The organism is Pseudomonas chlororaphis (assembly GCF_001921865.1).
Classification (GTDB): Bacteria; Pseudomonadota; Gammaproteobacteria; order Pseudomonadales; family Pseudomonadaceae; genus Aquipseudomonas; species Aquipseudomonas chlororaphis_D.
Genome location: NZ_MSCT01000018.1, coordinates 113,084 through 168,861, shown reverse-complemented (window position 1 = coordinate 168,861; position 55,778 = coordinate 113,084). Strand labels below are relative to the sequence as shown.

Sequence of the window (55,778 nt, the reverse complement as noted above, 5' to 3'; positions counted from 1 at the left end):
TGGGCGGGATCGGCAGGATCTGCCGCACGGTGCTGGTCCAGCGCCGGTTGCCGCCGCTCAGGGTGGTGAAGTAGGCGCTCATGCCCGGCTTGACGTGGCCGATGTCGGCTTCGGACACCTCGGCCCAGACGGTCATCGGCGACAGCCGGGCGATACGCAGGATCAGCGGCGTCTGCTGCTGGGCGTTGAGGGTCTGGCCTTCGCGGGCGTCCACCGCGACCACGGTGCCGGACATCGGCGCATAGATGCGCGTATAGCCCAGTTCCGCCTGGTCGCTGCGCAGGCTGGCCTGGGCCTGGCGGATCTGCGCCTGGAACATGTCGATCCGCGCCTGGGTGGCCTTGAGTTCGGCGCGTGCGGTCTGCACGTCTTCGTCGCGGGTCGCGCCGCCGGCGGCGAGGTTCTGCTGGCGCTGGTACTTCTGCCGGGCCAGTTCGTTCTGGGCCCGCTGCTCCTGCAACTGGGCCTGCAGGTTCTCGATGGCGAAACGGCTGGCGTCGAGCTTGGCCTGCTGGGTGGCGGGGTCGATTTCCACCAGCAGCTGGCCTTCCTTGACCGCATCGCCGGATTCGACGTGGATCTTGCGGATCTGCCCGGAGGCCTGGGCGCCGACGTCGACATAACGCCGCGGTTGCAGGGTGCCCAGGGCGGTCACGTTGCTTTCGATGGTGCCGCGGCTGACCTGCACGGTGGCGAACTGGTCGCGCCCTGGCGGCAGGATCTGCCAGGCGGCGATGGCAACGACAGGAATCAGACACAGGGTGACAAGCAGGGCGCGTCGGGAATGACGGGGACGTTTCATGCAGGGTTCCGGCCAATGGAAATCGACCCGTCGTCCGGCCGCCCCGGGAGGCGTGGCATGGCTGGAGGCTGTCGGCAGAGCGACAGATACGGGGAGCTGTCAGGTAGACGAGAGGCGTCGGGGGGAATTTAAGCCGGGACACATGGCGTTACAGCTGCGGCGGAAGGTATAGCCGACGAAAATAAACCCGGCGAATCGACACGGCACTTTAAATCTATATGAGAATTACTATAAATTACGCCACTTCTAAACTGCCATCATCGAAGCGCCAGCCCCAGGCTCGGTCGTCGGTCGTGCTCAAGGACAAAAGCCGCGTGTCGCGGTCGGGAGTCATGTTGGAAAACTACTATCGCGAGCTGGTGTGTTTCCTCAACGCCAAGCTGGGCAACCTGCAGGTCGCCGAAGATGTGGTGCATGACGCTTATGTGCGGGTGCTGGAACGTTCCAGCGACACGCCGATCGAGCAGCCGCGGGCCTTCCTTTATCGCACGGCGCTGAACCTGGTGATCGACGGCCATCGGCGCAACGCCCTGCGCCAGGTCGAATCCCTGGAGGTGCTCGACAACGAAGAGCGCTTCTTCAGCCCCTCGCCACATACGTGCATCGACCACGGCCAGCGCCTGGACATGCTGCAACGGGCGCTGGCCGAGCTGCCGACGCTGTGCCGGGAAAGTTTCCTCCTGCGCAAGCTCGAAGGCCTGTCCCACCCGGAGATCGCCGAGCGCCTGGGGATTTCCCGCAGCCTGGTGGAGAAGCACATCGTCAACGCGATGAAACATTGCCGGGTGCGCGTGCGGCAGTGGGACGCCCATTGATCCTTCTTTGTTAAATTTCTTTTCATTGTCCTCGTTCCTACTCAACAGACGACCTGCTGCCTTGTCATGGGCCGGTCAGGTCACCGTCGATTTCTCCCCGCGTTGAGGGGCTCTTATCCAGAGGACACTGGAAATGACACAGGCAATTGCATCGACCATCGTTCACGACCTGATCGGTATCGGTTTCGGCCCCTCGAACCTGGCGCTGGCTATCGCGCTGGAAGAGCGTGGCCAGAGCCAGGGTCCGCTGGACGTGCTGTTTCTCGACAAGCAGGCCGACTACCGCTGGCACGGCAATACGCTGGTGGCCCAGAGCGACCTGCAGATTTCCTTCCTCAAGGACTTGGTCACCCTGCGCAACCCGACCAGCCCGTATTCCTTCGTCAACTACCTCAAGCACCACGGCCGCCTGGTGGACTTCATCAACCTGGGCACCTTCTATCCGTGCCGCATGGAGTTCAACGATTACCTGCGCTGGGTCGCCGGGCACTTCCAGGAGCAGAGCCGCTACGGCGAAGAAGTGCTGGGCATCGAGCCGGTGCTGCACAACCAGCAGGTCGAGGCGCTGCGGGTGATTTCCCGCGACAGCCAGGGCCAGGAGTTCGTGCGTACCAGCCGTTCGGTGGTGGTCAGCCCCGGCGGCACGCCGCTGATCCCGGAGACCTTCAAGGCGCTCAAGGACGACGGCCGGGTGTTCCATCACGCCCAGTACCTGGAGCGCATGGCCAGCCAGCCGTGCAGCGGCGGCAAGCCGATGAACGTGGCGATTGTCGGCGGCGGGCAGAGCGCCGCGGAAGCCTTCATCGACCTCAACGACAGCTTCCCTTCGGTGCAGGTGGACATGCTGGTCCGCGGCTCGGCCCTGAAGCCGGCCGACGACAGCCCGTTCGTCAACGAAGTGTTCTCGCCGGCCTTCACCGACCTGGTGTTCCAGCAGCCGAGCGGCGAGCGTGAGCGCCTGGTCCACGAATACCAGAACACCAACTATTCGGTGGTGGACGTCGACCTGATCGAGCGCATCTACGGCATTCTCTACCGGCAGAAAGTCTCCGGCGTCGCGCGCCATGTGTTCCGTACCCTGACCACGGTGGAGAAAGCCACCGCCACCGCCCAGGGCATCGAGCTGGTGCTGCGCAACACCTCCACCGGCGAGTTGAGCACCCGCCACTACGACGCGGTGATCCTCGCCACCGGCTACGAGCGCCAGACCCACCGCGCGCTGCTGGCGCCGCTGGAAGCTTACCTGGGCGACTTCGAGGTCGATCGCAACTACCGGATCATCACCGACGAGCGCTGCAAGGCCGGCATCTACACCCAGGGCTTTAGCCAGGCCAGCCACGGCCTGAGCGACACCCTGCTGTCGGTGCTGCCGATCCGCGCCGAGGAGATCGCCGCTTCGCTGTACGAACACGACAAAGGCCGCCACAGCCGTTCGGTGCGCGACCTGCTGCTGGCCACCGCCAGCTGATCGAGCGACCCACCCTGCGTCGGTGGGTCCGTGTAATCCTGTAGGAGCGAGCTTGCTCGCGAAAAAATGGCAGGGCTGGCATTCGTTGTCGGCTGATCGGACGCCTCGCGAGCAAGCTCGCTCCTACAGAAAAAACGGGCAGGCCAACCCCCGTATTTCCTACCTTTTGGCCTCGTCCGCAGGCCCCTTCCTGAACCTTCGCTGAAGAAGGTTTCGATTCCCCCGCCGGCGCTTTGCCGCCGATTTACTCTGCAAAAACCGCGGCGTAAGCTGCGCGCGTTTTCCATCACATGGAGACCCTCAGTGGGTACTTGTTCGAGTGACAGTAGTCGGCCGGTTGCGATGACCGGCGCCTTCCCGGCCAGATAACGCGCCCGCTTCTTGTGCCGTTGTCTCGCCTCGACAGCGAGCGGCGGCTTCCCGACCGCGGCCTTCACGGCCCGTTCCCGATGTCCCTCTCATCGACACTGCAACAGCGGGTGATGCCTGGCTTCGTGCCGCGTCGCCACGCTACGGCCGCGCCTGCGCGGCCGACGGACCAGGGCCGATTGCGAGTCTTGCGGCGCCGACCGTTAGGGGATATCGATGAACCTCACCCTGCTCAAAGAGTTTTTTGCCGGCTTCCTGCGGACCCGGCACTTCGCCCGGCACTTTCGCCGCCTGGCCCTGCTGGAAAGCTTCAGCGACGCCAGCGTCAGCCGCGACGTGCCGCCCAGCCTGGCGCACACCCTGGTGGCGGCGGCCAACAGCGACGCCGCCGGCCTGCTCGAAGGCCTTGGCAGCCACACCGACGGCCTGAGCGACGCCGAGGCCCAGGCCCTGCGCGAGCGGCACGGCCTCAACGAAGTCGAGCACGAACAGCCGCTGCCGTGGTGGACGCACCTGTGGCATTGCTACAAGAACCCCTTCAATTTGCTGCTCAGCCTGCTGGCGCTGATCTCCTGGCTGACCGAAGACCTGAAGGCGGCCACGGTGATCCTGTCCATGGTGGTGCTCTCGACCCTGCTGCGCTTCTGGCAGGAGGCCAAGTCGAACAAGGCCGCCGACGCGCTCAAGGCGATGGTCAGCAACACCGCCACCGTGCTGCGGCGCGACGTCGCCGACAGCGCGCCGTCGGTGTTCGCCCGGTTGCAGGGCGAGGCCGTGGCGAGCCCGGGCTTGCAGCGCCTGGAGCTGCCGATCCGGCAACTGGTGCCGGGCGACCTGATCCAGCTGTCGGCCGGCGACATGATCCCCGCCGACTGCCGGGTGCTCAGCGCCAAGGACCTGTTCGTCAGCCAGGCGGCGATGACCGGCGAATCGATGCCGGTGGAAAAATTCCCGCGCCAGCAGGACGCCGACACCCTCAATCCGCTGGAGCTGGACAACATCCTGTTCATGGGCACCAACGTGGTCTCCGGCGCGGCCACCGCGCTGGTCCTGACCACCGGCAACTCCACCTATTTCGGCGCCCTGGCCCAGAGGGTCGGGGCCACCGACCGCGCGCCGACCTCGTTCCAGAACGGCGTGAACAAGGTCAGCTGGCTGCTGATCCGCTTCATGTTCGTCATGGCGCCGCTGGTGCTGTTCATCAACGGTTTCACCAAGGGCGACTGGATGGAGGCGCTGCTATTCGCGCTGTCCATCGCCGTGGGCCTGACCCCGGAAATGCTGCCGATGATCGTCACCTCGACCCTGGCCAAGGGCGCGGTGTTCCTGTCGCGCAAGAAAGTCATCGTCAAGCGCCTGGACGCGATCCAGAACTTCGGCGCCATGGACGTCCTGTGCACCGACAAGACCGGCACCCTGACCCAGGACAAGATCTTCCTCGCCCGGCATGTGGATGTCTGGGGGGAGGAGTCCGACGACGTGCTGGAAATGGCCTACCTGAACAGCTACTACCAGACCGGCCTGAAGAACCTGCTGGACGTGGCGGTGCTGGAGCACGTCGAAGTACACCGCGAACTGAAGGTCGGCACCGCGTTCCAGAAGGTCGACGAGATTCCTTTCGACTTCAACCGGCGGCGCATGTCGGTGGTGGTGGCCGAGAAACAGCGCCCGCACCTGTTGATCTGCAAGGGCGCGGTGGAAGAGGTGCTGGCGGTGTGCACCCGGGTACGCCACGGCGACGCCGAAGAGGCGCTGAGCGACGAGCTGCTGGCGCGGATCCGCCAGGTCACCGCGGCGTTCAACGGCGAAGGCCTGCGGGTGGTGGCCGTGGCCGCGCGGCCGATGCTGCGCGGCGGCGACAGCTACAGCCTGGCCGACGAACGGGAGCTGACCCTGATCGGCTACGTGGCCTTCCTCGACCCACCCAAGGACAGCACCGCGCCGGCCTTGCAGGCCCTGGCCGCCCATGGCGTGGCGGTGAAGGTGCTGACCGGCGACAACGAGCTGGTCACCGCGAAGATCTGCCGCGAAGTCGGCCTGGAACAGCAGGGCCTGCTGCTGGGCAACGACATCGAGCGCATGAGCGACACGCAACTGGCCCGGGCCGTGGAGACCGCCAACGTCTTCGCCCGGCTCACCCCCGCACACAAGGAACGCATCGTCCGCCTGCTCAAGGGCAACGGCCACGTGGTCGGGTTCATGGGCGACGGCATCAACGACGCCCCGGCCCTGCGCACCGCGGACATCGGCATCTCGGTGGACAGTGCGGTGGATATCGCCAAGGAAGCGGCGGACATCATCCTCCTGGAAAAAAGCCTGATGGTGCTCGAGGAGGGCGTGCTGGAGGGACGGCGGACCTTCGCCAACATGCTCAAGTACATCAAGATGACCGCCAGCTCGAACTTCGGCAATGTGTTCTCGGTGCTGGTGGCCAGCGCCTTCATTCCGTTCCTGCCGATGCTGCCGATGCACCTGCTGGTGCAGAACCTGCTGTACGACATTTCCCAGATCGCCATCCCGTTCGACAACGTCGACGATGAGATGCTGGCCCGGCCGCAGCGCTGGCAGCCGGGGGACGTGGGGCGCTTCATGCTGTTCTTCGGGCCGATCAGCTCGATCTTCGACATCGGCACCTTCGCCCTGATGTGGTACGTGTTCGACGCCAATACCCCGGACCACCAGACCCTGTTCCAGTCCGGCTGGTTCGTGGTCGGGCTGCTGACCCAGACCCTGATCGTGCACATGATCCGCACGCCGAAGATCCCGTTCCTGCAAAGCCGCGCGGCCACGCCGCTGCTGGTGATGACCGGGCTGATCATGGCCATCGGCATCTTCCTGCCCATGGGCCCGCTGGCGCACTACTTCAAGCTGCAGGCGCTGCCGTCGCTGTACTTCGTGTTCCTGCCGGCGATCCTCGTGGCGTACATGGCGCTGACCCAGGCGGTGAAAGGTTTCTATATCCGGCGCTTTGGATGGCAATAAAGCAGCTATAAGCTTCAAGCGGCGAGCCGCAAGCTGCGAGTTTGAGGCGATCGGCTTGTAGCTTGCCGCTAATAGCTTGCCGCTGCCTTCAAGAGGAACCTTCCCCATCATGCAAGCACTCGACAACATCAACCTGACCTCCCTGGTGGACACCCTGGTCAGCCTCAGCGCGGCCTTTATCCTCGGCGGCCTGATCGGCTTCGAGCGCCAGTACCGGCAACGCACCGCGGGCCTGCGCACCAACGTGCTGGTGGCGGTGGGCGCGGCGATCTTCGTCGACATGGCCAACCGCCTCGGTGGCGCCGAAGGCGCGGTGCGGGTGGTCGCCTACGTGGTGTCCGGCATCGGTTTCCTCGGCGCCGGGGTGATCATGCGCGAGGAGGGCAATGTGCGCGGCCTGAACACCGCGGCCACCCTCTGGGCCTCGGCGGCGGTGGGCGCCTGCGCCGGCGCCGACCTGATCCTCGAAGCCCTGCTCGGCACGCTGTTCGTGCTGGCGGCCAATACCCTGCTGCGGCCGATCGTCAACAACATCAACCGCCAGCCGCTGGACGTGATCTCCGCCGAGGTCACGAACATCGTCTATGTGATTGCCCATCGCTCGAAGCAGAAAGCCGTGTTCGCCCTGCTCGAAGCGGAGCTCGAGCGCTGCAACTACCCGGCCAGCGATATCGACGTCCACGCCTTCGGCAACGACGACGTGGAAATCGAAGCCACCCTGGCCACCACGTCGGTGGACGGCGACGAGCTCGACGCCCTGGTGGTGCGCCTGTCCGCCTCGGCGCTGGTGGAGCAAGCGTTCTGGAGCCCCAGCACCACCGAATGATCCGCGCGCCGGCCTGGCCGCTATGTGCGAGGTGTCTTTCTGAGAATCGGCTTAGGACCGCATTAGGTTTTTCCCAGAGAAAATTGCCTATTTGCACTGTCGGTTTGGGAATAATCCTAAAGAGTGGGCCAAGGGTCATCGGATAGTCTGTTGGGCTTCTGGTGTCCACCGATGGCTGTCGTGCCCATGCCCAACAAGTATCTGAGAATCCTGATCGCCGATGCGTCGCCGGATCAGTGCGATCGTATCGAGCGATTGCTGAATAGCCTGGGGTATGTGCGCATTGCGTCGGTGTCGTCGTTTCGCGAGCTGGTCAACCTGACTCACTATTCCTGCGAACCCTTCGAGAATTTCGACCTGTTGCTGCTCTGCGGCGAACTGGCGTTCGCGGCCGGGGTGGACGCCGGCGTGTTCTGTCTGGACAACCCGCAGATTCGCCACGCGATGATCTACGGCGGTCATTGCGAGCATGCGTTGCCGGCGCTGCTGGGCATCGAGACGCAGCAGCAGGTGCTCTGGGTGCGCAAGGCGACGCCGCAGCGCCTCCAGCGCTTCATGTCGCATATCGACCCGCCGGAACCCAGCGGTTAGGGCCGTGCCCTGCGTTGACGCCCCGTCGGGCGAGCGTGTGGCGGCGACTGGCGGCCCGGTAGTTTCAGAAAAACCTTAAAGAAAACCCCTGGTCGCTGTCCTAGCCTTCATCCATAGGCTTGGAGCCTGCCACCCCTGACTTATTTTTTCATGGTCGAAAAAAATGCTGAATAAAACGTTACGAATCCTGATTGCCGATGAGCAGCACTTTCATCGAATGAAGATCGAGCGGGTGTTGAATCAGCTGGGTTACTACCGGATCGCGCCGATGTACCAGCTCGTCGAGGTGTTGAGCGTCGTGGAATATGGCAGCGAGCCGCTGGACCTGGTGATCGTCAACGCCGCGTTCGGGCGCCAGGCCCAACTCGACATGCTGGATTTCTGCCTGGACAACCCGCAGGTCCGCCATGGGCTGATCTATGGCGTGGAGCCGCGCTGCCTGCCGTCGATTCCAGTGGGCCGCCAGCGCAAGCTGTACTTCAGCAGCCAGCCGTTGCCGGACTACGACACCCTCAGCAGTCTGATGCGGGCGGTCGATACCCACCGTCGGAGCAATGCCCCGGCGGCCGGCAGGCTGCTCAGCAGCTCCAACGAGGGCCAGATCGTCCCCGACGGCCTGCTGTTGAACGCCGTATTGCGCTGAGGCCTCAGTCCCACGCCGGCGCAATGCCGGCAGGGCTGGTCAGGCGATAACCGCGCTCCAGGCCGGCGATGCGCTGCATGTCCGCCGCTGTCAGGGTCAGGGCACAGGCCTTGAGGTTGCTTTCCAGGTTCGCGCGCCGGGTCGAGGAGGGAATCACTGCATAACCCGATTGCATGGCCCAGGCCAGGGTCACCTGAGCCGGCGTCGCCCGATGCTGCGCGGCGATCTGCTGGATGACCGGGTCCGCGAGCACTTCGCCGTAGGCCAGCGTCATGTAGGACGTGATGTGAATCCCCTGGCTCCGTGCAAACTCCACCACCTTGCGGTTCTGCAGATACGGATGCAGTTCGATCTGGTTGCTGGCGATCTGCCCGGCGCCGACCGCGGCGATGGCTTGGCGCATCAGGTCGACGGTGAAGTTGGAAATGCCGATCTGCCGGGTCAGCCCCAATTGCCTGGCCTCCAGCAGCGCGCCCATGAATTCCTCGACCGGCACCTGGTTTTCCGGGGACGGCCAGTGGATCAGGGTCAGGTCCAGGTAATCGGTGCGCAGCTTGCGCAGGCTGTCCTTGAGGCTGGGGATCAACTTGTCCCGGGCGAAGTTGGCGACCCAGATCTTGCTGGTGATGAACAGTTCGTCGCGGGGGATGCCGCTGTTGGCGATGGCCTGGCCGACATCGGCCTCGTTGTCGTAGATCTGGGCGGTGTCGATGGCCCGGTAGCCCAGTTCGAGCGCGGTGCTGACCGAATCGATGACGACCTGGCCTTGCAGGCGGAACGTGCCGAGGCCGAAAGCGGGTACAGACATGAAGGAACTCCTGGTGGCAGGGGAAAGGCCACGAGTATCCCGGCCCGCACCGCTCAGAAAAACCGCCGGCGGGGCAAAGGAATCTTTACCGCGAATCACGAATATTCCCGCCGACCCGGGTCACCCCGTCCCTGCAGGAGCGAGCATGCTCGCGAAAAATACGGCGGCTTGCGCTTGCCAGCGGCTGGAAAACCCTTTGCAAGCCAATCGAGCGCCGACCGGCTGCTCCGGCAGGACGCAGCAGCTTCAGCCGCGGGGTTCGAGAATCATGCAGGTGGTAGTACCTGTGGCATACAGGCGGCCGTCGACGTCGTAGATCCGCCCTTCGGCCAGGGCGGTGGAGCGGCCCAGGTGAACGATCTTGCCCTCGGCGCGAACCGGCCCGGTACTGCCGGTCAGGGCGCGCACGTAGCTGATGCGCAGGTCCAGGGTGGTGTAGCCCTGGCCTTTTTTCAGCTGGGTATGGATCGCGCAGCCCATGCACGAGTCCAGCAGGGTCGCGGCATAACCGCCGTGGACCGTGCCCAGCGGGTTGTAATGCCGGGCGTCCGGGGTGCCCTGGAACAGGAAGAGCCCAGAGGACCATTCGATGGGGATGAAATCCATCAGGGTGCCGATGGGCGCCGTGGGCAAGTCGCCGTTGCCGATGCCGTCGAAGAACTCGGCGGGCGAGAAGGTGCTGACTTCGGCCATGGACAGGCTGCCGGGGCCGGCGAGGCGGGCGCGCATCGCCTGTTCCTGGGCCAGCCACTGGGCCAGGGTGGCATCGCGTGATGGGCTTTGCATGGGCGTTTCCTCGTTGAGCGGGAGAAGGGTGTGAAAATATTATGCTCGAAATATTTTTTCGGCCAGTGCCAAAACCGCCACACCTCGGAGTATTCGCGCGCCGCCGTCAGGTCATGTCGCTGCGGCTGAACTCCTCGCCGAGAAAGTCGATCAGGGTCCGCACCGACGGCAACAGGCCGCGACGCGAAGGGAAGATCGCATGCACGATCCCGCACTTGGGCGTCCAGCCCGGCACCAGTTGCACCAGGCGTCCGGCGGCCATGTCTTCGCGGACCACCACGCTGGGCAGGTGGGCGATGCCGATCCCCGCCAGCACCGCATGGCGCAGGGCGATCAGGTCGTCGGTGACCATCCGCGGCTTGTGGCGGATCTGCGCCAGGGCCTCGTCCGGGCCGAACAGTTCCCACTGGTATTCGCGCTGCGCCGCGCCCCAGTGCAGACTCGGCAGGCCGCTGAGGTCGGCGGGCGAGGCCGGGCTCGACAGGCGCGCGAGAAAGTCCGGATGGCCCACCAGGCACTGGGTGCTGTTGCCCAGCACCTTCATCACCAGGTCGCTGCTTTCCAGCGGCGGGAAGCGCACCCGCAGGGCGATGTCGAACCCTTCGTGGATCAGGTCGACCCGGCGGTTGGTGCTTTCGATGAACAGCTCCACCAGCGGGTACTTGAGCATGTAACGGGTCAGCATCGGCCCGACCCAGGAGTTGAGCAGCGCGGTCGGGCAACTGAGGCGCACCAAACCTTGGGGCTCGGAGCGGTTGCGTTCGATGACTTCCGCAGCGCTTTCCGCTTCCACGCGCATGGCCAGGCAACGCTGGTAGTACTCCTGACCGATTTCGGTGAGCGAACAATGGCGGCTGGTGCGATGAATCAAGCGCACGCCCAGGCGTTCCTCGAGCTGGGCAATACGCCGGCTGAGCTTGGACTTGGGCATGTCCAGGGCCCGCCCGGCGGCGGCGAAACCGCGGTGCTCGACCACCTGGGTGAAGTAATAGAGGGTGTTGAGATCTTCCACCATCGTTCTCCAAATGGAACGCTAAGGGCGATTTTTGCAGTCTAGTGCATCAAAGGTATGGGTTTTAAGGTGTCTGCACGAAATAACTCACCCATTTCGGAGGCACAGCATGAAAAACATCATCGGCATCTACACCAGCCCACGGTCCCATTGGGTGGGCGACGGTTTCCCGGTCCGGACCCTGTTTTCCTACGACAACCTGGGCAAGCACATCAGCCCGTTCCTGCTGCTCGATCACGCAGGCCCGGCTGAATTCACCCCGACCCGCGAGCGGCGTGGCGTCGGCCAGCATCCGCACCGCGGTTTCGAAACCGTGACCATCGTCTACAAGGGCGAAGTGGAACACCGCGATTCCACCGGCAGCGGCGGCAAGATCGGTCCGGGCGACGTGCAATGGATGACCGCGGCCTCGGGGATTCTCCATGAAGAGTTCCACTCCGAAGCCTTCGCCCAATCCGGCGGCACCCTGGAAATGGTCCAGCTGTGGGTCAACCTGCCGGCGCAGGACAAGATGGCCGCGCCCGGTTACCAGACGATCCTCGATGGCGATATTCCGGCCATCGCGCTGAAGGATCGCAGCGGCACCCTGCGCCTGATCGCCGGCGAGTACGACGGCGTCAAGGGGCCGGCCCGGACCTTCACCCCGATCGACGTCTGGGATATCCGCCTGAATGCCGGCAAGTACCTGAGCCTCGACCTGCATCAGGGGCGCAACACCGCCCTGGTGGTGCTGCGCGGCACGGTCCAGGTCAACGGCCAGGAGCTGGTGCGCGAAGGGCAACTGGCGCTGTTCGAGCGCGACGGCGACCAGCTCAGCCTGGAAGCCAACAACGACGCGGTGGTGCTGCTGCTCAGCGGCGAGCCGATCGACGAGCCCATCGTCGGCCACGGCCCGTTCGTGATGAACAGCGAAGCGCAGATCCACCAGGCCTTCGTCGACTTCCAGTCCGGCCGTTTCGGCCAGATGCCCGACTGACCCCCCATACCGACTTGCACAGGATGCGCGGGCCGGTTTCAGGGCCAGGGATGGCTGTTGCCTAAATAAAGAGGAAATGCACATGAATAACGTCAATGCGGCCAACTTCAATGGCCTGAAGCCGACCATCGACCCCAACGACGCGGCCATGCTGCTGATCGACCACCAGAGCGGGCTGTTCCAGATCGTCAAGGACATGGACGTACCGCAATTGCGCGCCAACGCCATCGCCCTGGCGAAAGCCGCGACCCTGCTGAAGATGCCGGTGATCACCACCGCCTCGGTGCCCCAGGGGCCGAACGGCCCGCTGATCCCGGAGATCCACCAGGAGGCGCCGCATGCCCAGTACGTGGCCCGCAAAGGTGAAATAAACGCCTGGGACAATCCCGAGTTCCGCGCGGCGGTCAAGGCCACCGGCAAGAAAACCCTGGTGATCGCCGGCACCCTGACCAGCGTCTGCCTGGCGTTTCCATCGATTGCCGCGGTGCATGAGGGTTACAAGGTGTTCGCGGTGGTCGATGCCTCGGGCAACCATTCGCGTCAGGCCACCGACTTGACCGTCGCTCGCCTGGCCCAGGCCGGGGTGGTGCCGATCGGCATCATGGCTACGCTTTCCGAGTTGCAGGGTTCGTGGAACCGCCCGGACGCCGAGCAGTGGGCCGCGGTCTACGCCCAGGCCATGCCGCATTACCAGCTGCTGATCGAGAGCTACATCAAGGCCCAGCAAGTGGCGAACGAGCACGAAGTGCTGGATTCCCAGCGCTGAACGAGCACCCCCACGCCGATCGATTCGGCATTGATACCAAGCGAGGACTACCCATGACTACCCCCTACAAGCGTCTCGACAAAAACAACGCGGCCGTGCTGTTGGTCGATCATCAGGCCGGCCTGCTGTCCCTGGTTCGCGACATCGAGCCGGACAAGTTCAAGAACAACGTGCTGGCCCTGGCCGACCTGGCCAAGTACTTCCAGTTGCCGACCATCCTCACCACCAGCTTCGAAACCGGCCCCAACGGCCCGCTGGTGCCCGAGCTCAAGGCACTGTTCCCGGACGCGCCGTACATCGCTCGCCCGGGCCAGATCAACGCCTGGGACAACGAAGACTTCGTCAAGGCGATCAAGGCCACCGGCAAGAAGCAACTGATCATTGCCGGCGTGGTGACTGAAGTCTGCGTGGCTTTCCCGGCGCTGTCGGCCCTGGAAGAGGGCTTCGAGGTGTTCGTGGTGACCGACGCTTCCGGCACCTTCAACGCCCTGACCCGCGATTCGGCGTGGAACCGCATGTCCACCGCCGGCGCGCAACTGATGACCTGGTTCGGCCTGGCCTGCGAGCTGCACCGCGACTGGCGCAACGACATCGAGGGCCTGGGCACCTTGTTCTCCAACCACATCCCGGACTACCGCAACCTGATCACCAGCTACAACACCCTGACCCAGGGTAAATGACCGACCTGTAGCCGCCGGCTGCGCCAGCGGCTAAAGAGGCGGTAACGCTGGATACAGGGGCCTTTGAGGAGGCCCCTGTTTTTTATTTTCCGGCTATACCTGCAAGGTTGCTTCTGTGCGATTGTCGCGTTTCCGACTGTGCTGGAGTTGCCCGATGCCGATTCTGTTCGCCGACCACCCGCTGTTCGCCGCGCTGGTCCTGATCCTGCTGGATATGCTGCTGTGGCGGGTGATTGGCTCGCGGGGCGGTTACTGGAAGCTGGTGGTGCGGGTGCTGATTTTCGGCCTGTACAGCGCGCTGCTGTTCAACCAGGGCATGAACCCGCTGCAGGCCGCGCCCTGGCCGGAGGACGTGCCGCTGCACCTGGCCGCCACCGGGTTGCAGATCGGTTGGTGGATCTTCGGCGCGCGGACCCTGACCGTGGTGCTCGGCGCCCTGATGATGCAGCGGGTCGGGCATACCGGGCGGTTGCTGCAAGACCTGATCGGCGCGGTGATTTTCCTGATCGCCATCATCGCGGCCATGGCCTATGTGCTGGAGCTGCCGGTCAAGGGCGTGCTGGCCACGTCCGGCGCAGTGGCGATCATTGTCGGCCTGGCGTTGCAAAGCACCCTCAGCGACGTGTTCTCCGGGATCGTGCTCAACACCACCAAGCCCTATCAGCTCGACGACTGGATCTCCATCGACGGCACCGAGGGCCGGGTCACCGATATCGACTGGCGCGCCACCCGCTTACAGACTTCCCAGGGCAGCATGGCGGTGATCCCCAACTCCATGGCGGCCAAGGCCAAGATCATCAACTTCAGCCGTCCCGCCGATATGCACGGGCTGGCCATCAGTCTTCAGGTCAGCCCCCACGCACGACCGCAAACGGTGATCGAGGCGTTGGAGCGGGCGGTGCTCGGTTGTCGGTTACTGCTCAATACGCCGGCCCCCAGCGTGGCCCTGAAAAGCTCGGGCAACGCCGGGGTGGAGTATGAAATCAGCGGCTTCGTCGCGTCCATGGGGCAGAAGCGCGACGTGCGCAACCAGCTGTTCGACCTGGCCTTCCGGCACTTGCAGGCGTCCGGCGTGCGGCTGTTGTCCAGCGGCGAAAGCGATGCGCCGGCGAGCCTGTCGCGACCGCGGGCGCTGCTGGACAGCTCGAGCATCTTCTCCACCTTGCGCCAGGAGGAGAAGGAAACCTTCAGCCAGAACATGACCCTGCAGACCTTTCGCGCCGGCGAAACCATCCTGCCGGCGGGCGAGGTCAGCGATCACCTGTTGATCATCGAGTCGGGCGTGGTCTCGGTGAGCCTGATCCGCGACGGCAAGCCGTTCGAAGCCGGACGCATGGGCCCGGGCGAAGTTATCGGCGAGGCGGGGGTGGTGTCCGAACAGGCGACCCTGGCCGACTTCTCGGCCAAGACCTTCTGCACCCTGTACCGCATCGAAAACGAATACCTCAAGCCTTGCCTGGATGCGCGACGGGATATCAACGAGGCAATGAAAAACCTCCTGGATTTCCGCCAGCACATCGCCCAGACCCTGACCCAGGAAGCCCCGCGGCCCGCGGTGAAAAGAGGTTTCCTGCAATGGCTGCGCAACCGCGCATGACCCCAAACCGGCCTCTGTAGGAGCGAGCTTGCTCGCGATAGCGCCAGATCAGGCACTGGGTTGGATGGCCGCTGCGCGGATCGCGAGCAAGCTGCGCTCCTACAGAGGCTTAGAAGTCGAGGGTGGCTGAGACTTTCAGGGTTCGCGGGGTGCCCTGGGTCAGGTAGCCGCCGTTGGCCGAGGCCCAATAGGCGGTGTTGGCGACGTTTTCCAGGTTGGCGCGCAGGGTGATGTCCTTTTCTTCCAGCGTGAAGGCGTAGCGCGCGCCCAGGTCGAAACGGTTCCAGGCCGGGATGCTCAGGGTGTTGCTGGCATTCACATACTGCCCGCCGGTGCGCAGCATGCGCGCGCTGAGGGCCGCGCCCTGGAGGCCCGGAACGTCCCAGTCGGCGCCGAGGTTGATCTGGAAGCTCGGTACGCCCACCGCGCGGTTGCCGTCGTTGGTGCCGCCCGCGGAGCCTTGCAGCTCGGTCTTGATCAGCGTCGCGCCGCTGAGCAGGCGCAGGCCGTCCAGCGGTTCGCCGTACAGGTTCAGCTCCACGCCCTTGTTCACTTGTTCGCCGTCAACGCGGAACACGCCGTTGTCGGTGTAGCTCGACGGCTGCTCGATGCGGTACACGCCCAGGCTGGCGCCGTAGCTGTCGGCGTCCAGGCGTACGCCGGCTTCCACCTGTTTGCTGCGCACCGGGGCGAAGGTCTGGTCGCGGTTGAGCGCCGTGGTCGGCGGGGTCGGGCCCTTGGCCAGGCCCTCGATGCGGTTGGCGTAGAACGACACATGCTCCCAGGGCTTGATCACCAGGCCATACACCGGCGTGGTGATGCTCTCGTCGTAGCTGGAGGTGCGGATGCCGGTGCTGGTGTTCCAGCCGTCGACCCGGATCGACTGGCGGCGCACGCCCAGGGTCAGCAGCACCCGGTCGTCGAGAAAGCCCAGGGTGTCGGAGATCGCCGAACTCTTGATCTGGTTCTTGCCGACGATGCGCGGATCGTGGATGTCGCTGGCGAACGAAGTGGCCGGCGGGCGCGGGCGCTGCACCGAATCGTAGAGGTTATTGAAATAGCGGCCGCTGTTGGCGATGGTCTCGAACGCCGAGCGCTGCTCGCCCCACATGCCGGCCAGGCCGAGGTTCAGCTGGTGGCTGACCGGGCCGGTCTGCAACTGGCCGTTGAGGCCGGCCATCAGGCTTTTATTGTCTTCGTCGTGGGGCGAATAGAGCATGCCGCCGCGGCCGTTGCCGGCGAGGTCGGTGAGGGTCAGCGAGGAATACACACCGTTTTCCCGGGTGTGCTTGGCGCCGCCGGCGACATAGGCAGTCCAGTTGTCGCTCAGGTCGTATTCGGCGCGGGCCATGCCGAAGGTGTCTTCCAACTGCGAGTAACTCCAGTCCTGGGCGTAGTTGTCCCTGGCCGAGGGCGCGTGGGGCACCTGGGTGATGCGGCTGGTGGCCGTGGTGTCGAGGTAGACCACCGGCCGTCCCTGGTTGATCAGTTGCTTCTGGTAGCCGACATCCGCCGACAGACGCAGGCGTTCGCCCTGGTAATCCAGGCCGAGGGTGGCCAGGGTCGAGCGCTGGCTCTGGTCGTCGATGGCGGTGTCGCCTTCGCGTTGCAGCAGGTTGAGGCGGGCGCCGAAGCGCTGGTCTTCGCCAAAGCGCTGGCCCAGGTCGAGGTGCCCGCCGGTGCGGCCGGAGCCGTTGCTGTCCAGGGTGATGCTGCGGGTCGGGGTCTCGCCGGCGCGCTTGGGTTGCAGGTTGACCCCTCCGCCGATGCCGCTGCCGCCGGGGGTGACGCCGTTGACGAAAGCATTCGGGCCCTTGAACAGCTCGACCCGTTCCAGGGCCTCGGTGGCGATGATCTGCCGGGGCAGCACGCCGTACAGGCCGTTGTAGGAAATATCGTCGCCGTACAGCTGCAAGCCGCGAATCATGAATACCTGGGAAAAGTTGCCGAAGCCGGACGACTGGCGCACCGAGGCGTCGTTGAGCAGCACGTCGCCGACGGTCTGCGCCTGCTGGTCGGCGATGGTTTTGGCGGTGAAGCTGGTGACGCTGAACGGCAGGTCCTTGAGCGGCTGGCGGCCGAGCACGCCGACCTGCGCCGAGCGCGCGAGCTGGCCGCCGGCGTAGCTGTCGTCCGCCGCGCCGCCGAGGGCGCTGACGGTGGTGGCGCCCAGTTGCAGCGTGCCGTCGCTGGCCAGCGGCACCAGGGTGTAGCCGTGGTCGCCGCTGACCAGGCCGAAGCCGCTGCCTTCGAGCAAGCGGGCAAAACCGTCCCGCACGCTGAAATCGCCTTGCAGGCCGCCGCTCTGGCGCTGGCCGAGCAGGGCCGGGTCGAACGCCAGCGGCACCCCGGCGCTGACCGCGAACTGCGCCAGCACCTGGCTCAGTGGTCCGGGGGCGATCCGGTAATGGCGGACTTGCGCCTGGCCGGCCGGCTCGGCGGCGAAGGTCGCGGCCGGGGTGAGCAGCGCCAGCGGCACGGCCAGGCCCAGGGCCTTGAGGGGGAATGCGGTGAGTCTGAACAAGGGCCTTGAAGGCATGGGGGGAAGATCCTGTCGAGCCTGTGGATAGAGGGGGTATATCCACTCACCGGACGAGCGCGAAAAAGGTGTCAGCAATCATGAATATTTTTGCTTGCCCCTGTAGGAGTGCGGCTGGCTCGCGATGGCGTCAGCTACGCGCCTCGACCGACACCCAATAGCGGGTCAGGCGGCTGATCTTCAGCGGCAGGCTGTCGCCGAGCAGGCCCAGGCTGGCGTCGGTGTCGCGCAGGGAGAACGCCCCGGACACGCGCACCGCGGCGACTTCGCTGGCGCAGCGCAGTACCCCCGGGCGATAGCGGCCGAGCTCTTCCAGCAGTTGGTCCAGGCGCATATCGTTGGCCAGCAGCAGGCCCCGGTCCCAGGCCAGGGCCGTGGGGTCGAAGCGCTCCACGGCCTCGAGGCGATTGAGCTTGAAGCTTTGGCGTTCGCCGGCGTGCAACGGCACCCCGAGGCTAAGGTACTGCGGCCGCACCTCCACCGTGCCGTCGAGTACCGAGACCTGGCTGCGCGAGCCATTGATCCGCACGCAAAAGCGCGTGCCTTGCGTGCGCGCCGTGCCTTGCGGGGTTTCGACGATAAAGGGGCGAGCGGCGAGGTCCTGGGCGGTCGTGACCAGCACTTCGCCGCCGAACAGGCGCACCCGGCGTTCGTCGGGGCTGAAGGCGATGTTCAGCGCGGTGTCGGTGTTGAGCAGTAAGGCGCTGCCGTCAGGCAGTTGCAGGTGCTTCTGTTCGCCGACGGCGGTGCGCTGCTCGGCGCTCCATTGCTCCCATGGCGTGTGCTGGGCGGCCAGGCCCAGCGGCCCGGCCAGCAGCAACAGCCCCAGGCGGGTGAGGGTCTGGCGTCGGCTCAGGCCGTTGCCGCGAGCGGCGCGTTGCAGGGTCTGTACGGCGATCTCGGCCGGCACATTGCGAAAATCGCCGAGGATCGCCTCGGCCCGCAGCCAGGCCTGGGCATGGGCGGCGCTGCGCTGGCGCCATTGCGCGATGGCCTCGCGGTCGGCCGCGGTGGCCGCGCCGGAGTGCAGTTGTACCAGCCAGTCGGCGGCTTCGCCGAGGATCTGCGGGTCGATCGTCGGGCTGTTCATCAGGCGACACTCAGGCAGGCAATGAAGGCGCTGCGCATATGGCGTTTGACGGTGGCCAGCGACAGGCCCAGGCGTTGGGCGATCTGCGGGTAGGTCAGGCCTTCGAGCTGCGACAGCAGGAAGGCCTCGCGGGTGGCGGCGGGCATCTCCCGCAGCAGCGCTTCGATGCGCCACAGGGCTTCGAGGATCAGCAGCCGGGTTTCCGGCGAGGGCACCTCGGGCTCCGGCAGGTGGGCGATGGTTTCCAGGTAGGCGCGCTCGACGTCCTGGCGGCGCCAGCGGTCGATCACCAGGCCCTTGGCGATATGGGTCAACAGCGCTCGCGGTTCGTTGCCCAGGGGCCGTGTCGTCTGGCGCGTGAGCAGGCGCAGGAAGGTGTCATGGGCCAGGTCGGCGGCATCGCAGGCATTGCCCAGCTTGCGCTGCAACCAGCCATGCAACCAGCCGTGATGCTCGTTGTAGAGCTGGTGGATCTGCTGCTTGAAAGGGGGATCGGCAGGCGACGACATGGCGGCAGCTACTCGTTTCTGGCGTCCTGGCCTGAATGTAATTAAGAATTGATCGCATTCTAATGGCGCGCGGCAAGCGCTGGCAATTCCCTCCTGGCGAATAGTTTCAGTGGCGGCAGCGCGGTCTACGGGACGGGGATTGGTCACCTGGTCTTCGCTGGAATTGGTTATTGGTCGGGATCGGTCGCGGGCTTAACGTAGCTACACATTCACTGGATCTGGAGCCACCCCCATGCAACCGCGCATCGATTTCTACAAAGCCTCGCCGGACGCCCTCAAAGCCATGCTCGCCCTGGAAACCGCGGTCTCGAAACTGCCCCTGGAAAAGACCCTGATCGAGCTGGTCAAGCTGCGTGCCTCGCAGATCAACGGCTGCGCCTTCTGCGTCGACATGCACACCGCCGACGCGCGCAAGGGCGGCGAAACCGAGCGCCGCCTGTACGCGGTCTCGGTCTGGCGCGAAACGCCGTTTTTCACCGACCGCGAGCGCGCCGCGCTGGCCTGGACCGAAGCCTTGACCCGGGTCAGCGAAACCCACGCGCCGGATGCCGACTACGAACTGCTGAGCAGCCAGTTCAGCCCCAGCGAGCAGGTCGACCTGAGCGTGGCGATCACCACCATCAACAGCTGGAACCGCCTGGCCGTGGGTTTCCGCAAGATGCCCCAGGCCTGATTCGCCGAGGCTAGTGCGCGTCGGCCGACGGCGTCGGCGGCGGGGCGACCTGGCGCATCAGCGGCACCAACGCCGTGGCGACAATGAAGCAGGCCATGATCATCAGGAACGCATCGCCGTAGGTCTGCGTCTGCGCCTCGCGATAGGTCAGTTGCCAGAGCTGGTGCAGGCTGGCGCTGACGCCTTCGTCGCCGGTCTGGCCCAGCGCCGCGAAGCGGTCGCCGGCCCGGGCCAGCCACTGGTTGAGCGCCTCGTTGCTGCTGTTGAGGTGTTCGGCCAGGCGAGTGAAGTGCAGGTTGGTGCGGTCGTTGAGGATGGTCGCACACGCGGCGATACCGATGGCGCCGCCCAGGTTGCGCATCAGGTTGAACAGCCCCGAGGCATGCCTGAGCCGGGCCGGCGCCAGGCCGCCCAGGGTCAGGGTCACCGCCGGCGGCACCGCCAGTTGCTGGGCGATGCCGCGCAAGGCTTGCGGCAGCAGCAATTCATTGGCCCCCCAGTCATGGGTGATCGGGCTGAAATCCCACATCGACACCGCGAACAGCGCCAGGCCCGCCATCATGATCCAGCGCAGGTCGATGCGGTTGGCGAGAAACGCATACAGCGGGATCGCGAGGATCTGGAACACCCCGGTGGAAAACACCGCCATGCCGATATCCAGCGCGCTGTAGCCGCGCACCCGGCCGAGGAACAGCGGCGTCAGGTAAATGGTGGCGAACAGGCCGATGCCGGTGACGAAGGAAAAGAAACAGCCGAGGGCGAAGTTGCGGTCCTTGAGGGCGCGCAGGTCGACGATCGGGTTGGCCACGTGCAGGGTGCGGCCGATAAAGGCCAGCCCGGCCAGCCCGCAGATCCAGGCGGTGGCGAGTATGGTGTCGTCGCCGAACCAGTTCCAGCGCGGGCCTTCTTCCAGGGTGTATTCCAGGCAGCCGAGAAACAGCGCGAGCAGCAGCATGCTCGGGTAGTCGGCGCCCTTGAGCAGCGACAGGTCCGGCTGGTCGATCTTCACCAGCAGCGGCACCGCCACGGCGACGAAAATCCCCGGTAGCAGGTTGATGTAGAACAGCCAGTGCCAGCTCGACACTTCGGTGATCCAGCCGCCGATCACCGGGCCCAGGGTCGGCGCCAGGGACGCGATGGCGCCGATGGTCGCCGCGGCGATCACCCGCTGCTTGCCGGTAAAGAAAAAGAACGCGGTGGTGAACACCAGCGGGATCATCGAACCGCCGAGAAACCCTTGCAGGGCGCGGAACGCGATCATGCTCTGGATGTTCCAGGCGACGCCGCACAACAGGCTGGCCAGGGTGAAGCCCACCGCCGAGGCACAGAACAGCCAGCGCGTGGAGAACACCCGCGACAGCCAGCCCGACAGCGGGATGACGATGATTTCGGCGATCAGGTAGCTGGTTTGCACCCAGGCGGTTTCGTCGGCGCCGGCCGACAGCCCGCCGCCGATGTCGCGCAAGGACGCCGAGACGATCTGGATATCCAACAGGGCGATGAACATGCCCACGCACATGCTGGCGAAGGCGAAGACCCGGGTCGCGGTGCTCAGGCTGGCCGCGTCGAAAGGCTGGGCCGGGGCGGCGAGGGTGCGGCTCATGGTGCGCTGGCCACGGCGGCTTCAGGCGTCGCGGGCGCGGCGCGGGTGTCCACCGCGGCGGTCACCGACAGGCCGGGGCGCAGTTGGCCGAGCCGTGCGTCCTGCGGGTCGAGGACGACCCGCACCGGCACCCGCTGGACGATCTTGGTGAAGTTGCCGGTGGCGTTTTCCGGTGGCAGCACGCTGAACTGGGCGCCGGTGGCCGGCGCCAGGCTGTCGAGGTGGCCATGGAATTCGCGGCCGGGCAGCACGTCGGCGCGAATCACCACACGCTGGCCCGGGTTCATGTGTTGCAATTGGTCTTCCTTGAAGTTGGCGTCCACCCACAGGCCGCTGGCGGGCACCAGCGACAGCAGTTGCGCGCCGGCCTGGGTGTAGGCGCCGTTGCGCGCCCGGCGGTTGCCGATCACCCCGTCCATGGGCGCACGGATTTCCGTATAGCCCAGGTTCAACTGCGCCAGGTCGCGTTCGGCCCGGGCCTGGAGCAGCGCGGCGCGGGCTTGCAGTTTCTGGGTGGCGATCACTTGCAGCTGGCGTTGGGTCGCCAGCAGCTCGGCCTGGGCCCGGGTGTTCAGGGCCTGGGCGGTCTTGAAGCCGGCCTCGGCGCGTTGCGCGCTTTCCACCGACACCGCGGAACTGCTGACCAGGCGCTTGTAGCGTGCGTTGTCGTCGCGCGAGCGGCTCATTTCCGCGGCGGTGGCATCGATCCCGGCGCGGGCCTGGCTGATCACTGCGTGCTGCAACTGCTCGGTGGCGTCCAGGTTGGCCAGCAGCGCTTCTTCGGCGGCCACCGCGCCTTCGGCCTTGGCCAGGCTGGCGCGGTAGTCCCGGGCGTCGAGGCGGATCAGCAGGTCGCCGGCCTTGACCTGCTGGTTGTCGCTGACCAGCACCTGTTCGATGTAGCCGGCCACCTTGGGCCCGACCACCGTCACGTCGCCGCCGATGTAAGCGTCGTCGGTCTTTTCGATAAAGCGCCCGCTGGTCCACCAGTGCACGGCGTAAGCCAACAGCAGGGCCAGCGCCGCCAGGGCCAGGGTGGCGAGTATCAGGCGTTTGAGCCGCGGCGGACGGCCTTGGGCCGCAGGAATGGCGACGGCGGAGGGGTCTAGGCTGGGCAGGCTGGTCATGGCAAAGGCGCTCGGGTAAATATTATGTTCGTAATATGTTGTATGTAATATTTTTTGACAAACGATTTTTTGCGCCGGTCGTCAGGTTGTGACGCGGGTGCGCCGAGCAGGGCGCGGGGCGCGAGCGCAAGTAGTTGGCGCAAGCCGCGGCGCAGACTATTGTTGGCACTCTGAATAACTGCCCGAAGAGAGCGATGCCATGAACACCAGTGATTTGCTTGAACAGTTGCTGCGGGCCGGCCAGGCTTCGATGAGCCAGCAGGGCGGCGGGGCTTCGGCGCCGCAGGACGGGTTGGGCGGCCTGGGCGGCTTGCTCGGTGGCCTGTTGGGCGGTAACAGCGGCGGTGGCGGTGCTGCTGCGGGCGGCCTGGGGGGCGGTGGCCTGGGCGGTCTGCTCGGCGGCCTGCTCGGCGGTTCCGGGCTGGGTGGTGCGCAGGGCGGCGGCGCGACGTCTGGCGGCGCGCCCCAGGGTCGTTCCGGCGGCGGTATGAATTATGCGGCGCTGGCCTCCCTGGGCATGATGGCGTTCCAGGCTTATCAGAGCTGGCAGCGCCAGCAGCAGACGGCGGCGCCGCAAGCCTTGCGGACCGTCGACCAGTTGGCCGGCCCGGAAGCCGAAGAACACAGCCACGCGATCCTGCGGGCGCTGATCGCCGCGGCCAAGGCCGACGGGCGTATCGACGAACAGGAACAACAACTGATCGGCGCCGAGATCGGCCGCCACACCGACGATCCGCAATTGCAGCAATGGCTCGACGACGAAGTGGCGCGGCCGCTGGACGCCGCCGACGTCGCCCGATCGGCCGCGGGCGAGCCGGGCATGGCCGCGGAAATGTACCTGGCCAGCGTGATGCTGGTGGACGACCAGCAAGACGCCGAACGTGCCTATCTGGACGAGTTGGCGGCGGCCTTGAACATCGATCCCACGCTGCAATTGCACCTGGAACAGCAAGCCAAGGGCGGCGTGGCCTGAGCAACCAAGCCGGCCCCGCCCGGGGCCGGTTCATTTCAACGACGGGAGTGCAGTAACAGGGAAATCCGCCATCAAGGAGCGATAAGCCATGAGTTCACTCAACCAGGAACTGCCGGAGATTTTCACGCAGTTGGCATTTTTCCGCGCGCAGGACATCTATCACCCCTACATGGACTGGCAGGCGCTGGTTCGTGACTTCTACCCCGATTCGCTGCTGGAACTGACCCGGTCGCAATCCGATATCACCGCGTCCTTCTACGGCCAGATGCTCAAGCAGGCCGGCGAGCTGTTCGGGGTGCAGCGGATGCAGGAGTTGTCCCGCCGGACCTTCTATCAGATCGGCAAAGGCATGGCGCAGCGCCATGTGGCCCGCAAACCGCAACTTGAAAGGAATGCCCGGGGCATCACCACGCTGTTGCTCGCGGCGATCTATACCTCCAGCCCGGAATACCGTTTCGAGATCCTGCAGTTCGATGCCGGGCATGCGCGCATCCGCATCACCGGGACCGACCGCTACCACCGCATCACCCACGCCCTGGGGATCGACCAGCACCTGCAATGGCCGGCGTTCGACGGCTTCTTTATCGGGCTGCGCGACGAGTTGGGGCTGGCCGAGCTGTACAGCATCCGCTCGCAGCTCAACCACCTGGACGAGCACAGTTGCTGCGACTACGAGATCGATATCCGCGCGACCTGAAGCCCTGAAGCAGGCCACCCCGCCGCCGTGGCGCGGGTGGCCACCGCGCAAGGCCGGGGTGGATTGTCGCAGCACCGATTTAATCGTCATCTGCGGGCGTCGGCGAGGTGATAATGCCCGACTTGTCCCTCAGCCGAGCGCGTTGTCCCCATGTTCGAGATCCAGCCGCAGAACCCCGAGCTGTTCCGCCAGCAAACCCGCCGCAGCACCCTGTTCATTGCCCTGATCTTCCTGTCGCTGGCCATGCTGTTGTCCAGCGCCGCGGTGCTGTTGTTCGGCGAACCGGGCGGCGACAACTTCCGTCTCAATGTCGCCGGGGTGCTGGCGGGGCTGGTGCTGAGCGTGGTGCTGATGCGGCTGCGTTTCTGGGCGCAGCCGTGGATGGCCGCGGCGGTCTACGGCTGGCAGCTCAAGCGCAGCCTGATGAGCGTGACCAATGTCATGCACCACGTCATCGCCGGCGTCGAGGCCGCGGACCCGACGGCGATGAAACTGCTGCGCTTCTATCACCTGGGCCTGACCCAGATGCACCAGCTGGATGCCAACTCCAGCGCCTTGAGCCAGGCGGTGCACGAGATCGACCGGCACAAGGAGCGCATGGAAGCCTTGGGCATGGACACCGCGCAGAACCGCCTGGACCCGCAATGGCTCGACGCGGTGAAGCGGATTCCAGTGAAGAAATGAGCCGAAAACGCGCGGTTTTCCAGCCCTTGGCTCCATGTTTATAAAGCATATAGAGCGTCAGATTAATGCATCGAATGCATTGGTTTTTGAACTCTGGTTATAACGTTAGATTTTATTTATATAAATGGACATAAGCATTAGCGCTATGCTGCCGCCAGTTTTTCACCTGGCCGCAGTCGATGCGTAGGGCTTATTGATGGATGTAGGTAATTTCGGTTTTGTAATCGCGGGCCTGGTGGTGGGTTTTATCGTTGGCATGACCGGGGTGGGCGGCGGCTCGCTGATGACCCCGATCCTGTTGTGGTTCGGCATCAACCCGGCGACCGCGGTCGGCACCGACCTGTTGTACGCCGCCATCACCAAATCCGGCGGCGTGCTGGTCCATCAGAAAAACCGCAATATCGACTGGAAGATCACCGGCTGGCTGACCCTGGGCAGCGTGCCGGCGGTGTTGGCCACGCTGTGGTTCCTCAAGAGCCTGCACACCGACCCGCAGGCGCTGAACAGTGTGATCAAGCAGGCCCTGGGGTTTGTCCTGCTGCTCACCGCGCTGGCGATCCTGTTCAAGAAAAAGCTCCTGGCCTTTGCCCAGAAGCATGCCGGCGACCACTACCACCTCAAGGATTCCAGCCTCAACGGCCTGACCGTGGTCACCGGGGTGATCCTCGGCACCATGGTCGCCCTGACCTCCATCGGCGCCGGGGCCCTGGGCACCGTGGCGCTGTTCATTCTCTATCCGTTCCTGGCCACCAAGCGCCTGGTGGGCACGGAGATCGCCCACGCCGTGCCGCTGACCCTGGTCGCCGGCCTGGGCCACGCCAGCATGGGCAACATGGACTGGCAACTGCTGGGCTTCCTGCTGATGGGATCGCTGCCGGGAATCTGGATCGGCAGCCACATGACCGGTCGCGTCTCGGACGAACTGCTGCGGCCGTTCCTGGCGATCATGCTGTTTTCCATCGGCTACAAACTGGCGTTCTGAACCCGCGCTGGCGGGTTGCACAAAAGCCTCCCACGGGAGGCTTTTGCGTTTTTGCAGCATGACTCGCCATCCAGCGGCTACAGGTTTCGCGGCACCCTCGATGCCCCTGCCATGCACGATCCCTGTAGCCGCTGCCGCAGGCTGCGCACGAGCGGCACGCTCGCAACGATCTCACGGACGCCGGAGACCCTGCGGGTCTTACGCAGCCTCGCGGGCTCGGCAGCGGCTACAGGACTTGCGAACACCCCCACTATCTCGCCATCCCCGCTCTATGTAGCCGCTGCCGAAGGCTGCGCACGAGCGGCACGCTCGCAACGATCTCACGGGCGCCGGAGACCCTGCGGGTCTTGCGCAGCCTCGCGGGCTCGGCAGCGGCTACAGGACTTGCGAACACCCCCGCTATCTCGCCATCCCCGCTCTATGTAGCCGCTGCCGAAGGCTGCGCACGAGCGGCACGCTCGCAGCGATCTCACGGACGCCAGAGACCCTGCGGGTCTTGCGCAGCCTCGCGGGCTCGGCAGCGGCGACAGGACGCGGGTTTTGGAGCGGGCAAGTCGGCGTTTTCTGCAAATTGTGTAGGGCTAGTCGCGTCCTGATCCTGGTTTGGACAAGCGCCCTACATCGCTATTCGTGGGTGCTTCGCAGGCGTCGTTTTTTAAGAATTGCCTGATTCAGTCGCCTGATGCGCGCCATTACGTTCGAGGCCCATTCCTCAACAAGAACGTACGCCATGGCCTTTGTCATCAGGGAAGGCGATCCCACCACCACCGGTGGCAAGGTCATCGCCGGATCAGCCAACGCCTTCGTCGTGAATCAACGGGTCGCCCGCATTGCCGACCCGGTGTGGTGTCCGGTGTGCCAGACGGTGGGTTACATCGCCGAAGGGCACCACACCTTGTTGGATAGCCAACAGGCCACAGCGGTGGAAGGCAGCCTTGTGCAATGCGGTTGCCCGAGCGGGGCCAATCGCCTGATTGCCACCCAGCGTTCGGTTATTTCCGGAAACCAGCCGACTATTGCGCTCGATAGCGATTACGTCGGGCCGGCGGTGATCAATACCCAGCGCTGGGCCGACGCCATTCATCAGGGCTACCCGCAAAACGAGTTTGCCGATGCGGTGCCGCGGGACCGGGTACGCGGCCTGACCGTTGCCCACGGCGATATCGTTTCACCGCCGCTGTCCGTGCAAGACACACAACACCTCGTAGAACCCGGCTTTCATATCGTGCAATCGCCCATGAGTCGGGCGGCGCTGGAGACGCTGCTGTTCGGCCAGGCCGATGAAGCGGTACTGGAGAAATTCCGCCGGCTCAATCCCCAACTCTCAAGCGATGCCAAACCGGGGCAGCTCGTTGTCCTCAGTCATCCCGACAACAACCTATACACTCGCGAAGAAGCGCTGCTGATGGAAGCGGCGGACAAGGTCAGCGCGGCCTTGGCGTCCATGAGCGATGAAGAAACGGCGTTTATGCTCAAGTACCGGGCGCAGATCGAGTCGATACTTTCGTACGGTTCGACGGCGTTGGGCGTTGGCACTGCGGCGGCAGGCAACCATATAGATAGCTTGAAAAGGACACTGTTGGAGATTGAGGCGCTGCACCAACGGTTCTTTCTGCGGGATGGGCACCTGCGCAGCGTTGAGTTCTTCAGTGAAAGAAGAAAACTGTTTACCCAATTGGACGCAAGCCTGAGCGCTATCCCGAGAATGAGCATTGCTTTTCCCGATCACCCGAAACTCAAACAGGCCCTGGGGATTTCCAGCCATAGTCTGGTGCATCGCTGGACCCAGGCCGGCGCGGTGGGGCAGATACCGGGGTATGCCACGCATATTGACGGTGTTTCCAGGGCATCCACGCTACTGAAGTGGGGCGGCTGGCTGGGGATCGCCTTTGGTGGCGGTGCGTCTTATGTGAAGGTGCAGGATGTGTGTTTGGCAGGGAGCAGGGAGGCGTGTGAGAAGGTGAGGTTCACCGAGACGGGGAGTTTTTCAGGTGGGGTCGGCGGTGGAGTGATAGCAGGGGCACTTTTAACCGCGTCCACATCGGGCAGTATCTGCGTCGCTATCGGCGTGCCTACAGGCGGTATTGGCGGCGTAGTGTGTGGCTTGGTCGTGGCCGGTAGCGGGAGTTATTTTGCTAGCAGGGGAGCGTCAGCTGGCGAGTTTTTGGGAGAGCTGATCTATGAAGGAAGAGCGATATGGTAATCACGACGGCTCATATAGTACTGGGCGTTTTTATTGGAATAACCTTTATCGGTATGTTCGCCATGATGGGTGTCTATCTGTATTGGGGGTATACCCGTATAGGTGAAATGCTCGGGTATGTTAAGAATTGCCAGATGATAACCGGCAACAGGTTTTACCTGCATATGGGGGCTTGGGGCCGGATCATGATGGTGGGGGTCGTAGCGGGTTATCTGGCTTTTCCGGGCTTTTTCATCAGAAGAGGGTTGTTGGATGCCGATGAGATAAACAACTTTCCTCAACCGCTTAAAAGAAGATTGATTATTTCGCACTACCTCATGGGTGGACTGCTGGTGGTGCTTGTCATTGAGTCCGTGGCCGTGATGCTGATCAGGCGCTGGCCTTCGATGTAAGTGAGCGTTTAGTTGCGGTCTTCTTGATCCCGACGCTCATGCGGCCGAGAGGTAAGAGGGCAGGCGTTCAGCCTGCCCCAACCCACTTTCAACGCTGCGCCACCCAATAATCATGCAACGCCCGCGCCGCCTGTTCGACGCTGGCGACGTTCTGCTGGTGCTGCGCCCGATCGAGGTCGGCCGGCAGTTCGAAGTTGTCCTGCTCGGCGCAAGTGACGATGGCTTGCAGTTGGGCGGCCTGGGCGGCGGGCAGTTCGGGCCAGTTGCTCACGGCCATGGCGCGCAGGTAGCCGAAGCACCATTCCTCCGCCAGGGGCAGGGGTTGGTCCTGGTGCTCGGTTTCCTCGAAGCGCGGGGCAAAGCTTGCCGGGTCGTTGGCCAGGGTCGCGGCCAGGGCGTTCAGGTGGCGCACGCTGAGTTCGATAAAGCGTTTGCATTCGTCCGGGCTTTGCCAATCGGGGTTCTGCCCGCCCCAGATGGCCGGGAACCATTCGGCGATGTCCACCTGGGTCGGGCCAGAGACCAGGGCGGTGCAGAAACCGTCCAGCTCGGCCAGGTTGAGCACGGAGTGGTCGTCGCCGTACTTGAGCAGGGTGTCTTCGATGAATTCGAACTCGGCGGGGTTGAGCGGCTGGTTGTGCATGGCGGCTTCCTTGGACAAGCGTGCGCCGCCCGAAAGGCGGCGCGGAAAAAGACGCGGAGGATGGCGCGTTCCGCCGGTTTTAGCCAGCGCCAATCATCGTGGCGGCGCCCAGGGCGGGCACCGCGTCAAGGCCAGAAGCGCGCTTTCCTCAGGGTTGCTGGCCCGCGCCGGTTGTTCCGTCCAGGGCTTCGAGCAGCGCATGGGCGACCTTCACCCGCTCGGCGATGGGGTAGTTCTTGTTCGCCAGCAGCACCATACCGATGTCCTTGCCGGGCACGTACAGCACATAGCTGCCGAAGCCGCCGGTGGAGCCGGTCTTGTTGAGCAGGGTGTTCGGCCGTGGCGCCTGGGGCGGGTTGAGCCAGCGGGTCGGGTGCGGCTCCATGGCCATCTGCGTGGTGTTGCCGGCCAGCAGGGCCTCGAGGCTGAGCGGGTAGGGGTAGAGTTCCCAACCCAGGCCCTGGGTCATGCCGTCGACCTGGTAATAACCGGTGTGGGTGAGGGCGATTGCCTGGGGCCAGGGCTGCGGCAGCGACTCGGGCTTGAGGTTGGCTTCGACGAAACGCAGCAGGTCGGCGGCGCTGGTTTTCACCCCGTACGCCTCGGCGTCCATGGCGCCGGGGCCGACCCGCACCGGCTTGCCGTCCTTGTCGTAGCCCTGGGCGTAGTGGCCCAGTTGCGCGGCCGGCACCTGGAGATAGCTGTGCTTGAGGCCGAGCTGCGGGAACAGGCGCTGCTCCATCGCTTGGGCGAAGGGCTGGCCCAGGCTTTGCGCCGCCAGGTAGCCGAACAGGCCGAGGCTCGGGTTCGAGTACAGGCGCTGGGCGCCGGGGGCATAGGCCGGTTTCCACTGTTGGTAGTAGCCGAGCATCTTGTCCGGGCTGTCCCATTGATCGGGGAACTGCAGCGGCAGGCCGCCGGCGCTGTAGGTCCCCAACTGCAGCACGCTGATGCGCTCGAAAGCGCTGCCCTGCAAGGCTGGCAGGTAGCGGCTGGCCGGGGCGTCGAGGGCCAGTTTGCCGCTGGCCTGGGCGTAGGCCGCCAGCGTCGCGGTGAGGGTCTTGCTCACCGAACCGATCTCGAACAGCGTGTCCGCGTCCACGGCTTTTTTCTCCTCCCGGGACGCCAGGCCGTAGTTAAAGTAATGCGGTTGGCCTTTGACGGTGATGGCTACCGCCATGCCGGCGATGTTCTGTTGCTGCATCAGCGGGCGAATTGCCGCGTCGACCAAGGGCTTGAGAGGGCTGTCCGGCTGGCTGGCGGCCAGGCAGGTGCTGGCACCGCAGAGCAGCAGGGAGAGGGTAAAGAATCCAGACAGGGCAAGGTTTTTCTTGTGCATGACGGGGCGACATTCCATGATTTTGCAAGGTGATGGCCGCTGCGCTCCCAGCGGCTTTTTACCGGCGCCGGTGCTGAACGAGATCAAGCAGGGCGCCGCGAAGGGGCTCAATGTAGGCGGCTGGCGAAGAATCGGCAAACGACGATATCTCGCACGAGCCATTAGAAAAACTAGGGAATCACCATGATCCGACCCCATCTGCCGCTGAATGCCCTGCGGGCCTTCGAAGCCTCGGCGCGGCATTTGAGTTTTACCCGCGCGGCCATCGAGCTGTGCGTGACCCAGGCCGCGGTCAGCCATCAGGTGAAAAGCCTCGAGGCCCAGCTCAACGTCATTTTGTTCAAGCGCCTGCCCCGGGGGCTGATGCTCACCAGCGAAGGCGAAACCCTGCTGCCGGTGCTGCGCGAGTGTTTCGACCGGATCGCCGCAACCCTCGGCCGTTTCGAGGGCGGGCACTACCGCGAAATGCTCAGCGTAGGCGCCGTCGGCACCTTCGCCGTGGGCTGGCTGTTGCCGCGCCTGGAGGACTTCCAGGCGCGCCACCCGTTTATCGACCTGCGCCTGTCGACCCACAACAACCGGGTCGATGTCGCCGCCGAAGGGCTGGACTACGCCATTCGTTTCGGCAGCGGCGCCTGGCACGGCACCGATGCCGTGCAACTGCTGGAGGCGCCGCTGTCGGTGCTGTGCGTGCCGGAGCTGGCGCGGCAACTGCACAGCCCCGCCGACCTGCTTGGCCAGACCCTGCTGCGCTCTTACCGCACCGACGAGTGGTCGGAGTGGTTCAGCGCCGCCGGCCTGCCGGCCAGTGCCTTGCCGTCGCGCAGTATCGTGTTCGACACCTCGCTGGGCATGATGGAAGCCGCGCAGCAAGGCATGGGCGTGGCCCTGGCGCCGCCGCTGATGTTCGCCCGGCAGCTGCAGGCCGGCAGCATCGTGCAGCCGTTCGCGGTGGGCATCAGCACCGGCAGCTACTGGCTGACGCGCTTGCAGTCGCGGGCGCAGAGCCCGGCCATGCTGGCGTTCAAGGAATGGTTGCTCGGCGCGGTGGCGCCAGGCTGAAGCGGGGGGCAAATATCAACATAAAGTTGAATATTCAATGATGTGTTGATATTTTTCGCGGACTCTTCGTTTCGCGAACCCCGCCATGACCTCCGTCGAACCCGCTCATCGCGCCGAACGCCACTTGGTATTCAAGGTGCTGCGCAGCACCCTGGACCTGCTCGCCAGTGTGGTCGGCCGCCATGTCGAAATCGTCCTGCACGACCTGAGCCGGCCTGAGTCGTCCATCGTCGCCATCGCCAACGGCCATGTCACCGGCCGCCGGGTCGGCGACCCGGTGCTCGGCGGTCCGCGCGATGACCTGGGTTTCATCGCCGTGCGCCGGGCCATGCAAGACCGCTCCGGCAGCGAGCCGCTGCTGGTGGCGAACTACCCGACCACGGCCCCCGACGGGCGCCCGCTGCGCAGTTCGACGGTGGTCTACCGCGATAGCGGCGGCCAGCCCTTCGCCACCCTGTGCAGCAACGCCGACCTCAGCGGCCTGGCCGCCGCCCATGCCTGCCTCGGCGAGTTGCTGGGCCTGGCCGCCGCCCCCGAGCCGCGCAGCGATGAACCCCAGGACATGGAGCAGTTGATGGCGCAGATCATCCAGGCCGCCTGCCCCGGCGGTACGGCGCTGATGAAAAAGCCCCAGAAACTCGACGCCGTGCGGCAGATGCAGGACCGCGGGCTGTTCATCGTCAAGGGCGGCATCGAGAAGGCCGCCGCGGCCCTCGGGGTCACCCGCTACACCGTCTACAACTACCTGGACCAGATCCGGGCCACCGACCACGCCAACCCAGCAGAGTGAACCCAGAATGACCTCGATGCAGCTCGATATCTTTCAGGTGGATGCCTTTTCCGCCACGTCCTTTGGCGGCAACCCGGCGGCGGTCTGCCCGCTGGAGGCCTGGCTGCCCGACGCCACGCTGCAGCGCATCGCCGAAGAGAACAACCTCTCGGAAACCGCCTACTTCGTGCGCAGCGGCGAGGTCTTCGAGTTGCGCTGGTTCACCCCGACCGTGGAGGTCGACCTGTGCGGCCACGCCACCCTGGCCGCGGCCTGGGTGTTGTTCGAGCAACTGCACGAGCCCAGCGCAGTGCTGCGCTTCAGTACCCGCAGCGGCGAGCTGCGGGTGCGCCGCGACGGCGAGCGCCTGAGCATGGACTTCCCGGCCAGGCAGCCGGTGGCCGAGCCGATTCCGCCGAGCCTGTTGCAGGCCCTCGGCCTGCCGCGCGCCGAAGCCTTGTACCGCACCGACGACTACTTGCTGGTGGTCGAGGACGCCGCGACCGTCGCCGGGCTCAAGCCCGACTTCGCCGCCCTGGCTCGCTTCGACGTGCGAGGCATCGCCGTCACCGCGCCGGGCCGGGAGGTCGATTTCGTCTCCCGCTGGTTCGGCCCGAACGTTGGCGTCAACGAAGACCCGGTCACCGGCTCGGCCCACACCTCCCTGGCCCCGTACTGGGCCGGGCGCCTGGGCAAGAACCGCCTGAGCGCGGAGCAGGGCGGGGCGCGCAAGGGCCAGCTGTGGTGCGAGGTGCTGGACAACGGCCGGGTGCTGATCAGCGGCCAGGGCGCGCTCTATCTGCGCGGTACGATCTTTATCTGAAACCGGATGCCGCCCGGCGCTTGCCGGGCGACGGCGGCTCAGGGCGAAGAGGCGTCCAGCAGCGACGCCTGCGCCAGGAACTGCAGGTAGGCCTGGGCAAAATCCAGGTAGGCCCGCACGATTGCCGAGGGATGGCGATGGGACGGGTAGAGCAGGTTGATCTGCTGTTCCGGCAACGGATGGTCGGGCAGCAGGGCCAGTAGTTTGCCTTCTCGCAGGCCCTCCGCGGCCATGAACGGCGGCAGCTCGGTGATGGCATCGCCGGACAGGGCGCGGCTGCGCAGGTGGGCATAGTCGTTGGTCGAGAGCATCGCCTCGGGCGTAAAGGCCCGTTCCCCGAGCAGCCAGGTCGCGCTGGAGCCTTTGCTCCAGGTCGCGGCGGGATAGCCGTACAGGGCGTCGACGGTGTTCGGCAGGCCCAGGCGCTCGATCAGCAGCGGGCTGGCCACTAGGATGTGCCGGTAGGCCAGCATCCGCCGCGCGATCATGGTCTCGTGGGCGATAGCGCCGACGCGCAGCGCCACATCGACGCCGTCTTCGATCAGGTCGATACGGCGCTCGGTGGTGTGGACGCTGACCTGGATTTCCGGGTAACGGCGCTGGAACGCCGCCAGCACTTCCCACCAGGGCTCGAACGAGGGTGGCAGCGACAGCCGCAGGCGGCCTTTCAGCCGGGCCTGGTCGCTGACCACCGCTTGTTCCCCTTCCAATAGCGCTTCGACGCCACGGCTGGCGTGCTCGTACAGGCGCGTGCCCGAATCCGTCAGCCGGGTTCCGCGCACCGAGCGCTCGAACAACTGCACCTGCAATTGCTGTTCAAGTTCGCGGATGCGCCGGCTCAAGGTCGGCAGCGGAATATCCAGGCGCTCCGCCGCGGCCGACAGACTGCCGGCCTGCGCCACCCCGACGAACATCCGCGCGGCATTGAAGTCCATGATTGATCCTCTCATTTTTGAGAGAAAGCTTATCTTTTTCATGGCTTATCTACCAGATTGGATAAGGCGATAGTGGACTCACTTGCTCGAACGGCAAGCCTGAAACATCCACTTGGAGCTTCGACATGACTATTCAATCCGTTCTTGACGCCTACCAGACCGCCCTCAACAGCGCCGACATCGACAGCATCCTGGGCCTGTACGGCAGCGATCCGGTCTTCATGCCCCAGCACGCCCCGGCCCTGGTCGGCCGCGATGCGGTGTACGCCGGCTACGAGCAGGTGTTCAACAGCATCCAGCTCAGTGTGCAGTTCCAGATCCACGAGATCGAGGAAGCCGGCGACTGGGCCTGGGTCCGCACCTCTTCGGCGGGCCGTACGCGGATCATCGCCGCCAACCTGGAAGTCGCCGAAGGCAACAACGAGCTGTTCGTGTTCCGCCGCGAGCACGGCGAATGGAAGATCCATCGCTATCTCTTCGCCACCTCCGAGCCGCGCGCTTAAGCCGGCATCCAACCCCGAATCCAACGTCTCGTATTCAAGGAAACCACCATGAAAGCTTATGTAGTCGAACAGGCCGGCGGCCCGGAAGTCTTGCAGATGCGCGATATCCCGTCGCCTGAACCCAGCGCGGAAGAAGTGCAGATCCGCGTCCGGGCGTTCGGGCTCAACCGCGCGGAAACCTACCTGCGCGCCGGCAAGATGGGCGCCATCAGCGCACCGCGGGTGCCCGGTATCGAAGCCGTCGGCGAAGTGCTGCACGACCCTTCCGGCACCCTGCGCGTCGGCCAGCGCGTCGCCACCGCCATGGGCGGCATGCAGTTCAGCCGCAACGGCAGTTACGCGGAGCAGGTGACCGTGCTACGCAACAACGTGATCGCCCTGGACGACACCGCGCTGTCCTGGGCGGAGCTGGCGACGCTGCCGGAGGCGTACCTGACGATATGGGGCGCGCTCGACAAGAGCCTGGCCATTCAACGCGGCCAGACGCTGCTGGTCCGCGGCGGGACCTCCTCGGTGGGCATGGCCGCGATCATCTACGCCAAGGCGCGGGGCCTGCGGGTGATCGCCACCACGCGCAGCGCCGCCAATAGCCAGGGCTTGTACCAGGCGGGCGCCGACGAGGTAGTGGTCGACGACGGCAATATTGCCCAGCGCCTTGGGCAACAGGTGGACGCTGCCCTCGAAGTGGTCGGCGCCAGCACCTTGCGCGACACGCTCAAGACCCTGCGTCCCTTCGGCGCGGTGAGCGTCATCGGCCTGCTGGGCGGCGCGCCGGTACTCGAGCAATTCCACCTGATGCAGGACTTGCCTGGCGCGACGCGCTTGAGTTTCTTCCCCAGCGGCCTGCTGGGAACGCCGGCCATGCCGTTGCAGGACTCGCCGCTGTCATGGCTGGCCGGGGAACGGGCTGCCCAGCGCATTCCGTCGCTCCTCAGCCGGACCTTCGCTTTCGACGAGGTGCCCAGCGCCCATCGCTTGATGGAAAGCGACCGCGCCCTCGGCAAACTCGTGGTCGTGCTTTGAAACCAAGGAGACTGACATGCGTAATCGACTGACTGCATTGCTGTTCGGCGCACTGTTGCTGCCCTTGACGTCCCAGGCTGAACAAGCCTCGACGCCAGAGCGGGTCAAGAGTGCGGTCACCCAACAACTGAACCGGTATGAGGCGGCGCTCAACGCGTCCGACCTCGACCGCGTCATGGCCCTGTATGCCGACGACGCCGTGTTCATGCCACAGAATCATGTGCCGGCCGTAGGCCGCGACGCGGTGCGGGAGACGTACCGCCAGGTGTTCAAGGCGATCAAGCTCGACGTGCGCTTCAGCGTCGACGAAATCCAGATGCTGTCGTCGGACTGGGCGTTTGCCCGCACGCGCTCCAACGGAACGGTCGAGACCTTGCTGGGCGAGCGCAAAACCAGCGGCGAAGGTAATCAGGAAGTTTTCCTGCTGCACCGCGAGGCCGACGGTCAATGGCGCTTCGCCCGCTATATCTTCTCGAGCACCAACCCGCCAGGCACGCCGTGAGGGGCAGGCTCGGCGGCCAGGTTCGGTTGCCATGAGGCGGTTGCAAAACCGATGGCCGGTGCCATCGGTTTTTTCATGGGTGAGCGCCGTGGCGATGCGCCGGCTTTATTCGCGGCGCGCAAGCCGCGATGTTCGCTGGCGCCTGAGCAGATTGCCGTATCCCCGGCACGGGTTTTCTTTAGACTGGGGGCTTTTCTCCCCGCGCTTTCCAGGACCAGAACTCCCATGTCGAACCTTGGCTTTCGTCACGCGGCATTGTCCGATGCCGCCCGTTGCTACCAGATCGAGTCCACCGCCTACGAGGGCGACGAGGCGGCCACCCAGGCGAAAATCGCCACGCGCATCGCCCAGTACCCGCAAGGCTTCCTGCTGCTGGAGGAGGCCGGCGAAATCGTCGGCTTCATCAACAGCGGTTGCGCCTTCGAGGTGGTGATGTCCGACGAGGCGTTCAAGGAACTGGTGGGCCATGCGCCCGAGGCGCCGAACGTGGTGATCATGTCGGTGGTGGTCGACCCGGCCCACCAGGGCAAGGGCTATTCCAGGCGGTTGATGGACGAGTTCGTCGCGCGCATGCGGGCGCAGGGCAAAGCGACCATCCACCTGATGTGCAAGGAACGCCATGTGCCGCTGTACGAGCGCATGGGCTACCGCTACGTACGGCCGTCGCCGTCGGACCACGGCGGCATGGCCTGGCACGAAATGGTGATGGAACTCTGATCCACGTCTTGATCGAAGCTTTCCAGGGTTGCCAATGACACTAAGTGTCATATAGCATTTTGCGTGTCATAATCCTGGCCCGTCATGCCGGCAGCACTGGAGGCGTTTCAATGAACGTTCATTTCGTGGTTCACGAAGCATTCGAGGCCCCTGGCGCCTATGAAGCCTGGGTCGAGGCGCGCGGCTATACGGCGAGCTACTCGCGGGTGTATGAGTCCGATGCCTTGCCTTCGACCGTTGAAGGCATCGACCTGCTGGTGGTCCTGGGCGGACCGCAATCGCCAGCCACCACCCAACAAGAGTGCCCGCACTTCGACACCGCGGCCGAACAGGCCTTGATCGTCCGCGCCATCCGCGCCGGCAAGGCCGTGGTGGGCGTGTGCCTGGGGGCCCAGCTGATCGGCGAGGCGCTGGGGGCGAAATGCGCGCGCAGCCCGGAAAAAGAGATCGGCCAGTACCCGATCCTGCTGACCGAAGCCGGCCTGGAACACCCCGGGATCGCGCCTTTTGGCGAAGCGCTGGAGGTGGGCCACTGGCACAGCGATATGCCGGGTCTGACCGCCGACGCCAAGGTGCTGGCCTACAGCGCAGGCTGCCCGCGGCAGATCGTCGAGTACGCGAGCCTGGTCTATGGGTTCCAGTGCCACATGGAGTTCACGCCCGAGGTCGTGGAGCTGCTTATCGCCGCGTCTGCACACGAATTCGCGGCGCTGAAAGACCGGCCGTATGTCCAGCAACCGCAGGCGCTGCGGGCCAACGACTACACCGAAATGAACCGCAAGCTCTTTGGTTTCCTCGACACCCTGGTGGCGGACTATCGGCTATCCGTGCGCTGAGCGAGGGCCGGGTGGCGCGGCTCGCTCGTGCAAGCGGTTTTCTATGGCCTCGATCAGCTTGTCCAGGCTGGTCACGAGGGTGACGGGCAAGCCGAAGTGCTGGTTGTTGATGGCGTGCGCCGTGGCGGCATCGGCCCTGAAGAAATCGACATAGGGCAGATACAGGGCATGCAGCACGTCGCCCAGGTCGCTGGTCTTGGGCGTTCGCGCCTGCTTCCTGGGCAACACGGACGACTTGACGAGGTGCGCCACCAGTTTCGATAGCACGAACAGGGCCGGTGTCTTGTCCAGGCTGGCGTGAATGGGTGCGGCGCGAGGGGCCAGGTCATCGCTGAAGGCGTCGATCAGCCGCTGGGGCGCCTCCTCACAGACCTGCTTGGCGAGGGACTGGATGCGTTGGTCGATTTCTTGCTCGGGTATGCCCAGCTCGGTGAGTTCCCGATAACGTTCGCCTGCCTGTTGGGCCCCCTCGCTGACAAGGCTGCCGAGTTCTGCCCCGGACGCTCTCAGGAGACCGGAGAACTCGGTCGACCGGTTCCAGTGTGCTCGATGCCAGGCGAAGAGGTGGTTCAAGTCCTTCAGCGAATCGTTCAAGGCCCGTTGGAATACCTCGAAACCATAGGGGTTTTTCAGAATGTCGGCGGCGCTTTCGCGCTTGAAGGGGAAGCTGGCTGACAGTTCGTCCAGCGAGGCTGCAAGGTCGAATGTTGGGCGGGAGGCCCGCAGTTTGGCGGCGAGTTGCCGTCTTTCCTGGCGATTGAGGGCCGTGCCCTCGGCGTTCTCCCTTTGCCATTTGTGGGCGACGACGGCCAGCGGAAACCAGCCGCCCTCGTCATCGAATACCTGGGGGTTCTCCACCGACGACAGTTCGTGGGTCATCAAGGTAATCGCGTCCATCAGCACTTTCGTCCCACAGAGTTCCTGGATGCAGGCGAGGCGCAGGCCCGCGAATTCCAGGGCTTTTTCATCGACCGCAAGGGCTTCCATGATGTGGGTCATGGAGTAGCGAATCTCGATCTGCCGTGCCTCGGACCAGGCTTCGAGCCGGCCTTTTATCGCCAGGGCCCGTTCGCGGTTGCCTTGAGGGTTGGAGAGATCGGAGAAGTCGCTGCTGTCCAGGTAGACCACGAGCGGGCGAGCGGCGGTCGGTTGAGCGTCGGGCATGATGTGTCCCACAGTCCATGTTGAAGAACGAGCCATGGGGAGAAGGTATAGACCGTTTTGGTTGTCGGTCGGGGGCAAGGTTGGCGCGTCAGGCCCGGGTTGCCCGGGCCCGCCCTGAACAGGCGGGATCGGCGCCGCTGGCGCGCCGATCCCGCCGGGTGCTTAGCGGCCAGCCACCAGCGGTGGGGTGCGTGGCGGTACCTGGCGCTGGCTGCCGGTCGCCTCGTAGGCCGCGGCCAGGCGCAGCAGCGAGGTGTCGTCGTAGGCGCGGCCGGCGAAGGTCAGCCCGACGGGCATGCCGATGTCCGGCATGACGCCCATCGGCACGGTGACCGTCGGCACGCCCAGGTGGCGGATGGCAAGGTTGCCGTTGGCGACCCAGACCCCGTTGCTCCAGGCGATGTCCGCGGACGCCGGGTCGACATCGGCATTGGCCGGGCCGACGTCGGCCACGGTGGGGAAGATCACCGCGTCGAGCTGCAGCCGGTCCATCCAGTCTTCCAGGTCGAGCTTGCGGGTCCGCTCCAGGCCGCGCAGGCCGTCGGGCACGGTGGCGATCCGGTCCCAGGGGGTGATGCCGCGCTCGGCCATCTTCACGTACTCGTCCATGCCCGCGGCCAGGTCGCCCTCGCGGTTGGGCAGGGTACCCGGGTCGTGGGGGAAGATCAGCGGGCCGTCGACGTCCACCAGGCGGTTGAGCTTGGGGTCGCCGTTGGCTTGCAGGAAGTCGTCGAAGGCCCAGGCGGTCAGGTCCCACAGTTCATGGTGGAGGAACTCCTTGGACACCAGGCCGCGGTTGAACACCGTCGGCGCGCCGGGGCGGTCGCCCTCGCAATTGGAGACCAGCGGGAAGTCCACTTCGAGCACTTCGGCGCCCGCGGCTTCCAGCGCCTGGCGCGCCTGTTGCCAAAGGCCGATCACCGACGGCCGGGTGTGGATGCGTTGCCCGGTCGGGCCGCCGATGCCCGGCGCCTCGCTGGTGCCGGCGTCGGGGTCGGCGTTGATGTACATGCGCGGCACGCCGAAGCGCTTGCCGGCCAGGGCGCCGTCGTTGGCCGCCAGGGCCGGGTAGGACGCGGGGCGCACCGCGGCCACAGCGGGAATCGGCACCCAGGGTTGCAGGCGCCACAGGTCGCCGCGGGTGTCCGGGTCTTCGGCGACGACGATGTCCAGCACTTCGAGCAGGTCGGCCATGGTCCGGGCGTACGGCACCACCACGTCCATGGTCGGGGTCAGCGGCCAGTTGCCGCGCACCGAGATCACCCCGCGCGACGGGGTGTAGGCGCACAGGCCATTGTTCGAGGCCGGGCCGCGGCCGCTGGACCAGGTTTCTTCCGCCAGGCCGAAGGCGGCGAAGCTGGCGGCGGTCGCGGTGCCGGCGCCGTTGGAGGAGCCCGAGGCGAACGGCGCGGTGAGGTAGTCGGCGTTGTACGGGCTTTCCGCCCGGCCATAGACCCCGCGCTGCATGCCGCCGTTGGCCATGGGCGGCATGTTGGTCTTGCCCAGGCAGATGGCGCCGGCGCCGCGCAGGCGTTCGATGGTGAAGGCGTCGCGATAGGCGATCAGCTGGGCGAAGGCCGGGCTGCCGGAGGCCGCGGTGAGGCCCTTGACCAGGTAGCTGTCCTTGGCGGTGTAGGGAATGCCGTCGAGCGGGCCCAGGGTGGTGCCGTTGGCCCGGCGGGCATCGCTGGCCCGGGCTTCCTCGAGCGCTTGCGGGTTGCGCACCACGAGCGCATTCAGGGCGGTGGGGGTATCGGCGCCGTCGTAGGCGTCGATCCGCGCGAGGTAGGCCTGGACCAGTTCGACCGCCGTGGTCCGGCCGGCTTCGAGGGCGGCGCGCAGTTGGGCAATGGAAACCTCGGTGACTTCGATCATGCGCTTACCGCCGGTGACTGATGGGAGAAGGGGTGAAGGTTGCCATCGCGCTGGAGGCTGGACGTGGGCACATCGCTGGTCTCGCAAGGGTTTTTCATATCGGTTCTCGTTGCGCCGCAGGAGGCGACAAGGGCTGGGCTACCACCTGAGCGGGGTATTTTGCACCAAGTCGCCGGCAGAGGCTTGGCTAAACGCCCGGCAGCGCTCGCCGGTAGCCGGGGAGGGGCGGCAGGAAAAAGTAAGTCGCTGTTTTGAAACCATATTTGTGCAATTTCCGCTTCCCAGACGGGGAAAAAGTTGTTAAATTTCCGCGCGTTCTTGCAGCGACCCGCCCAGGGCTCGCGATCCACGCAAGCAACAGCCGATACAGGGGCGTCGCCAAGCGGTAAGGCAGCAGGTTTTGATCCTGCCATGCGTTGGTTCGAATCCAGCCGCCCCTGCCATTTTTTCCTGCTCATTTCTGCGTAACGCTCAAGCCGCCAGGCCATCGACGCGCGCGACCTCTCTTCATGCGTAGCCCTCCGGCAAGACCACCTGCCCATGCTCTGCCCGATGGCTAGCGAAAGCGCTGCTCGATGGCCTCGGCGAACGGGTACCCGGCAAAGTAGGGCTTGGCTTCTTCTATGACCCGCCGGAACGACGGGCGCTGTACCAGTCGCTCGAAATAGGCGGGCAAATGCCGACAGTCCTCGGGAAACGCCACCAGCGTGCGGGCATAGAACAGGGCCGGGGCGGCGGCGCAGTCGGCCAGGCTGAACTGCGGGCTGGCGACCCAGGTTCTCGACGCCAACTGGCGTTCGAGCATGGCGTAGGCGGTCAGCAGCAGGGCCCGCTGTTGTGTCAGGTCGGCGTGGGCGGCGAACAGGCGGTCGGCGACGATCTGCTGCACCGGCCCCTGAAGGTAATGGTCGAAGAACCGATCCCACAGCCGCACTTCCAGCGCGCTGTCCCAGTCTCCGGGAATCAGCGGCTGCGGCCCGCCGTGGAAATGGTCCAGGTACTCGACGATGACGCTCGATTCCGGCACGTCGCGTTGCCGCTCGTGGTCGCGCAGGACCGGGAACTTGCCGATCGGCCACCGGCGTTGCAGCGCTGCCCGCTCGGTGGGGTTGGACAGGTCGACGATCTGCTTCTCGAACTCGACTCGCTGTTCGTACAGGGCGATCAGCACCTTGTGGCAGAACGAGGCCAGCGGGTGGAAATACAGGGTCAGCGGCATCTTGGGTTTCCTCGGTGAGCGCGTGGGCCCGCGCGAGCTGCGAGCAGGCATACCCAGCAGTATCGCCCGCCCTTGGCGCCGCCGCGCCGGCAGGCGACGAGGCGGGCTAGGACTCGCCCGAATACTTCACCGCCGCCGCGGCCCGCGACGGCACGTTGAGGATGCGCAGCAGCGACGACACATGGATACGCACGGTGAAGGGCGAGATCGCCAGTTCGCGGGCGATTTCCTTGTTGGTCTTGCCCTGGGCGATCAGGCGCAGCACCTCGTGCTGGCGCGCGGTCAGGGACGGCGTGGCGCTGCCCAGGGGCAACAGGCCCGAAGGCGCGAACTTGACCAGCACCTCGCCTTCGCGGATGGCCAGGACCGCCTCGCCGATCTCGTCCGGGGCGATGTTCTTGCCGATGAAACCGTCGGCGCCGGCGGCCATGACCTCGGCGATCAGCGCCTGGTCGTCGACCATCGACACCACGATCAGGGTGGTGCGCGGCAGTTGCCGGCGCAGCGCGGCCAACTGGCTGACGCAGGTCAGGCCGGGAAAACGCAGGTCGAGGATCAGCGTGTCCAGCTCGGCGCCGCCCTCGAGCAGGGCCTGGACCGCCTGCAAATCGCCGGCTTGCTCGATCAGCGATTCCGGCAGCAGACGCTGCACCGTGCGCAACATGCCTTCGCGAAACAGCGGGTGATCGTCGGCTATGATGATCCGACATGCCATAGAGTGACCCTCCCTGGGTCGGGCTTTTTTAAAGGCCGGCTACTTTAGCAGCGGGCGGCTTGACTGCCTGGAGTTCGTGCTGGGTATGACGACTGCCGCACAAGGATGTTCCCCATGAAGTTCGAGAAAAACACCGAGTTGGACCAGGCCAACCTGCGCATTATCGTGGCCAGTTGCGCAATGGCCTATATCGGCGTGCTGGGTTTTCTGCCCGGGCGGCAGGTCGCGACCTACCTGCCGATCCTGATCTATATCGGCCTGTTCGTGCTGCTGTCGATCGTCCTGCGCCAGGCCATCGTGCGCTGGCCCGGGCATTATCCGGCGCGGCGTGTCCTGGGCATGATCCACGACTACACCGGCACCTGTTTCGGCCTGGTGATCGGCGGCGAAGCGGCGCTGCCGCTGTATGCGGTGATGGTCTGGGTCAACCTGGGCAACGGCATGCGCTTCGGTTCGCGCTACCTGGCGATCGCCACCGCGCTGGCGTTGCTGGCGCTGGTCATCGTCTATCACCTGACGCCGCTGTGGCAGGCGCAGCCCTTCATGGTGCTGATGCTGCTGATCACCAGCACGGTGATTCCGATCTATGCCCATCTGTTGCTGGAACGCACGCGCAAGGCCTCGGAGGAGGCGATTGCCGCCAACCTGGAAAAGTCGCGGTTTCTCGCCCAGGCCAGCCACGACCTGCGCCAGCCGATCCACTCCATCGGCCTGTTCACCGCCTGCCTGCGCGAGTCGCCCCTGGGCGACGAGGAGCGGCGCCTGGTGGACAACATCGACCGTTCGCTGCTCAACGTCGCGCAATTGTTCCGCTCGATTCTCGACCTCTACACCCTGGACAACGGGCGCCTGCAACCCAGTTTCCAGACCCTGCACCTGGGCGAGTTCCTGGCCGACCAGGTGCGGCAGAACGCCGAGGCCGCGCGCTGGGCCGGGGTCGAGCTGCGCCTGCGGCCCTGCGCGCACTGGGTGCGGGTGGACCCGGCGCTGCTCGCCACCATGGTCCAGAACGTGCTGTCCAACTGTTTCAAGTACGCCGCGCAGCGCCCGGTGCTGATCGGCGTGCGCAAGCGCGGCGCGGGGCTGGCCATCGTCATTTACGACCGGGGCCGCGGGATTGCCGAAGAACACCTGCCGAACCTGTTCGAGGAGTTCTACCGGGTGCGCCAGCTGCGGGACAAGGACGTCGAAGGCGTGGGCCTGGGCTTGTCCATCGTCAAGCGCCTGTGCCAGTTGACGGGGTTGGAGGTGGCAATCCGTTCGCGGCTTGGCCGCGGCACGGCGGTCAGCCTGTACCCGCTGCCGCTGGCGGCGCCGCCGCAGCAGCAGCCGATCGCGCGCGACGAGGCCCGCCAGGCCGGCCTGTTGACCGGCTTGAAGGTGTGCCTGGTGGAGGACGACCGCAACGTGCTGCTGGCCACCTCGGCCTTGCTCGAACGCTGGGGCTGCGTGGTCCAGGCCGAAGCCAGCGGCCAGGACCTGGTCAGCGACTGCGACGTGATCGTCGCCGACTACGACCTGGGCAACCACGCCACGGGTATCGAATGCATCGACAGCCTGCGCCGGCAACGCGGTTGGGCGGTGCCGGCGCTGATCCTCACGGGGCATGAAGTGGAGAAGATCCAGGCCGCGCTGCACGACCGCAACATCGCCATCCTCTCCAAGCCGGTGCGCCCGGCCGAGCTGCGGGCCAGCCTGCGGGCGCTGCGCGAGCAGCCGAGGCTGGTGCCGCTGTCCGAGGCGCTGCCCGGGGTCGTGCCCGAGGCCTGAGGGCACGGGCCTCAGCGCCTGCCGAGGCGGACGCTCTTCACGGCCCGCACACTTCCCGGACACAAGCGCGTAGCCATCTGTGCGCCGGGTCGGCGTTCATCCGCGGGTGCCAGAGCATGGACACGGTGATGTCCTCTGTCGTCACCGGCAGGGCGAAGCTGTGCAGGTCGTGGCGCAGGTTGTGGGTGTAGCGTTCCGGCACGGCGGCGATCAGGTCGGACGCGCGCACCAGCGCCAGGGCGGCGCAGAAACCGCCGACGATGGCGGCGATCTCGCGCGTCAGGCCAAGCGCCTGCAACGCTTCGTCCACCACCCCGCGGTCGTGGCCCTGGCGCGAGACCAGCACATGCAGGCCGGCGGCATAGCGGGCGGCGCCGATCGGGCCGCTGGCCAGCGGGTGGTCGTGGCGCACCACGCCGATGAAGCGGTCGCGGAACAGCGCCCGGGTATGGATTTCCGGGCTGGTGCCGGGGTCCACCACGCCGGTGTCGAGGTCGACCGTGCCGTCGCGCAGGGGCGTGCTGTCGCGGTTGGTTTTCTGGATGAAATGCAGGCGCGCGCCGGGGGCTTCGGCGCGCAGGCGGGCGACCAGCGCGGGGCCGAAGTTCTCGACGAAGCCGTCGCTGCCGCGCAAGGCGAAGGTGCGAACCAGGTGCCGCAGGTCGAGCCGTTCGGCGGGGCGCAGCATGGCTTCGGCGTCCCGCACCAGAGGGCCGACCCGCTCGCGCAACTCCAGGGCGCGCGGCGTCGGCACCAGGCCGCGGCCGGCGCGCACCAGCAACGGGTCGCCGGTGGTTTCCCGCAGGCGCGCCAGGGCCCGGCTCATCGCCGAGGGGCTCAGCCGCAGGCGTTGCGCGGCGCGCGCCACACTGCCTTCGGCGAGCAGCACATCGAGGGTGACCAGCAAATTGAGGTCGGGTATGGACATGGCGGCGGCCCCGAATGAAATGAGAGGACATTGAGATGGCGTCAGGCGCATGAATAACCTGCAAATGCTGCGCCTTCCGCCATGTTATGTCGCGCGCTAGATTGGCGACAGCGCCATATCGCGCCGGCTGCGAGGAAATCCCCAGTGAACATCAGCGACAATGCCCCATCCCCCGAAACCGCTCCACGGTCGCTGTCCCAGGGCGGAGCGCTGGCCAGCCTGGCGCTGTCGATGCTGCTGGCGTCGCTGGGCACCAGCATCGCCAATGTCGGCCTGCCGACCCTGGTGCTGGCGTTCGGCGCGAGCTTCCAGCAGGTGCAGTGGGTGGTCCTGGCCTACCTGCTGACGATTACCGCGCTGATTGTCAGCGTCGGCCGCCTCGGCGATCTGTTGGGGCGCCGGCGCCTGTTGCTGGCCGGCCTGGCGCTGTTCACCCTGGCCTCGCTGCTCTGCGCCCTGGCCCCGACCCTGGGCACGCTGATTGCCGCGCGGGCGCTGCAGGGCGGTGGCGCGGCGATCATGATGGCGCTGACCCTGGCGCTGGTCGGCGAGACGGTGAGCCAGGCCCGCACCGGTAGCGCCATGGGCTTGCTGGGCACCTTGTCGGCGGTGGGCACGGCCCTCGGCCCGTCGCTGGGCGGGGTGCTGATCGCCGGGTTCGGCTGGCAGGCCATGTTCCTGGTCTGCGTGCCGCTGGGCGGGTTGGCCTGGGCGCTGGGCTACCGGTATGTGCCGGGCGATCGACAGGCGCTGTCCTGGGTGCGCGGCGCGTTCGATCCGCTGGGCACCGTATTGCTGGTTCTCAGCCTGCTGGCCTACGGGCTGGCCATGACCCTGGGCCGTGGGCATTTCGGCCTGCTCAATTGCGGGTTGCTGCTGGCGGCGCTGGTGGGCGTCGGTTTGTTCGTCCGGGTGGAGGGGCGGGTGGCCGCGCCGCTGATTCGCCTGGCGCTGTTTCGCGATGGGGCCTTGAGCACCAGCCTGGCCACCAGCGCGCTGGTGTCGACGGTGATCATGGTGACGTTCGTGGTCGGGCCCTTTTACCTGGCCCACGGCCTGGGGCTGAGCGCCTTGGCGGTGGGCCTGGCGATGTCGCTCGGGCCTTGTGTCTCGGCGCTGACCGGGGTGCCGGCCGGGCGCGTCGCCGATCGTCTTGGCGCGCGGCCGATGATCCTCGCCGGCCTCGGCGCCATGCTCGTCGGCTGCCTGTCGCTGGCGCTGCTGCCGACAGGCTTGGGCCTGGGCGCTTACCTGGCGTCCATCGTCGTCACCACCCTGGGCTACGCGACGTTCCAGACCGCCAACAACACCGCGGTGATGAGCGACGTGGGGGCGGCCCAGCGCGGGGTGATCTCCGGCATGCTCAACCTGTCGCGCAACCTCGGGCTGATCTCCGGCGCCTCGCTGATGGGCGCGGTGTTCGCCGCGACGACCGGCGACCTGGCCACGGCGAGCGCCGAAGCGGTGGCCGGCGGGATGCAGGTCACCTTCGCCGTGGCCGCGGGGTTGATCGCCACGGCACTGCTGGCCGCTCTGGCTTGCCAGCGATTCTGGCGGCCCATGGCAAGCCCCTTGTAGGAGCGAGTGTGCTCGCGAAAGCGCCGTGACATCCGACGCGGGAGCCGGGTTGCAAGTGCCGGCCCGATCGCGAGCACGCTCGCTCCTGCAAGGGGTGGTTCTATTGGAAGCTTTCGAGGTTGACCGCATCGTTGTGGCGGGTTTTCTCCAGGGGCGCGCTAGTGGTCGGGCAGTGGGGGTCGTAGCTGCCGACGATGTTGTAGTTGCGCGCCAGGTCGTCCTTCTGGCACCGGTCGCGCCTGGCGTAGCCGAGGTTGATCGGGTCGTAGCGATACTCGGGTTCTGGTTCGCGCTTGGAATGAGGCGCTTTCAAATCGCGCTTATCCATTCGCAGAAACACGCTGGCATGCACTTTGTCGTGTTCCACCGGCTTGCGGCGAATCAATCCGGCTTTCTTGTAGGCACGGCCGGCCAAGCCCGTGGCATCGAGGAACTCGTCGTGTAATGGGCCGCCGATGCATTCGGTCGGCCAACGGCTGCTATTGGCGAAGATACCGGCGTCCTTGACGTTGACCAGCATCCAGCGCAGCGGGATGGTTTCCAGCCCCTGACCGCCCTTGGCATAGGGGCTTTCGCCACACTGCGCGAGGTCTGGATCGTTGAGGTAACCACCACCCACATCGCTATGCACGCCGGCAAACCAGACTTCTTCCAGGACCTGGGATTTGGTTTGCGGCAGGCCGAAGCGCAGCAGCCTGAACGAGGCTCGCTGCTCATCCAGGGACATGGCGTGGTAACCGCGCTCGGCGTACAGCTCCAGGCGGTGTTCGTCCGGATCTTCCTTCAGGCTGGAGCCCACCGCTGGCACGGTGTCGAATACGCCGATGACCTTGACCACGACCCTTTCATCGGGCTTGTCGTCGCCATAGATGCTGATGCCGTTGGCGCGCCGATACGCCTTCAGCTTGACCCGCAGGGCGTCGTCGAAACCGGGAACGCCATCGTTGCGCGCCTTGTAGAGGTCGTACATGTCCTCGACCACATCGTGCATATGGCCGGTCCAGCCCCACAGGGTGCTGTTGTCCCAGGTATCGGGCTTCAAGTTGCTGGGCAGGCCGGCGATTTCGAGAAAGCCGTTCAGCGAGCGGGCGGTGAAGGCCCCTCGGCTGAAACCGAAGATATAGATCTCGTCGCCAGGCCGGTAAGCCTCGATCAGAAAGCGGTAGGCCTGGCGAATGTTCAGGCTGACGCCGCTGCCGAACAGGGCGCCGAAAGGCGTGGTGATGCTGGTGGCCACGCCCTTGTCGTAATAGGGGATGACCCTGGCGCCGTTCTCGGCTTGCTCGAGCGCCTGGTTATACAGGCGCCAGATATTGGTGTTGTCCTTTTTGGTGTTCTCGGTGCCGTCGAGCAGCACCACCAGTTTTCGGGGCCCTGTGTCGCCGTACAGGCAATCGTTGAGCAGTTGCCAGCGCTCGCGAACCTTGAAGTAACCGTCCTCGATGTTCTTGATGTCGAAGTGTTTCTGGCAAGCGGGGGTTTGCGCGGCTTTTTCGGTCATTCGGGCTTTTGTCAGCAATTGATAGTCGATGTTTCGGGTGGTTTGCAGTTTCAGCACGCTGTTGTCGGTGGTGGAGCAGGCAGTGAGAAGGGCGAGGCTCAACAGAAGGACGATGCGCATATCGAAGGTCTCCGTGACCGGATACGGATGGCGTGGCAAGGCAGCCGATGGGAGCAGGGGAGCCCCGCGTTGGTTGCTCAAGTGAACCTAGTCGAAGGCGGTCAAAATGCTATCAGCGGGTCGGAACCAGGTTTTCCAAAAGCGACAGCGCCAGGCATCAGTCCGCGCTTTCGGCCGCCAGCAAGGCACTGTAGGCCCGCAACCGCTGCACGAATTCGTGCGCCGGCCCTTGGGGCGCATAGGCCTGCCGGAGGAAGAACGCGGCGTACTCGCCGAGGCCCGGCTCGGCCGCCGTCAGCAGTTGCGCATGCTCTTCCAGGCTGCTCGGCCACCCACGATCCTGCTCGCTACGCAGCAGGTTGGCCGAGCGCAGCGCCTTGCGCGCCGCGGCCCGTTGCAGGCGTTGTTGCAGCAAAGGCTCGCGGTTCTGTTCCAACTGTTGCGCGTAGCCTTCCAGCACCTGGGGAAGTCGCCATTCACCGCCTGGGCAATGCGCCGGCTGGGGCGAAAGGGTTCGAAGCGCAACCTCAGGTCGTTGCCCCAGATGCAGCGGCACTGATGCTTGAGCCAGAAGCCCCAGCGGTAAAGATTGTCGGGGGCCAGCACCTCGCTGAGCACGCCGATATCGAAATCGATCTTCGACACTTCCGGGTGCCACGCCTCCAGCGCTTGCCGAGTCTGCTCCAGCCGCTGGCGCTCCTCGGGGCTTGGCGCCCAGGCCAGCACCAGGGTTGCGTCCAGGTCGGAGGTGCCCGGCCGCGCCTCGCCACGGGCGACGCTGCCGTACAGGTACAGGCCGTCGAGCAGCGCCGGAAAACGCCGCGAGAGCATTGTGCACAGCTCATTCACCAGCGGCCTGAACGCCGGTTGTAGCGGTTGTTCGGGCAGGGACTGGATAAAGCCTTCAGTGTCGACGCCTGGGTACTGCGGCATGGCGATCCCTATGGGGCGCTACAGGTAAGTGCGTAACACAGCTTACCCGGGGCGGTCGGGTTGTGGGCAACGTCTGGCGGCGTTGAGGAGGCTCGCGTGCCACGTTGCCGCCATGGATCGAGGCTCGCCAGATCGTTACCGAGCGGCGTCGGCGACTCGCCGCTGATGGCGCACAGCCGTGCATTGACGGTTTCGCCGTCGACCATGCCGCGTTCTTGCAGCAGATCCGCCAGGTCGACGACCGCCGACCAGTAGCGATGCACCAGGCGACTGGCGCGGGCGATGGCCAGGGCTTGCGCGTCGAGCAGCTTGCGCGGCGGCAGCAGGCTGATCAGTTCGTGGCCGCGGCTCAGGTCGCCGCGGCCGCTGCCGCTGATCACCCGGGCGGAGCCGGCGTGACGGTAGATGGCTTCGGCCACCGGCCCGGCGAAGCAGTGCAGCAGGTCGCGCTCGATGGCCTCGACCATCGACGGCAGGTATTCGGCGATGCCGGGGGCCTCGAAAGCCGGGCGCGGCACCCGGTAATCGGCTTCGACTAGGCCCGCCACGTACTGCCAGTTGCCGCGCAGGTCGAGCAGCGGGCCGGCGCGGGTTTGCGCCAGGGTGCGGACGCTGACACGGGCGATCGGCTGGCCGTTCCACCAGAAAGCCAGGGCGTGGCCGGCTTCGTGGATGGCTGTGCAACGCGGGCGCGGGTGCATGGCGTTCTCCCGTGGTTCGAGCGCGCCCGGAGTACCACGACAGGGCGCTGTTTCCATCATCGGCCGCGGCCCTGGGGGCGGGTAAAAGATTGTCCCTATCACCTACCAATAGTCCGGCTATTAGCGATCCACCGCCCAGGGGCTAGCCTTAACTCAGTGCTGGCGCGAGCCGGCCGGACAAGACCTGATCAAGCGATAACGAACAACGAGTCAGCAGCGTACCGGGCTTACCGTGGGCCACCGTCCTGGCAACAGGCTTGCCAGTTTCTTGCGCCTCTGGCCATCACGATCCGTCGAGCGAACTGTGAGCCCAGCAACCTGTGTCATTGATTTCGCCTGTCGCTATCCGGCGCCTGCCCGGGGCGGATAGCTGGATGAACACGACCGAAGGTAGCTACTCATGGCAAACGAATCGAAGTGCCCGTTCAACCACGCCGCTGGTGGCGGCACAAGCAACCGCGACTGGTGGCCGAACCAACTGAACCTGAAGATCCTGCACCAGCACTCGTCCCTGTCCGACCCCATGGGCGCGGGCTTCAATTACGCCGAAGCCTTCAAGCGCCTGGACTTCCAGGCCCTGAAGCGCGACCTGAATGCGCTGATGACCGACTCCCAGGACTGGTGGCCCGCCGACTTCGGCCATTACGGGCCGCTGTTTATCCGCATGGCCTGGCACAGCGCCGGGACCTACCGCACCGGCGACGGTCGCGGCGGCGCCGGTTCCGGCCAGCAGCGTTTCGCGCCGCTCAACAGCTGGCCGGACAACGTCAGCCTGGACAAGGCGCGCCGCCTGCTATGGCCGATCAAGCAGAAGTACGGCCGCAACATCTCCTGGGCCGACCTGATTGTGCTCACCGGCAACGTCGCGCTGGAATCCATGGGCTTCAAGACCTTCGGTTTTTCCGGTGGGCGCGCGGACGTCTGGGAGCCGGACGAAGATGTCTACTGGGGTTCCGAGAACAAATGGCTGGGCGGCGACACCCGCTACGGCAAGTCGGATAAAGCCGCCATGCAAGACCCCGGCGAGGGGCAATTGGTGGCCGAGCCGGGCAACGAGCAAAGCCGCGCCGACCAGGGACGCAATCTGGAGAACCCGCTGGCCGCGGTGCAGATGGGCCTGATTTACGTGAACCCGGAAGGCCCCGAAGGCAACCCGGACCCGGTCGCGGCCGGGCTGGATATTCGCGAGACCTTCGGCCGCATGGCGATGAACGACGAAGAAACCGTGGCCCTGATCGCCGGCGGCCACGCCTTCGGCAAGACCCACGGCGCCGGTCCCGCCGACAACGTCGGGGCCGAGCCCGAGGCCGCCGGCCTGGAGCTCCAGGGCCTGGGCTGGAAGAGCACCTTCGGCAGCGGCAAGGGCGGCGACGCCATCACCAGCGGCCTGGAAGTGACCTGGACCACCACGCCCACCCGCTGGAGCAACAACTACCTGGAAAACCTGTTCGGCTTCGAGTGGGAGCTGACCAAGAGCCCGGCGGGCGCGCACCAGTGGACGCCGAAAAACGGCGCCGGCGCCGGTACCGTCCCGGATGCCCACGACCCGGCCAAGCGCCGCAGCCCGACCATGCTTACCACCGACCTGGCGCTGCGTTTCGACCCGATCTACGAGCCGATCTCGCGGCGCTTCCTGGCCAATCCGCAGCAGTTGGCCGACGCCTTCGCCCGCGCCTGGTACAAGTTGATCCACCGCGACATGGGCCCGCTCTCGCGTTACCTCGGTCCGGAACTGCCCGACGAGGAACTGCTGTGGCAAGACCCGATCCCCGCGCTCGATCACCCCTTGGTGGATAACAGCGATATCGCCGCGCTCAAGGCCCAGGTCCTGGCTTCGGGGTTGTCGGTGTCGCAACTGGTGTCCACCGCCTGGGCGGCGGCGTCCAGCTTCCGCGGCTCCGACAAGCGCGGTGGCGCCAACGGCGGGCGCCTGCGCCTGGCCCCGCAGAAAGACTGGGCGGCCAACCAGCCCGAGCAACTGGCCCGGGTGCTGGCGACCCTCGAAGGGATTCAGCAGGCGTTCAACGGCGCGCAATCGGCGGGCAAGAAAATCTCCCTGGCCGACCTGATCGTCCTGGCCGGTGGCGCTGGCGTCGAACAAGCAGCGAAAAACGCCGGCCTCGACATCAGCGTGCCGTTCAGCCCGGGGCGCACGGACGCCAGCCAGGAGCAAACGGACGTCGAGTCGTTCGGCTTCCTTGAACCCATCGCCGACGGCTTTCGCAACTACCTCAAGGCCCGCTACCGGGTGCCGGCCGAAGCGCTGCTGATCGACAAGGCGCAACTGCTGACCCTCAGCGCCCCGGAAATGACCGCGCTGATCGGCGGCCTGCGGGTGCTCGACACTAATGTCGACCACAGCCGGCACGGCGTCTTCACCGCGCGGCCGGGAACCTTGAGCAACGACTTCTTCGTCAACCTGCTGGACATGGGCGTGGAATGGAAACCGCTGTCCGACGCCGGGCAAGCGTTCGAAGCCCGCGACCGCCAGACCGGCCAGGTGAAGTGGACCGCCACCCGGGTCGACCTGGTGTTCGGCTCCAACGCCCAGTTGCGCGCCCTGGCCGAGGTCTACGCCAGCGCGGATGCGCACGCGCAGTTCGTGCAGGACTTCGTGGCGGCGTGGGTCAAGGTGATGAACCTGGATCGGTTCGATCTGAGGTGAGGGTTTTTGGCGGCCGCCCCGGCCTGATTGTTCAGGTCGGGGCGGCTCGATTCGCGCTGGCGTTACCAGAGCACGAACGCGGATGCCGTTGTTTGATTCAGGTTGATGTCGCCGACCTCCAGTACTTCATATTCGGCACGGATACCGATGTTGCGCAATACATCAAACTCAATGCCGGCACCGTAGGTCAGGTTCACCCCAGTGTCGTCATCGCTGGCATTGCCGTCGGCATCCCAGGCATGGGCACCGACACTGCCGAACATCCGCACTCGCTCGCCCAGCGGAAAACCGAGGTGGGTACTGGCTTGAACGGATTTGCCATCGAAATCGAGATGCTTGTCCTTGAATTGGCCGAGATCGACAAAGGCGCCTTCGAAGGCCAGATAGCCGTTGAGACGATAGCCGGCGAAAACCTTGTAACTGGAATCTTCATCGTTCAAGTGGGATTGGTCGGTTTCAAGGTGGCTGACGCCCGCTCCCAGGTACAAACCTTTGTCATCCGCACACGCCTGAAAGGACAGCAGCGAGAGCAGGGAAGCGAAGCCAAGGTTGCGAAAAAACATGTGCGGTGGAGTCCTTCTACAGATTGTCGGTGGTGAGGTGTTCGCTGGGAACTTGCGTGCTCGCGAAGCGGGATAGACGTCATTGATTGATAGGTTCGAGCCGCTTCAATCAGCGTAAGGATTGACGCCCACCGAGCATTGGAAATACCGCCTGGCCAAGGCATGCACGGGGAGCGCCTTGGAAAACAACCAGCCTTGAGCCAACAACCCGCTTTCCGAGACCAGGCGCGGTAGCAGTTGTGGGGCTTCGATACCCTTGAAATGCAGCGACCTGACCCTTTTGGCGACGTGCCGCCAGCGGGCGCCCTGGGGGGCGCCGTTGGTGTGCTCGATGAATGAGCGATCTATTTTCAGTATGTCGACCGGTACCGATTCGGTGAGAGAGAAACTGGCATAGCCGGTACCCAGGTCATCGATGGCAATGCGATGCCCGCCCGCGCGAAGCCTGTGCAGTTGAAGCGCTGCGCTTTTCTGGTCGGGCAAGGCTTTTTCGCTGATGGCAAAGACGATGGCGGATGCCGGTATGTTGTACGTTGCCGTGACGCTGGCCACAAAGTCGGGAAAGGTTCGGTCGAGGATGTCTTGGGCGCAAAGATCGATGGTGATGTAGAAGTCCTTGCAGGCCCAGAGATAAGTGCTGTAGTCCTCGGCAACCCGGCTTATCACCGAACGTGTCAGCAAGCGAATCAACTCGGGCCGCGCTGCCGCCGCGACGAATGCCTCTGCCGGAATGGCCACGCCCTTGGCGCTCCAACGAGAAAGCGTTTGGGCGCCGACCAGGTTTCCCGTGCGCAAATCGACAATAGGTTGGTAGTGGATCTCCAGCGCGTTCGCCCTGATCGCCTCGCGCAATTGAATGACGCCAGAGGCGTAATGCCTGTTCATTTTCCAGGCACTGTAGAGCAGGACTTCGAACATGAACGCCAGGGCAATGAATAACTTCCACCGAAGCGCTGTCAGGGCACTCAGTGGCAGCGAGATGACCGAGGTCAGTTCGTTACGGTTGTCCCGATAGGCGACATAGGCGTTGTCTGTAGAGGTGACCAGTGCTTCAAGGGGCAACGGCTCTTGTACCTTCGCAGGCAGTGGGCTGGTTGAGGCAATCAGGGCTACGCCGTCCGGACCGCGCAGTTGCCATTGCACGTCTTGCGCAATATTCAGGTGGTCCCGAAGTGCTTTCTTGTTGATCCACACATAGCGCGATGGCTCCGAGACCATAATGAAGTCCCTGTCCGCAGACACTTTCTGGGCGGAGCTGACGGCATAGGTCCGCCCTTTAACGGACGCCAGGTCGCTCGCGCTTTCTATTGATAGCGACGTTATTTCTTGTCCGTAGGACGAACAGAGCTTGCCATTATCGAGGCGCACCGCGGCTTGATAAATAAATCGGGATTTTTCCACTTGCTCCGCCATCTTCGCGTACTGCTCAGCGGAGCATTCCTGGGTGGAGCGATCAATACTGCCGAGTGTTGCCAGGGCTTGATCGATTTGCGTACGGGGTTCGACCCATCTCTCTTGAGTTCTTTTCAACTGCTGCTCAATAAGATGTTCTGCAAAACTCCCGGCACACAACCAAGCGACAGAACCCATTGCAACGGTCGCGCATAAAACTAACGTTTTCCTTCCAAACAAGGCTTTATACGCGGCAATCATAAAGAACCCCAAAAACATGATTTAACTGGGCGGCCTCGCCCGAAGAAGTACGGGCGGGCGTTTTTAACCGTCAATCAGCCAAGCCAATGCAATGCCCATTAGATAGGCAACAAGGCAAAAAAAGATTTTCTGTTTGAGCGACAGTGCATTCAATGGATAGCGCATGATCATTCCTTGACGGTGGAAGTAAGCAAGGATGGCCATTCAGACGAGCGGATGAAAATTATTGATTGTTATTTTTCAGGTCTTGCGCTGCTCGATGCCGGACAGGCCACATGGCGTGGAGAACCCCTTCATTCCTCCGCCCGAGCCGTTGTTTCCTTGGCCTGCGAAGTGGCTGCCTCGCCCGTTGAAGTATTCAACGGCTGGAGGACTTCAGTTTTGCGCAGTGGCGCCTGGCCGTTTCCGAAGGGATCTCCCCATACGTATCCTGATACAGCTTGGAAAACCGACCGAGATGATGGAAGTTCCAATACATGGCGGTTTCGGTCACCGTTGGCCAAGTGTTGTGGAGCAAGTCCTGGCGGACATTGGCCAGTCTCAGGTTTCTAATGTAAGCGATCGGTGAAGTGCCGAACGTTTCGACGAAACCATGATGCAAACTGCGAGTTGTTGTTTGCAGCTGTTTTGCCAGCGTCTTTATGTTGA

At 65.1% G+C, this 55,778-nt stretch carries 50 protein-coding genes, 1 tRNA gene and 1 pseudogene (2 of these 52 running past the window's edge); 29 read left to right on the top strand and 23 right to left on the bottom strand.

Features of this window, described 5'->3' with window-relative positions:
• Positions 1–802, bottom strand: partial view of an efflux RND transporter periplasmic adaptor subunit gene (locus tag BTN82_RS19700; RefSeq protein WP_075120773.1) — the 5' portion only. It extends 371 nt beyond the left edge of the window; only the first 802 of its 1,173 coding nucleotides appear in the window; its start codon is at positions 800–802; its stop codon lies beyond the left edge, outside the window.
• Positions 803–1,134: 332 nt separating this feature from the next.
• On the opposite strand from BTN82_RS19700, the gene BTN82_RS19695 reads away from it, so the two are divergent.
• From BTN82_RS19695 to BTN82_RS19670, 6 genes are all read left to right on the top strand, one after another.
• A complete protein-coding gene (locus BTN82_RS19695) occupies positions 1,135–1,617 on the top strand; it encodes a sigma-70 family RNA polymerase sigma factor (protein ID WP_075120772.1) in 483 nt (160 codons plus the stop codon).
• Between the two features lie 133 nt (positions 1,618–1,750).
• Entirely contained in the window at positions 1,751–3,085 is a 1,335-nt protein-coding gene (locus BTN82_RS19690; protein WP_075120771.1) for a lysine N(6)-hydroxylase/L-ornithine N(5)-oxygenase family protein, read from the top strand.
• A gap of 585 nt (positions 3,086–3,670) precedes the next feature.
• Positions 3,671–6,436: a magnesium-translocating P-type ATPase gene (gene mgtA / locus BTN82_RS19685; protein ID WP_075120770.1), complete on the top strand. Its 2,766-nt coding sequence runs from the start codon at positions 3,671–3,673 to the stop codon at positions 6,434–6,436.
• A 109-nt stretch (positions 6,437–6,545) separates the two neighbouring features.
• Complete coding sequence (locus BTN82_RS19680) at positions 6,546–7,262, top strand: MgtC/SapB family protein (protein ID WP_075120769.1); 717 nt, start codon at positions 6,546–6,548, stop codon at positions 7,260–7,262.
• A 186-nt stretch (positions 7,263–7,448) separates the two neighbouring features.
• Positions 7,449–7,853, top strand: coding sequence for a response regulator (locus BTN82_RS19675; protein ID WP_075120866.1), 405 nt, complete (start codon positions 7,449–7,451; stop codon positions 7,851–7,853).
• A 163-nt stretch (positions 7,854–8,016) separates the two neighbouring features.
• On the top strand, positions 8,017–8,496 hold the full coding sequence (locus tag BTN82_RS19670) for a hypothetical protein (protein WP_075120768.1): 480 nt from the start codon (positions 8,017–8,019) through the stop codon (positions 8,494–8,496).
• A 4-nt stretch (positions 8,497–8,500) separates the two neighbouring features.
• On the opposite strand, the gene dkgB is transcribed toward BTN82_RS19670, so the two are convergent.
• The 3 genes from dkgB to BTN82_RS19655 form a co-directional block, all read right to left on the bottom strand.
• On the bottom strand, positions 8,501–9,304 hold the full coding sequence (gene dkgB, locus BTN82_RS19665; RefSeq protein ID WP_075120767.1) for a 2,5-didehydrogluconate reductase DkgB: 804 nt from the start codon (positions 9,302–9,304) through the stop codon (positions 8,501–8,503).
• A 246-nt stretch (positions 9,305–9,550) separates the two neighbouring features.
• On the bottom strand, positions 9,551–10,090 hold the full coding sequence (locus tag BTN82_RS19660) for a PaaI family thioesterase (protein ID WP_075120766.1): 540 nt from the start codon (positions 10,088–10,090) through the stop codon (positions 9,551–9,553).
• 106 nt (positions 10,091–10,196) lie between these two features.
• Complete coding sequence (locus tag BTN82_RS19655; protein ID WP_075120765.1) at positions 10,197–11,105, bottom strand: LysR family transcriptional regulator; 909 nt, start codon at positions 11,103–11,105, stop codon at positions 10,197–10,199.
• A gap of 106 nt (positions 11,106–11,211) precedes the next feature.
• On the opposite strand from BTN82_RS19655, the gene BTN82_RS19650 reads away from it, so the two are divergent.
• The 4 genes from BTN82_RS19650 (at position 11,212) to BTN82_RS19635 (ending at position 15,121) form a co-directional block, all read left to right on the top strand.
• Complete coding sequence (locus tag BTN82_RS19650; RefSeq protein WP_075120764.1) at positions 11,212–12,078, top strand: pirin family protein; 867 nt, start codon at positions 11,212–11,214, stop codon at positions 12,076–12,078.
• A gap of 82 nt (positions 12,079–12,160) precedes the next feature.
• Complete coding sequence (locus BTN82_RS19645) at positions 12,161–12,844, top strand: isochorismatase family protein (protein WP_075120763.1); 684 nt, start codon at positions 12,161–12,163, stop codon at positions 12,842–12,844.
• Positions 12,845–12,897: 53 nt separating this feature from the next.
• Positions 12,898–13,524, top strand: a complete 627-nt coding sequence (ycaC, locus tag BTN82_RS19640) for an isochorismate family cysteine hydrolase YcaC (RefSeq protein WP_075120762.1) — start codon at positions 12,898–12,900, stop codon at positions 13,522–13,524.
• Between the two features lie 154 nt (positions 13,525–13,678).
• On the top strand, positions 13,679–15,121 hold the full coding sequence (locus BTN82_RS19635) for a mechanosensitive ion channel family protein (RefSeq protein ID WP_075120761.1): 1,443 nt from the start codon (positions 13,679–13,681) through the stop codon (positions 15,119–15,121).
• Between the two features lie 109 nt (positions 15,122–15,230).
• Here the strand turns inward: BTN82_RS19635 and BTN82_RS19630 are convergent, their stop codons facing one another.
• The 3 genes from BTN82_RS19630 to BTN82_RS19620 all read right to left on the bottom strand — a co-directional run bounded on the left by BTN82_RS19630 (position 15,231) and on the right by BTN82_RS19620 (position 19,259).
• Positions 15,231–17,660, bottom strand: coding sequence for a TonB-dependent receptor (locus BTN82_RS19630; protein WP_075120760.1), 2,430 nt, complete (start codon positions 17,658–17,660; stop codon positions 15,231–15,233).
• Between the two features lie 130 nt (positions 17,661–17,790).
• Positions 17,791–18,750: a FecR domain-containing protein gene (locus BTN82_RS19625; protein ID WP_075120759.1), complete on the bottom strand. Its 960-nt coding sequence runs from the start codon at positions 18,748–18,750 to the stop codon at positions 17,791–17,793.
• Positions 18,750–19,259 carry a sigma-70 family RNA polymerase sigma factor gene (locus BTN82_RS19620; protein WP_075120758.1) on the bottom strand — a complete coding sequence of 170 codons (510 nt, stop codon included), beginning with the start codon at positions 19,257–19,259 and terminating at the stop codon, positions 18,750–18,752. The genes BTN82_RS19625 and BTN82_RS19620 overlap by 1 nt, the downstream gene beginning before the upstream one ends.
• Before the next feature lie 232 nt (positions 19,260–19,491).
• Here BTN82_RS19620 and BTN82_RS19615 point away from each other — a divergent pair, with 232 nt between their 5' ends.
• Entirely contained in the window at positions 19,492–19,932 is a 441-nt protein-coding gene (locus BTN82_RS19615; RefSeq protein ID WP_075120757.1) for a carboxymuconolactone decarboxylase family protein, read from the top strand.
• Positions 19,933–19,942: 10 nt separating this feature from the next.
• Here BTN82_RS19615 and BTN82_RS19610 read toward each other — a convergent pair whose 3' ends face one another.
• Both BTN82_RS19610 and BTN82_RS19605 read right to left on the bottom strand, forming a co-directional pair.
• Positions 19,943–21,535 (bottom strand): DHA2 family efflux MFS transporter permease subunit, encoded by a 1,593-nt coding sequence (locus BTN82_RS19610; RefSeq protein ID WP_075120756.1) that lies wholly within the window; start codon positions 21,533–21,535, stop codon positions 19,943–19,945.
• The gene (locus BTN82_RS19605; RefSeq protein ID WP_075120755.1) at positions 21,532–22,662 is read right to left on the bottom strand and encodes an HlyD family secretion protein; all 1,131 of its coding nucleotides are present in this window, start codon (positions 22,660–22,662) and stop codon (positions 21,532–21,534) included. The genes BTN82_RS19610 and BTN82_RS19605 overlap by 4 nt, the downstream gene beginning before the upstream one ends.
• A 199-nt stretch (positions 22,663–22,861) precedes the next feature.
• Here BTN82_RS19605 and BTN82_RS19600 point away from each other — a divergent pair, with 199 nt between their 5' ends.
• From BTN82_RS19600 to BTN82_RS19575, 6 genes are all read left to right on the top strand, one after another.
• Positions 22,862–23,635: a tellurite resistance TerB family protein gene (locus BTN82_RS19600; RefSeq protein ID WP_075120754.1), complete on the top strand. Its 774-nt coding sequence runs from the start codon at positions 22,862–22,864 to the stop codon at positions 23,633–23,635.
• 88 nt (positions 23,636–23,723) lie between these two features.
• Positions 23,724–24,332, top strand: a complete 609-nt coding sequence (locus BTN82_RS19595; RefSeq protein ID WP_075120753.1) for a hypothetical protein — start codon at positions 23,724–23,726, stop codon at positions 24,330–24,332.
• A gap of 150 nt (positions 24,333–24,482) precedes the next feature.
• Complete coding sequence (locus BTN82_RS19590) at positions 24,483–25,016, top strand: DUF3087 domain-containing protein (protein WP_075120752.1); 534 nt, start codon at positions 24,483–24,485, stop codon at positions 25,014–25,016.
• Between the two features lie 196 nt (positions 25,017–25,212).
• Positions 25,213–25,998 (top strand): sulfite exporter TauE/SafE family protein, encoded by a 786-nt coding sequence (locus BTN82_RS19585; RefSeq protein WP_075120751.1) that lies wholly within the window; start codon positions 25,213–25,215, stop codon positions 25,996–25,998.
• Positions 25,999–26,728: 730 nt separating this feature from the next.
• Complete coding sequence (locus BTN82_RS19580; protein WP_075120750.1) at positions 26,729–28,201, top strand: PAAR domain-containing protein; 1,473 nt, start codon at positions 26,729–26,731, stop codon at positions 28,199–28,201.
• Complete coding sequence (locus BTN82_RS19575) at positions 28,195–28,593, top strand: hypothetical protein (RefSeq protein WP_075120749.1); 399 nt, start codon at positions 28,195–28,197, stop codon at positions 28,591–28,593. The genes BTN82_RS19580 and BTN82_RS19575 overlap by 7 nt, the downstream gene beginning before the upstream one ends.
• An 88-nt stretch (positions 28,594–28,681) precedes the next feature.
• Here the strand turns inward: BTN82_RS19575 and BTN82_RS19570 are convergent, their stop codons facing one another.
• Both BTN82_RS19570 and ampC read right to left on the bottom strand, forming a co-directional pair.
• Positions 28,682–29,236 carry a UPF0149 family protein gene (locus BTN82_RS19570; RefSeq protein ID WP_075120748.1) on the bottom strand — a complete coding sequence of 185 codons (555 nt, stop codon included), beginning with the start codon at positions 29,234–29,236 and terminating at the stop codon, positions 28,682–28,684.
• Positions 29,237–29,384: 148 nt separating this feature from the next.
• Positions 29,385–30,575 (bottom strand): class C beta-lactamase, encoded by a 1,191-nt coding sequence (ampC, locus tag BTN82_RS19565; protein WP_075120747.1) that lies wholly within the window; start codon positions 30,573–30,575, stop codon positions 29,385–29,387.
• A 183-nt stretch (positions 30,576–30,758) separates the two neighbouring features.
• Between ampC and BTN82_RS19560 the strand changes: the two genes are divergently transcribed.
• The 3 genes from BTN82_RS19560 (at position 30,759) to BTN82_RS19550 (ending at position 33,229) form a co-directional block, all read left to right on the top strand.
• Positions 30,759–31,637 (top strand): LysR family transcriptional regulator, encoded by an 879-nt coding sequence (locus BTN82_RS19560; protein ID WP_075120746.1) that lies wholly within the window; start codon positions 30,759–30,761, stop codon positions 31,635–31,637.
• A gap of 85 nt (positions 31,638–31,722) precedes the next feature.
• Positions 31,723–32,427 (top strand): transcriptional regulator, encoded by a 705-nt coding sequence (locus tag BTN82_RS19555; protein ID WP_075120745.1) that lies wholly within the window; start codon positions 31,723–31,725, stop codon positions 32,425–32,427.
• Between the two features lie 16 nt (positions 32,428–32,443).
• A complete protein-coding gene (locus BTN82_RS19550; RefSeq protein WP_075120865.1) occupies positions 32,444–33,229 on the top strand; it encodes a PhzF family phenazine biosynthesis protein in 786 nt (261 codons plus the stop codon).
• 38 nt (positions 33,230–33,267) lie between these two features.
• Here BTN82_RS19550 and BTN82_RS19545 read toward each other — a convergent pair whose 3' ends face one another.
• Entirely contained in the window at positions 33,268–34,164 is an 897-nt protein-coding gene (locus BTN82_RS19545; protein ID WP_075120744.1) for a LysR family transcriptional regulator, read from the bottom strand.
• A 125-nt stretch (positions 34,165–34,289) separates the two neighbouring features.
• Here BTN82_RS19545 and BTN82_RS19540 point away from each other — a divergent pair, with 125 nt between their 5' ends.
• From BTN82_RS19540 to BTN82_RS19520, 5 genes are all read left to right on the top strand, one after another.
• Positions 34,290–34,667, top strand: coding sequence for a YybH family protein (locus BTN82_RS19540; RefSeq protein ID WP_075120743.1), 378 nt, complete (start codon positions 34,290–34,292; stop codon positions 34,665–34,667).
• Positions 34,668–34,715: 48 nt separating this feature from the next.
• Positions 34,716–35,690 (top strand): zinc-binding dehydrogenase, encoded by a 975-nt coding sequence (locus BTN82_RS19535; protein WP_075120742.1) that lies wholly within the window; start codon positions 34,716–34,718, stop codon positions 35,688–35,690.
• 16 nt (positions 35,691–35,706) lie between these two features.
• Entirely contained in the window at positions 35,707–36,192 is a 486-nt protein-coding gene (locus tag BTN82_RS19530) for a YybH family protein (protein WP_075120741.1), read from the top strand.
• A gap of 225 nt (positions 36,193–36,417) precedes the next feature.
• Positions 36,418–36,909 (top strand): GNAT family N-acetyltransferase, encoded by a 492-nt coding sequence (locus BTN82_RS19525; RefSeq protein ID WP_075120740.1) that lies wholly within the window; start codon positions 36,418–36,420, stop codon positions 36,907–36,909.
• Positions 36,910–37,019: 110 nt separating this feature from the next.
• A complete protein-coding gene (locus tag BTN82_RS19520; RefSeq protein ID WP_075120739.1) occupies positions 37,020–37,745 on the top strand; it encodes a type 1 glutamine amidotransferase in 726 nt (241 codons plus the stop codon).
• Here the strand turns inward: BTN82_RS19520 and BTN82_RS19515 are convergent.
• Positions 37,731–38,909 (bottom strand): hypothetical protein, encoded by a 1,179-nt coding sequence (locus BTN82_RS19515; RefSeq protein ID WP_075120738.1) that lies wholly within the window; start codon positions 38,907–38,909, stop codon positions 37,731–37,733. The genes BTN82_RS19520 and BTN82_RS19515 overlap by 15 nt on opposite strands.
• 162 nt (positions 38,910–39,071) lie before the next feature.
• Positions 39,072–40,784, bottom strand: coding sequence for an amidase (locus tag BTN82_RS19510; protein WP_075120737.1), 1,713 nt, complete (start codon positions 40,782–40,784; stop codon positions 39,072–39,074).
• A gap of 368 nt (positions 40,785–41,152) precedes the next feature.
• Between BTN82_RS19510 and BTN82_RS19505 the strand changes: the two genes are divergently transcribed.
• Positions 41,153–41,227, top strand: a tRNA-Gln gene (locus tag BTN82_RS19505).
• A gap of 113 nt (positions 41,228–41,340) precedes the next feature.
• Here the strand turns inward: BTN82_RS19505 and BTN82_RS19500 are convergent.
• A complete protein-coding gene (locus BTN82_RS19500; RefSeq protein ID WP_075120736.1) occupies positions 41,341–42,003 on the bottom strand; it encodes a glutathione S-transferase family protein in 663 nt (220 codons plus the stop codon).
• 106 nt (positions 42,004–42,109) lie between these two features.
• Positions 42,110–42,718: a LuxR C-terminal-related transcriptional regulator gene (locus BTN82_RS19495; protein ID WP_075120735.1), complete on the bottom strand. Its 609-nt coding sequence runs from the start codon at positions 42,716–42,718 to the stop codon at positions 42,110–42,112.
• Positions 42,719–42,832: 114 nt separating this feature from the next.
• Between BTN82_RS19495 and BTN82_RS19490 the strand changes: the two genes are divergently transcribed.
• Positions 42,833–44,488: a hybrid sensor histidine kinase/response regulator gene (locus BTN82_RS19490; RefSeq protein ID WP_075120734.1), complete on the top strand. Its 1,656-nt coding sequence runs from the start codon at positions 42,833–42,835 to the stop codon at positions 44,486–44,488.
• 37 nt (positions 44,489–44,525) lie between these two features.
• Here BTN82_RS19490 and BTN82_RS19485 read toward each other — a convergent pair whose 3' ends face one another.
• Entirely contained in the window at positions 44,526–45,416 is an 891-nt protein-coding gene (locus tag BTN82_RS19485) for a LysR family transcriptional regulator (protein WP_075120733.1), read from the bottom strand.
• Between the two features lie 150 nt (positions 45,417–45,566).
• Here BTN82_RS19485 and BTN82_RS19480 point away from each other — a divergent pair, with 150 nt between their 5' ends.
• A complete protein-coding gene (locus BTN82_RS19480) occupies positions 45,567–46,994 on the top strand; it encodes an MFS transporter (RefSeq protein ID WP_075120864.1) in 1,428 nt (475 codons plus the stop codon).
• A 100-nt stretch (positions 46,995–47,094) separates the two neighbouring features.
• Here the strand turns inward: BTN82_RS19480 and BTN82_RS19475 are convergent, their stop codons facing one another.
• The 3 genes and pseudogenes from BTN82_RS19475 to BTN82_RS19465 form a co-directional block, all read right to left on the bottom strand.
• The gene (locus BTN82_RS19475) at positions 47,095–48,615 is read right to left on the bottom strand and encodes a DUF2235 domain-containing protein (protein WP_075120732.1); all 1,521 of its coding nucleotides are present in this window, start codon (positions 48,613–48,615) and stop codon (positions 47,095–47,097) included.
• A 157-nt stretch (positions 48,616–48,772) separates the two neighbouring features.
• Positions 48,773–49,548, bottom strand: a pseudogene (locus tag BTN82_RS19470) (nucleotidyltransferase domain-containing protein).
• Positions 49,549–49,556: 8 nt separating this feature from the next.
• Entirely contained in the window at positions 49,557–50,249 is a 693-nt protein-coding gene (locus BTN82_RS19465) for a hypothetical protein (protein ID WP_261793001.1), read from the bottom strand.
• A 400-nt stretch (positions 50,250–50,649) separates the two neighbouring features.
• On the opposite strand from BTN82_RS19465, the gene katG reads away from it, so the two are divergent.
• Positions 50,650–52,914 (top strand): catalase/peroxidase HPI, encoded by a 2,265-nt coding sequence (gene katG / locus BTN82_RS19460; RefSeq protein WP_075120731.1) that lies wholly within the window; start codon positions 50,650–50,652, stop codon positions 52,912–52,914.
• A 62-nt stretch (positions 52,915–52,976) separates the two neighbouring features.
• Here the strand turns inward: katG and BTN82_RS19455 are convergent, their stop codons facing one another.
• The 3 genes from BTN82_RS19455 to BTN82_RS19445 all read right to left on the bottom strand — a co-directional run.
• Positions 52,977–53,477, bottom strand: a complete 501-nt coding sequence (locus BTN82_RS19455) for an outer membrane beta-barrel protein (RefSeq protein ID WP_075120730.1) — start codon at positions 53,475–53,477, stop codon at positions 52,977–52,979.
• Positions 53,478–53,582: 105 nt separating this feature from the next.
• The gene (locus tag BTN82_RS19450; RefSeq protein ID WP_075120863.1) at positions 53,583–55,130 is read right to left on the bottom strand and encodes an EAL domain-containing protein; all 1,548 of its coding nucleotides are present in this window, start codon (positions 55,128–55,130) and stop codon (positions 53,583–53,585) included.
• Between the two features lie 358 nt (positions 55,131–55,488).
• A protein-coding gene (locus tag BTN82_RS19445) for a helix-turn-helix domain-containing protein (RefSeq protein ID WP_075120729.1) crosses the window boundary here: on the bottom strand, positions 55,489–55,778 show its 3' portion. It continues 679 nt past the right edge of the window; 290 of the gene's 969 nt are visible here — the last part of the coding sequence; its start codon lies beyond the right edge, outside the window; its stop codon occupies positions 55,489–55,491.

Bases quoted from the DNA above. Each gene is read 5' to 3' on its own strand.
- mgtA (WP_075120770.1), top strand. From the start codon at position 3,671: ATGAACCTCACCCTGCTCAAAGAGTTTTTTGCCGGCTTCCTGCGGACC.
- BTN82_RS19455 (WP_075120730.1), bottom strand. From the start codon at position 53,477: ATGTTTTTTCGCAACCTTGGCTTCGCTTCCCTGCTCTCGCTGCTGTCC.
- BTN82_RS19580 (WP_075120750.1), top strand. From the start codon at position 26,729: ATGGCCTTTGTCATCAGGGAAGGCGATCCCACCACCACCGGTGGCAAG.
- BTN82_RS19605 (WP_075120755.1), bottom strand. From the start codon at position 22,662: ATGACCAGCCTGCCCAGCCTAGACCCCTCCGCCGTCGCCATTCCTGCG.
- BTN82_RS19660 (WP_075120766.1), bottom strand. From the start codon at position 10,090: ATGCAAAGCCCATCACGCGATGCCACCCTGGCCCAGTGGCTGGCCCAG.
- BTN82_RS19620 (WP_075120758.1), bottom strand. From the start codon at position 19,259: ATGTCGTCGCCTGCCGATCCCCCTTTCAAGCAGCAGATCCACCAGCTC.
- BTN82_RS19520 (WP_075120739.1), top strand. From the start codon at position 37,020: ATGAACGTTCATTTCGTGGTTCACGAAGCATTCGAGGCCCCTGGCGCC.
- BTN82_RS19695 (WP_075120772.1), top strand. From the start codon at position 1,135: ATGTTGGAAAACTACTATCGCGAGCTGGTGTGTTTCCTCAACGCCAAG.
- ampC (WP_075120747.1), bottom strand. From the start codon at position 30,575: ATGCACAAGAAAAACCTTGCCCTGTCTGGATTCTTTACCCTCTCCCTG.
- BTN82_RS19515 (WP_075120738.1), bottom strand. From the start codon at position 38,909: ATGCCCGACGCTCAACCGACCGCCGCTCGCCCGCTCGTGGTCTACCTG.
- BTN82_RS19600 (WP_075120754.1), top strand. From the start codon at position 22,862: ATGAACACCAGTGATTTGCTTGAACAGTTGCTGCGGGCCGGCCAGGCT.
- BTN82_RS19490 (WP_075120734.1), top strand. From the start codon at position 42,833: ATGAAGTTCGAGAAAAACACCGAGTTGGACCAGGCCAACCTGCGCATT.
- BTN82_RS19655 (WP_075120765.1), bottom strand. From the start codon at position 11,105: ATGGTGGAAGATCTCAACACCCTCTATTACTTCACCCAGGTGGTCGAG.
- BTN82_RS19610 (WP_075120756.1), bottom strand. From the start codon at position 21,535: ATGAGCCGCACCCTCGCCGCCCCGGCCCAGCCTTTCGACGCGGCCAGC.
- BTN82_RS19560 (WP_075120746.1), top strand. From the start codon at position 30,759: ATGATCCGACCCCATCTGCCGCTGAATGCCCTGCGGGCCTTCGAAGCC.
- BTN82_RS19465 (WP_261793001.1), bottom strand. From the start codon at position 50,249: ATGCACCCGCGCCCGCGTTGCACAGCCATCCACGAAGCCGGCCACGCC.
- BTN82_RS19475 (WP_075120732.1), bottom strand. From the start codon at position 48,615: ATGCGCATCGTCCTTCTGTTGAGCCTCGCCCTTCTCACTGCCTGCTCC.
- BTN82_RS19595 (WP_075120753.1), top strand. From the start codon at position 23,724: ATGAGTTCACTCAACCAGGAACTGCCGGAGATTTTCACGCAGTTGGCA.
- BTN82_RS19635 (WP_075120761.1), top strand. From the start codon at position 13,679: ATGCCGATTCTGTTCGCCGACCACCCGCTGTTCGCCGCGCTGGTCCTG.
- BTN82_RS19535 (WP_075120742.1), top strand. From the start codon at position 34,716: ATGAAAGCTTATGTAGTCGAACAGGCCGGCGGCCCGGAAGTCTTGCAG.
- BTN82_RS19555 (WP_075120745.1), top strand. From the start codon at position 31,723: ATGACCTCCGTCGAACCCGCTCATCGCGCCGAACGCCACTTGGTATTC.
- BTN82_RS19590 (WP_075120752.1), top strand. From the start codon at position 24,483: ATGTTCGAGATCCAGCCGCAGAACCCCGAGCTGTTCCGCCAGCAAACC.
- BTN82_RS19570 (WP_075120748.1), bottom strand. From the start codon at position 29,236: ATGCACAACCAGCCGCTCAACCCCGCCGAGTTCGAATTCATCGAAGAC.
- BTN82_RS19625 (WP_075120759.1), bottom strand. From the start codon at position 18,750: ATGAACAGCCCGACGATCGACCCGCAGATCCTCGGCGAAGCCGCCGAC.
- BTN82_RS19675 (WP_075120866.1), top strand. From the start codon at position 7,449: ATGCCCAACAAGTATCTGAGAATCCTGATCGCCGATGCGTCGCCGGAT.
- BTN82_RS19615 (WP_075120757.1), top strand. From the start codon at position 19,492: ATGCAACCGCGCATCGATTTCTACAAAGCCTCGCCGGACGCCCTCAAA.
- BTN82_RS19500 (WP_075120736.1), bottom strand. From the start codon at position 42,003: ATGCCGCTGACCCTGTATTTCCACCCGCTGGCCTCGTTCTGCCACAAG.
- BTN82_RS19550 (WP_075120865.1), top strand. From the start codon at position 32,444: ATGCAGCTCGATATCTTTCAGGTGGATGCCTTTTCCGCCACGTCCTTT.
- ycaC (WP_075120762.1), top strand. From the start codon at position 12,898: ATGACTACCCCCTACAAGCGTCTCGACAAAAACAACGCGGCCGTGCTG.
- BTN82_RS19485 (WP_075120733.1), bottom strand. From the start codon at position 45,416: ATGTCCATACCCGACCTCAATTTGCTGGTCACCCTCGATGTGCTGCTC.
- BTN82_RS19650 (WP_075120764.1), top strand. From the start codon at position 11,212: ATGAAAAACATCATCGGCATCTACACCAGCCCACGGTCCCATTGGGTG.
- katG (WP_075120731.1), top strand. From the start codon at position 50,650: ATGGCAAACGAATCGAAGTGCCCGTTCAACCACGCCGCTGGTGGCGGC.
- BTN82_RS19540 (WP_075120743.1), top strand. From the start codon at position 34,290: ATGACTATTCAATCCGTTCTTGACGCCTACCAGACCGCCCTCAACAGC.
- BTN82_RS19690 (WP_075120771.1), top strand. From the start codon at position 1,751: ATGACACAGGCAATTGCATCGACCATCGTTCACGACCTGATCGGTATC.
- BTN82_RS19575 (WP_075120749.1), top strand. From the start codon at position 28,195: ATGGTAATCACGACGGCTCATATAGTACTGGGCGTTTTTATTGGAATA.
- BTN82_RS19585 (WP_075120751.1), top strand. From the start codon at position 25,213: ATGGATGTAGGTAATTTCGGTTTTGTAATCGCGGGCCTGGTGGTGGGT.
- BTN82_RS19630 (WP_075120760.1), bottom strand. From the start codon at position 17,660: ATGCCTTCAAGGCCCTTGTTCAGACTCACCGCATTCCCCCTCAAGGCC.
- dkgB (WP_075120767.1), bottom strand. From the start codon at position 9,304: ATGTCTGTACCCGCTTTCGGCCTCGGCACGTTCCGCCTGCAAGGCCAG.
- BTN82_RS19645 (WP_075120763.1), top strand. From the start codon at position 12,161: ATGAATAACGTCAATGCGGCCAACTTCAATGGCCTGAAGCCGACCATC.
- BTN82_RS19450 (WP_075120863.1), bottom strand. From the start codon at position 55,130: ATGATTGCCGCGTATAAAGCCTTGTTTGGAAGGAAAACGTTAGTTTTA.
- BTN82_RS19545 (WP_075120744.1), bottom strand. From the start codon at position 34,164: ATGGACTTCAATGCCGCGCGGATGTTCGTCGGGGTGGCGCAGGCCGGC.
- BTN82_RS19495 (WP_075120735.1), bottom strand. From the start codon at position 42,718: ATGGCATGTCGGATCATCATAGCCGACGATCACCCGCTGTTTCGCGAA.
- BTN82_RS19670 (WP_075120768.1), top strand. From the start codon at position 8,017: ATGCTGAATAAAACGTTACGAATCCTGATTGCCGATGAGCAGCACTTT.
- BTN82_RS19510 (WP_075120737.1), bottom strand. From the start codon at position 40,784: ATGATCGAAGTCACCGAGGTTTCCATTGCCCAACTGCGCGCCGCCCTC.
- BTN82_RS19680 (WP_075120769.1), top strand. From the start codon at position 6,546: ATGCAAGCACTCGACAACATCAACCTGACCTCCCTGGTGGACACCCTG.
- BTN82_RS19525 (WP_075120740.1), top strand. From the start codon at position 36,418: ATGTCGAACCTTGGCTTTCGTCACGCGGCATTGTCCGATGCCGCCCGT.
- BTN82_RS19530 (WP_075120741.1), top strand. From the start codon at position 35,707: ATGCGTAATCGACTGACTGCATTGCTGTTCGGCGCACTGTTGCTGCCC.